At 38.2% G+C, this 57,671-nt stretch carries 37 protein-coding genes, 1 tRNA gene and 1 pseudogene; 17 read left to right on the plus strand and 22 right to left on the minus strand.

Annotated features, from left to right (window positions below; all coding sequences use genetic code 11):
- Positions 1-57 precede the first annotated feature (57 nt).
- The gene (locus AC2SLP_RS06090; protein ID WP_486535535.1) at positions 58-1,272 is read left to right on the plus strand and encodes an IS256 family transposase; all 1,215 of its coding nucleotides are present in this window, start codon (positions 58-60) and stop codon (positions 1,270-1,272) included.
- An 80-nt stretch (positions 1,273-1,352) separates the two neighbouring features.
- On the opposite strand, the gene cysS is transcribed toward AC2SLP_RS06090, so the two are convergent.
- Positions 1,353-2,831 (minus strand): cysteine--tRNA ligase, encoded by a 1,479-nt coding sequence (gene cysS / locus AC2SLP_RS06095; protein ID WP_486535861.1) that lies wholly within the window; start codon positions 2,829-2,831, stop codon positions 1,353-1,355.
- Between the two features lie 418 nt (positions 2,832-3,249).
- Here cysS and AC2SLP_RS06100 point away from each other — a divergent pair, with 418 nt between their 5' ends.
- Positions 3,250-3,870, plus strand: a complete 621-nt coding sequence (locus tag AC2SLP_RS06100; RefSeq protein WP_486535783.1) for a cob(I)yrinic acid a,c-diamide adenosyltransferase — start codon at positions 3,250-3,252, stop codon at positions 3,868-3,870.
- Between the two features lie 126 nt (positions 3,871-3,996).
- On the opposite strand, the gene AC2SLP_RS06105 is transcribed toward AC2SLP_RS06100, so the two are convergent.
- Positions 3,997-4,971, minus strand: coding sequence for a hypothetical protein (locus tag AC2SLP_RS06105; RefSeq protein ID WP_486535784.1), 975 nt, complete (start codon positions 4,969-4,971; stop codon positions 3,997-3,999).
- Positions 4,972-5,373: 402 nt separating this feature from the next.
- On the opposite strand from AC2SLP_RS06105, the gene AC2SLP_RS06110 reads away from it, so the two are divergent.
- The 4 genes from AC2SLP_RS06110 to AC2SLP_RS06125 all read left to right on the plus strand — a co-directional run bounded on the left by AC2SLP_RS06110 (position 5,374) and on the right by AC2SLP_RS06125 (position 12,709).
- A complete protein-coding gene (locus tag AC2SLP_RS06110; RefSeq protein WP_486535785.1) occupies positions 5,374-6,282 on the plus strand; it encodes a glycerophosphodiester phosphodiesterase in 909 nt (302 codons plus the stop codon).
- A 171-nt stretch (positions 6,283-6,453) separates the two neighbouring features.
- Complete coding sequence (locus AC2SLP_RS06115) at positions 6,454-7,914, plus strand: acyl-CoA desaturase (RefSeq protein WP_486535786.1); 1,461 nt, start codon at positions 6,454-6,456, stop codon at positions 7,912-7,914.
- Between the two features lie 285 nt (positions 7,915-8,199).
- A complete protein-coding gene (locus AC2SLP_RS06120; protein WP_486535787.1) occupies positions 8,200-9,918 on the plus strand; it encodes a protein adenylyltransferase SelO in 1,719 nt (572 codons plus the stop codon).
- 469 nt (positions 9,919-10,387) lie between these two features.
- Positions 10,388-12,709 (plus strand): NADP-dependent malic enzyme, encoded by a 2,322-nt coding sequence (locus AC2SLP_RS06125; protein WP_486535788.1) that lies wholly within the window; start codon positions 10,388-10,390, stop codon positions 12,707-12,709.
- Between the two features lie 263 nt (positions 12,710-12,972).
- On the opposite strand, the gene AC2SLP_RS06130 is transcribed toward AC2SLP_RS06125, so the two are convergent.
- Positions 12,973-13,617, minus strand: a complete 645-nt coding sequence (locus AC2SLP_RS06130; RefSeq protein WP_486535789.1) for a BLUF domain-containing protein — start codon at positions 13,615-13,617, stop codon at positions 12,973-12,975.
- Between the two features lie 253 nt (positions 13,618-13,870).
- Here AC2SLP_RS06130 and AC2SLP_RS06135 point away from each other — a divergent pair, with 253 nt between their 5' ends.
- Together AC2SLP_RS06135 and AC2SLP_RS06140 are read left to right on the plus strand one after the other, a co-directional pair.
- Positions 13,871-15,079, plus strand: coding sequence for a tRNA nucleotidyltransferase/poly(A) polymerase-related protein (locus tag AC2SLP_RS06135; RefSeq protein WP_486535790.1), 1,209 nt, complete (start codon positions 13,871-13,873; stop codon positions 15,077-15,079).
- A gap of 93 nt (positions 15,080-15,172) precedes the next feature.
- A tRNA-Ile gene (locus tag AC2SLP_RS06140) sits at positions 15,173-15,249 on the plus strand.
- Between the two features lie 69 nt (positions 15,250-15,318).
- Here AC2SLP_RS06140 and AC2SLP_RS06145 read toward each other — a convergent pair.
- The 6 genes and pseudogenes from AC2SLP_RS06145 to AC2SLP_RS06170 form a co-directional block, all read right to left on the minus strand.
- On the minus strand, positions 15,319-17,520 hold the full coding sequence (locus tag AC2SLP_RS06145) for a beta-propeller domain-containing protein (protein ID WP_486535791.1): 2,202 nt from the start codon (positions 17,518-17,520) through the stop codon (positions 15,319-15,321).
- A gap of 591 nt (positions 17,521-18,111) precedes the next feature.
- Positions 18,112-18,738 carry a hypothetical protein gene (locus AC2SLP_RS06150; protein ID WP_486535792.1) on the minus strand — a complete coding sequence of 209 codons (627 nt, stop codon included), beginning with the start codon at positions 18,736-18,738 and terminating at the stop codon, positions 18,112-18,114.
- A 164-nt stretch (positions 18,739-18,902) separates the two neighbouring features.
- Positions 18,903-19,346 carry an alternative ribosome rescue aminoacyl-tRNA hydrolase ArfB gene (arfB, locus tag AC2SLP_RS06155; RefSeq protein ID WP_486535793.1) on the minus strand — a complete coding sequence of 148 codons (444 nt, stop codon included), beginning with the start codon at positions 19,344-19,346 and terminating at the stop codon, positions 18,903-18,905.
- 442 nt (positions 19,347-19,788) lie between these two features.
- Positions 19,789-19,935: a hypothetical protein gene (locus AC2SLP_RS06160; RefSeq protein WP_486535794.1), complete on the minus strand. Its 147-nt coding sequence runs from the start codon at positions 19,933-19,935 to the stop codon at positions 19,789-19,791.
- Positions 19,936-19,998: 63 nt separating this feature from the next.
- A complete protein-coding gene (locus tag AC2SLP_RS06165; RefSeq protein WP_486535795.1) occupies positions 19,999-20,202 on the minus strand; it encodes a hypothetical protein in 204 nt (67 codons plus the stop codon).
- A gap of 7 nt (positions 20,203-20,209) precedes the next feature.
- A pseudogene (locus AC2SLP_RS06170) lies at positions 20,210-21,508 on the minus strand (type I restriction-modification system subunit M); the annotation flags it as partial.
- 416 nt (positions 21,509-21,924) lie between these two features.
- Between AC2SLP_RS06170 and AC2SLP_RS06175 the strand changes: the two are divergent.
- Both AC2SLP_RS06175 and AC2SLP_RS06180 read left to right on the plus strand, forming a co-directional pair.
- Positions 21,925-23,727: a choline/carnitine O-acyltransferase gene (locus tag AC2SLP_RS06175; protein ID WP_486535796.1), complete on the plus strand. Its 1,803-nt coding sequence runs from the start codon at positions 21,925-21,927 to the stop codon at positions 23,725-23,727.
- A 90-nt stretch (positions 23,728-23,817) separates the two neighbouring features.
- Complete coding sequence (locus AC2SLP_RS06180) at positions 23,818-25,011, plus strand: sugar transporter (RefSeq protein WP_486535797.1); 1,194 nt, start codon at positions 23,818-23,820, stop codon at positions 25,009-25,011.
- Positions 25,012-25,221: 210 nt separating this feature from the next.
- On the opposite strand, the gene AC2SLP_RS06185 is transcribed toward AC2SLP_RS06180, so the two are convergent.
- Complete coding sequence (locus AC2SLP_RS06185; protein ID WP_486535798.1) at positions 25,222-30,096, minus strand: NAD-glutamate dehydrogenase; 4,875 nt, start codon at positions 30,094-30,096, stop codon at positions 25,222-25,224.
- Between the two features lie 858 nt (positions 30,097-30,954).
- On the opposite strand from AC2SLP_RS06185, the gene AC2SLP_RS06190 reads away from it, so the two are divergent.
- The 3 genes from AC2SLP_RS06190 to AC2SLP_RS06200 all read left to right on the plus strand — a co-directional run bounded on the left by AC2SLP_RS06190 (position 30,955) and on the right by AC2SLP_RS06200 (position 33,411).
- Positions 30,955-32,004, plus strand: coding sequence for an NADP-dependent oxidoreductase (locus AC2SLP_RS06190; protein ID WP_486535799.1), 1,050 nt, complete (start codon positions 30,955-30,957; stop codon positions 32,002-32,004).
- Between the two features lie 76 nt (positions 32,005-32,080).
- Positions 32,081-32,770, plus strand: a complete 690-nt coding sequence (locus AC2SLP_RS06195) for a type 1 glutamine amidotransferase domain-containing protein (RefSeq protein ID WP_486535800.1) — start codon at positions 32,081-32,083, stop codon at positions 32,768-32,770.
- Positions 32,771-32,781: 11 nt separating this feature from the next.
- Positions 32,782-33,411 (plus strand): glutathione S-transferase family protein, encoded by a 630-nt coding sequence (locus tag AC2SLP_RS06200; protein WP_486535801.1) that lies wholly within the window; start codon positions 32,782-32,784, stop codon positions 33,409-33,411.
- Positions 33,412-33,634: 223 nt separating this feature from the next.
- On the opposite strand, the gene AC2SLP_RS06205 is transcribed toward AC2SLP_RS06200, so the two are convergent.
- The 4 genes from AC2SLP_RS06205 to AC2SLP_RS06220 form a co-directional block, all read right to left on the minus strand.
- Positions 33,635-34,720: a WG repeat-containing protein gene (locus AC2SLP_RS06205; RefSeq protein ID WP_486535802.1), complete on the minus strand. Its 1,086-nt coding sequence runs from the start codon at positions 34,718-34,720 to the stop codon at positions 33,635-33,637.
- Positions 34,721-34,932: 212 nt separating this feature from the next.
- The gene (locus AC2SLP_RS06210) at positions 34,933-36,276 is read right to left on the minus strand and encodes a D-arabinono-1,4-lactone oxidase (RefSeq protein ID WP_486535803.1); all 1,344 of its coding nucleotides are present in this window, start codon (positions 36,274-36,276) and stop codon (positions 34,933-34,935) included.
- Positions 36,264-37,472: an alanine racemase gene (locus AC2SLP_RS06215; protein ID WP_486535804.1), complete on the minus strand. Its 1,209-nt coding sequence runs from the start codon at positions 37,470-37,472 to the stop codon at positions 36,264-36,266. The genes AC2SLP_RS06210 and AC2SLP_RS06215 overlap by 13 nt, the downstream gene beginning before the upstream one ends.
- Before the next feature lie 395 nt (positions 37,473-37,867).
- Positions 37,868-39,538: a fatty acid--CoA ligase gene (locus AC2SLP_RS06220; RefSeq protein WP_486535805.1), complete on the minus strand. Its 1,671-nt coding sequence runs from the start codon at positions 39,536-39,538 to the stop codon at positions 37,868-37,870.
- Positions 39,539-39,844: 306 nt separating this feature from the next.
- On the opposite strand from AC2SLP_RS06220, the gene xseA reads away from it, so the two are divergent.
- The 4 genes from xseA to AC2SLP_RS06240 all read left to right on the plus strand — a co-directional run bounded on the left by xseA (position 39,845) and on the right by AC2SLP_RS06240 (position 45,419).
- Entirely contained in the window at positions 39,845-41,371 is a 1,527-nt protein-coding gene (gene xseA / locus AC2SLP_RS06225) for an exodeoxyribonuclease VII large subunit (protein WP_486535806.1), read from the plus strand.
- Between the two features lie 83 nt (positions 41,372-41,454).
- Entirely contained in the window at positions 41,455-41,715 is a 261-nt protein-coding gene (gene xseB / locus AC2SLP_RS06230) for an exodeoxyribonuclease VII small subunit (RefSeq protein ID WP_486535807.1), read from the plus strand.
- A gap of 104 nt (positions 41,716-41,819) precedes the next feature.
- Positions 41,820-42,629, plus strand: coding sequence for a prolipoprotein diacylglyceryl transferase (locus tag AC2SLP_RS06235; protein ID WP_486535808.1), 810 nt, complete (start codon positions 41,820-41,822; stop codon positions 42,627-42,629).
- A gap of 1,143 nt (positions 42,630-43,772) precedes the next feature.
- Positions 43,773-45,419 (plus strand): radical SAM protein, encoded by a 1,647-nt coding sequence (locus AC2SLP_RS06240; protein ID WP_486535809.1) that lies wholly within the window; start codon positions 43,773-43,775, stop codon positions 45,417-45,419.
- Positions 45,420-45,737: 318 nt separating this feature from the next.
- Here AC2SLP_RS06240 and AC2SLP_RS06245 read toward each other — a convergent pair whose 3' ends face one another.
- From AC2SLP_RS06245 to AC2SLP_RS06280, 8 genes are all read right to left on the minus strand, one after another.
- Positions 45,738-47,603: a DUF4178 domain-containing protein gene (locus tag AC2SLP_RS06245; RefSeq protein ID WP_486535810.1), complete on the minus strand. Its 1,866-nt coding sequence runs from the start codon at positions 47,601-47,603 to the stop codon at positions 45,738-45,740.
- A gap of 48 nt (positions 47,604-47,651) precedes the next feature.
- A complete protein-coding gene (locus AC2SLP_RS06250; protein WP_486535811.1) occupies positions 47,652-48,710 on the minus strand; it encodes an SPFH domain-containing protein in 1,059 nt (352 codons plus the stop codon).
- Positions 48,711-49,109: 399 nt separating this feature from the next.
- Complete coding sequence (locus tag AC2SLP_RS06255) at positions 49,110-49,517, minus strand: DUF350 domain-containing protein (protein ID WP_486535812.1); 408 nt, start codon at positions 49,515-49,517, stop codon at positions 49,110-49,112.
- 187 nt (positions 49,518-49,704) lie between these two features.
- A complete protein-coding gene (locus AC2SLP_RS06260) occupies positions 49,705-50,208 on the minus strand; it encodes an S-adenosylmethionine decarboxylase family protein (protein ID WP_486535813.1) in 504 nt (167 codons plus the stop codon).
- 71 nt (positions 50,209-50,279) lie between these two features.
- Entirely contained in the window at positions 50,280-51,908 is a 1,629-nt protein-coding gene (locus AC2SLP_RS06265) for a polyamine aminopropyltransferase (RefSeq protein WP_486535814.1), read from the minus strand.
- 128 nt (positions 51,909-52,036) lie between these two features.
- Entirely contained in the window at positions 52,037-53,791 is a 1,755-nt protein-coding gene (gene msrAB, locus AC2SLP_RS06270) for a bifunctional peptide-methionine (S)-S-oxide reductase MsrA/peptide-methionine (R)-S-oxide reductase MsrB (protein ID WP_486535862.1), read from the minus strand.
- A gap of 474 nt (positions 53,792-54,265) precedes the next feature.
- A complete protein-coding gene (locus AC2SLP_RS06275) occupies positions 54,266-55,315 on the minus strand; it encodes an ATP-binding cassette domain-containing protein (protein ID WP_486535815.1) in 1,050 nt (349 codons plus the stop codon).
- Between the two features lie 212 nt (positions 55,316-55,527).
- Positions 55,528-57,462, minus strand: a complete 1,935-nt coding sequence (locus tag AC2SLP_RS06280) for a glycine betaine ABC transporter substrate-binding protein (protein WP_486535816.1) — start codon at positions 57,460-57,462, stop codon at positions 55,528-55,530.
- Positions 57,463-57,671 lie beyond the last annotated feature (209 nt).

The raw sequence follows: 57,671 nt of genomic DNA on the forward strand, positions 1-57,671 counted from the left end.
GAGACTTTCCCAAACTTTGTGTAACTGCTTATAATCCATAGTAAAGGAGAATAAGCAATGACAAAACAAACAGAACTAAAAAAACTAGCCGAACAAATGGCCAAACACGTTGGCAGCTTTGAAGACATCAAAGCATTTCAAAAAGAGCTCATGCAGTCATTTATTGACACTGCATTAGAAGCCGAGATGGAAGAGCATCTAGGCTATCCTAAGCATGAAAAGGCGGATACCCCAAACAAGCGCAACGGTCACACCAAAAAGACAGTGCGCAGTGACACAGGTGAGATTGAAGTATCTACACCCAGAGACCGTGAAGGAAGCTTTGATCCTGTATTGGTTGCAAAGCATCAAACTCGTATCACTGGGCTCGATGATAAAATCATCATGTTTTACGCCAAAGGCCAGACAACCACTGAGATTGTTGAGAGTATCAAAGATATCTATGACGTTGATATCTCAACCAGTCTCGTATCAAGGGTTACTGACAACATCATAGATGACATCACAGCATGGCAGAATCGTCCACTAAGTAGCTTATATCCTATCGTATATTTAGACTGCATTGTCGTTAAAGTACGTCAAGACAAGCAAATCATTAATAAAGCCATCTATCTGGCCTTAGGCGTCAATCTTGAGGGCAAAAAGGAGCTACTGGGTATGTGGCTATCGGAGAATGAAGGCGCTAAGTTCTGGCTAGGTATTCTCACTGAACTACAAAACCGTGGGGTTCAAGATATTCTTATTGCCTGTGTGGATGGTTTAAAAGGCTTTAGCGAGGCAATTAATACGGTATATCCAAACACACAGGTTCAGCTATGTATTGTGCATATGGTACGTTACTCTATGAAGTTTGTACCATGGAAAGATAGAAAAAAAGTAGCGGCTGGTTTAAAGGCGGTTTATGGTGCTGATACGCTTGAGCTGGCAGAGGCTAGCCTTGAGCAGTTTAATGAGATCTGGGGCGATAAATACCCGCATGTGGTTACCTCTTGGCGCAATAATTGGGAGGGCTTAACCGTGTTCTTTGATTACCCGAAAGACATTAGAAAAGCCATTTATACGACCAATGCTATCGAGTCATTAAATAGCGTGATTCGTACCGCTGTGAATAAGCGTAAGATATTCCCATCTGATCAAGCGGCGTTAAAGGTTGTTTATCTAGCGACTCAGCAGGCGTCTAAAAAGTGGTCGATGCCCATCCGTAACTGGACGTCTGCTCTTAATCGATTTATGATTATGTTCGATGAGCGTGTTAGTAAGCATTTAATCTAAATTGCAGTTACACAGAATTCAGGATGGGCTCGAGTCTGTTAAACATTCATATATTACAACTATGGCTTTAAATTAAATATCTAACTTCTACGCCATGTTGTTCCCGCTTTACTGTCTTCTAATACCACCTTACTGTCTTGTAGGATATTTCGAATCTCATCAGCACGTTTAAAGTCTTTGTTAGATTTAGCATCAATACGTTCTTGTATTAGCACATCTATTTGTTCATCAGTAAGCTGATCACTATCCGTCTTCCCTATTTGAGCTTGCAAAAATTCGCTTGGGTCTAGTTGACCGATATTTAAAATTCCTGAAAGCTCTTTTAGTTGTTGAGTAAGCGACTTAAGCTTGTCTATATAATCATTTGAATTAACGTCACGGGCAAGTTTATTCACCTCTTTTGCAAGACTAAATATCACACTTAGCGCCAAAGAGGTATTAAAGTCATCGTTCATTGCAGAAATAAAATCTTGCACATAGTGACTGTTGTAAACACTATAATTTGTACAGTCTTTGATTTTAATGTCTATACTTTTATTATCAAAGCTTATATTGTCTATGTTTGATACAGAATCTGGTTTGGTTGCATCTAGTACTGCATTTGCAGATTTGAGCGCTTGGTATAAGCGTGTTAATCCTGCATGAGCTTCTTTTAACGCTGCATCAGAGAAATTAACCTGACTTCGGTAGTGGCTCGATAAAATGAAAAATCTTATCGTCTCAGGATGGAAGCTTTGCATCACATCCCGAATTGTAAAAAAGTTGCCTAAAGACTTAGACATCTTTTCACCATCTACATTGATAAAGCCCACATGCATCCAGTTATTTGCATAAGTGCAGCCTGTGGCGGCTTCTGATTGAGCTATTTCATTTTCATGGTGCGGGAACTGTAAATCGTGGCCGCCACCGTGTATATCAAAGCTATTTCCCAAGCACTCAGTTGACATCGCTGAACATTCAATGTGCCAACCCGGCCGTCCACTACCCCATTTAGAATGCCATTGCGGCTCACCCGACTTTGCCGCCTTCCACAGTACAAAATCAAAAGGATTCTTCTTATCCGTTTCTACATCCACTCTCGAACCTGCTTGCATATCCTCTAACTTTCTTTTAGATAATTTGCCATAGTCTTCAAAAGACTCTACTGAATAATAAACATCGCCGTTTAAGCCTTCATAGGCATAATTATTATTTTCAAGCGTTTCTATCATCGATAGCATATCGGGAATGTAATCTGTAGCGCGTGGTTCAGCGTCTGGGTTCATGCAGCCTAAAGATTGAGAGTCTTCATGCATGGCCTTTATGAATCTAGCCGTCAACGCTCCTATTTTTTCATTATTCTCATTCGCGCGTGCAATAATCTTGTCGTCAATATCTGTTATATTTCGCACATAATTGACATCATAGCCAAGGTGACGCAACCACCGACTCACAACGTCAAATGCAACAATAACGCGGGCATGCCCAATGTGACAATAATCATAAACTGTCATGCCGCAAACATACATACCGACTTTACCTGCTTCAAGCGGCTCAAAGTTACATTTTTCTGTACGCATTGAGTCGTATAACTTTAAGCCATTTTGGTTTTCAATCAATAGCTGAGATAATGCCTTAGAAGTACGATTAAGTGTTGCTTTTGACATAATTTAAAACCTTCAATGAATACGTAACTTTATTAACAGAAATGGAATACATGATATGGAATGCAAGATATAAAATCTAATGCTAAACGTCTTATTATAGTCAATTAATTAATTTTGGTCTGTTGAATTTGGGGTGTCATCTTACCTAAGCTCACTATAAATTGCTACATAACAAGATACTACTAATCAGTAAATGCTACTAAGCACGAATCAACATTATAAAAACTTCGACAATGCTAGCTTCTTGCTCGACACATATAAGTTAAACACATTTAAGTTAAACTCCTATAAGTTAAACACATATAAGTTAAATAAATAAAAGGATAAAGAAATGGGAAATCGTTTAAGTAAAATTTATACTCGCACTGGAGATGATGGATCAACAGGTATGGCTAATGGGGATAGAATTAGTAAAGCTGATATTTTATTCGATGTTATTGGAGATGTTGATGAATTAAATTCGCATATCGGTATGATTATATCGCATCTTAATGAGTTACATTCAAACCCTAATAAACATTCTGATAGTCACCACATCCCTTCTATAATGGATGTAGTTGAAAATTTAAATATAGTTCAGCATCTATTATTTAACGTAGGCGGTGAATTATCTATGCCTCAGTATAAAGGTATTGATACCTCGCATATTATGTGGTTAGAAGATGAAATCGACATCATCAATAATCAGCTATCAGCATTGAAGGATTTTATCTTGCCTTCTGGGTCTATGCTAGTGAGCCAAATACATATTACTAGAACAGTATGCCGCCGTGCTGAACGTCAAGGGGTTCGTCTTAAAAACAAAGCATACGATGGGATTTCTGATGATATTCTAAAGTTTCTTAACCGTCTATCAGACTGGCTATTTGTTCTTGCTAGATATTGCACCAAACTAGAAGGGTCTAATGAGGTATTATGGAATAAAACTATATTAAGTAAATTTGATCAGTAATGAAAAGGTTAATTGAGTCTTATCTTATAATCTATGAAGTTTATAAGGGTATACATAGATTGAAAAAGGATCAAATGTTCAATTTGATCCTTTTTTTATTTAAAATATAATTTTTTTAGAACTGTCTTAGTAAGTACCTTTTTCTTCAATGATGAGCATCTCTATGCTGTCGTCAGTTGGCACTTCAAATTCTTCACTTGAGGGTATTGGTTTTTCAATCACATCTTCTATATCACGTTCAGGTTTGGCAGGTAAGGTCGGTTCAATAGGATTAACCTGCTCAGTAGGCCGTGTTTGTTCAGGTTCGTAAGTAGACCGAGGTTCAGAGTCATTTCGGTTCGAATTACTACTTATTTGATCATCATTATCATAAGAATTATCTATCGATGGTGGCTGAACAACCACCGTACGAGATGGTGCAGTAGGTGGCCTGCTAGCATCGAGTGCAGACTTATACTGAGATCTGGCAATGATATCTGCTGCTGCTGAAAGCACAGGCGGGAACCCTACGATACGGGCCACAGGCTGACCATTTTGTTCACCAACCACATAATTAAAATCGTTACTAACAAGCATATTATTATTTAAAGTCACATTTTTTGTTCTTAAATAATTATTCAAATTGCCTTCTTCAAGCAGCTCATAAACTTTTTTAGCGCGTGTTACATCTTTATTAGGTAGCGTTAAGCTTAGGCTTGAATTACAGGTTACCACACCTTGAGCATTGGTCTGTTGTAATACTTTTGGATTAGCCACATCAATTAATATGGTGTTGACTGCATTGTTTGCATCACTATAGTTTAAAGTTGTACCCGCCCGCTCTCCAAAACTTTTAAATAAGTTCTGAGTTTGAGAGCTGACAGATGACTTGACAGATTGAGTCAATTGATTCAAAACAGCAGGATCATCACATTCTATAGTAATTGTATTAACCGCCGCATCGTTGTTCATACCATCAACCGTCACTTGCTCATCTTGAGGATTAGTGGCATCCGTATCGGTTTTATCTTTCTTCGTACAACCAACAGCCGTTAGGCCGCAAACTACTGCGACTCCTAATAATTTCTTATGACGAGCGATACTGTCTAAACTTAATGTCATCTTGACCTCTTAGCTTATTATTTCTCTTATTTTGGTATAAGGAGATAAGTGTTATAAAAGTTATAATACTAAAAATACATTAATGTATTTTTAAACTTGAATGTTATTAATAAACTTTAAATAAAAGTGTAGTATTAAAATTTTAGAGTCGATTTATTAATCTACTGTCAATAAATAAATGAAACAACAAAAGGTTAATAGACACTAAATAACGTTTTTAACTTATCTTAATTCATAAAGTACATAGAATGTTAAATATGCATATATAGGCTATTATACGCCAAATCTTATTTATTTGTTATTCAATATACTCTAATCAATAAGCGTTTATTGAATGATGTTATTAATTACCTACAAACCATTTAATTTTAATAGCTTACATGAATATCAGTAGAGCCCATTATGACTTCAAAGCATAGTTCGCCCTCAAGCCTACCACAGCTTAGTATTGTAAAAATGTTAAGGTCGAGTAATACCCGTTTGCTAGGTCATCGCGGCGTACGTGGTGAACAATTTGAAAATAGTTTAATAGGATTCAAACATTTAGCAGCATTAACAAAGCGTTCGTCAGGTTTGCTAGCGGGCGTAGAGTTTGATGTTCAATTAACACAAGATGGTGAATTGGCGGTTTTTCACGATGATATTTTGCTTAGGCTATTTAAGTTACAATCAAGAATAGATAACATCTCATTTAAAAAGTTGCAACACTTGACAGAGGGTAACTATCAAGTTGCCTCATTAGAACAGTTAGCGCCACTTTTAGAAAGCTATCAACACATTGAATTAGAAATTAAAACTCACAATAGAACCAATTACGCTAACCTCATAAAAGCTCTTAATGACTCCCTTTGTCAGAAATTACTCGTCTCTCTTCCTATTACACTCACCAGCTTTGATTTAAAATTGCATGAATTGATCAATGCACATCCTATCCTAAAAACTTTTAGAAGAGGGTTACTTGTTGAGTTGCATGACAGTGTCATAAAAGATATTGCTTCACATACCAACAATCGGCCTATATCTGATATAACTGATTATCGTTCATTTAATCTTAATACACTGACATCTACCGAACAACCTTTATCACAAGCACCTCATATTGCCATGCGTTTAGGCTGCAAAAGTGTGGGACTATACTTCGCCCTCTACGGTCCATCAATAATGAGACTATGCAAGCACCACGGACTATCGACTACGGCTTGGACGGTTAATGAAACAGATGAAGCCAAACGCTTAATCAAGCTTGGGGTTCGTTATATTATTACGGACTTCCCTACTAATTTACTGGAAGACGGGGCTGCACATACTTAATAGCACTAATAAATGTTACCAATTATTGTTACCAATAACTGTTTTAAGTGTTTATTGAAAGTAAATTTTGACCAATTAACTAATAACTGAGTGAATAAATGTTCACTTTAATACAAGTTTGGGGTATGCTATTAGTTCAGTAATTAATAGATTGCAAGGACAGCTTTTAGTATGCTTTATGAAACCAAAAACCCTCTCAATAAGTTATCTCACGCATTGAGTAGCACGTTACGTCAAGGTAAACGTGTTTTAAACGACTTTCCCGAAGTGATACAGACACTGCGCCGTCGTGTTACACCAAGTGTTAAGAAGCCATCAACTGATCTTTTAGACTTTAATGACCGTTTTGATAACCCTAAGCTCACCATACCTACAGTCAAAGCTTCAGATTCTAGTTTATTACAATTCAATCAATCTGCTACTCAGCCTATAGATAACGAGCTTGCCGAAGAGCTTGCCTTCAAGCGAGCACCAATTAACTGGGTTCCAGCTGTGGTGCTGGTTGCGACACCTCTTGCTGCTGCAGTTATCACGCCTTGGTATCTAATGAAACACGATGTGAGTGCGCCGGTTTGGGGCGTGTTTGCTGCAGTTGGTGTTTGGACCAGTTTAAGTATCACCGCAGGCTATCACCGGCTAATGTCTCATCGTAGTTATAAGGCACATCCTGCGGTGCGCAATTTTTTCTTAGTCGGTGCTACACTAGCCGTTCAGGGTTCAGCATTTGATTGGTGCTCTGGACACCGTACCCACCACAAGTATGTCGATGACCGTATGAAAGATCCCTACTCTGCAAAGCGTGGTTTTTGGTTTAGTCATATTGGTTGGATGTTAAAAAAATACCCAAGTGGCAATTTTGATTATAAAAACATTCGTGATTTGACCAATGATAAAGTGCTGCAGATTCACCATAAATACTATGGTCTTTGGGTATTGGGCGCTAATGTAGGGCTAATTGGCGCTATTGGCTGGGTCGTTGGTGATGTATGGGGCACCTTATTATTAGCGGGTCTGGTTCGCTTAGTGCTTAACCATCACTTAACCTTCTTTATCAACTCCTTATGCCATATGCATGGTAAGCGTACCTATACTGATACCAACACTGCGCGTGATAATTTTATATTAGCTATCCCCACATGGGGTGAGGGTTATCATAACTACCATCATTTCTTTCAGTATGACTATCGCAATGGGGTTAAGTGGTGGCAGTATGACCCGACAAAGTGGCTGATTTCGGTGTTAGCTAAAGTTGGTTTGGCATCTGATTTGCGTGTGGTAGATGATACGACCATCAAACATGCTGAGGTTAATATGCAGTTTAAGCGCGCCCAGCAGAAAATTGAGCATATAAAAACCAACAAACTTGAAGATGACTCGCTACTCCCCTACTCAATACAGACTTTTAGTGACCGTATTCAGTTTGAATATGACCTATTCACCGAGACGGTAAAAGAGTGGCAAGCGCTTAAAACTAAGTCAATGCAATTGAAAAAAGAAGCCATTGCCGATAAACTTCATGAAGTTGATGATATGCTGAGTGATCAATACGCGCTTATTGAGGGGCGGATATTTGCCCACAATAGAAATGTGAAACGAGCCTTTCGTACCGTCGGCTTTAAATCAGTCTTATAAACACTAAAAACTATAATAATAAACTTTGTTTCCTCCTCCCCTTCTTATAAGGGGGTTTTTTTTGACTTATAAGCTGTCACCTCTACAGTACTGTGTATTATAGTCATCAAAACTTAAATTGGTTATGAGGCAACCGAGTACAAGTTATACTTACATAGACCTACTTGATTAGCTCATAACTTTTTAATAGATTGTTGGCTAAGCAGTTAGTTAACATCAAGTATGCGTTAGCAAACTTATAATATTAGATACTATCCTTTTAATTAAACGATTAAAGCTAAAATCATGAATTATAACAACAGTTACGCAAGACTTGATGAACGTCTATATAACAAACAAAACCCTTCCCCTTTATCTAATCCTAAAGCTGGTCACTTTAACCCCATCGTTGCCAATCAAATTGGTTGGGATAAAAATGATACATTAATGGATAATTGGGTAGAGATCATCGCAGGTATCAAAATACCTAATGGGTTTGAACCTTTAGCAATGGCGTATGCAGGGCACCAATTTGGTCATTGGGCAGGTCAGCTTGGCGATGGACGCGGCTTACTTATGGCGCAGGTTATCGATAACAATAATCAACTTACAGACCTTCACCTTAAAGGCGCAGGACTCACCCCCTTTTCACGTATGGGTGATGGACGTGCGGTGATGCGTAGCACGATTAGAGAATATTTGTGTGGTCATGCTATGTCGTGTTTGGGTATTCGATCTTCGAATGCGTTGGGATTCATCACTTCTGATACGCCAGTACGCCGTGAGCGTATGGAACAAGGTGCTGCGCTTATGCGTGTAGCGGATACTCATATTCGTCTTGGCCATGTTGAATGGATTGCAAACTTTGCTCCAGAGCTTATGCATGACTTCACCAAGTACATGATTGAAACCTACTATCCTGAATATAAATCATCTAGTACACCAATAGCTGATTTTATTTCAGCTGTTGTTCGACGAACCGGGACTCTGATTGCTAATTGGCAATTAATAGGGTTCGCGCATGGTGTTATGAATACCGACAATTTATCGATAACTGGTACGACTATAGACTACGGTCCATTTGGGTTTATGGAACGTTTTAATCCAGCGTGGATAAACAACCATTCTGACTACACTGGACGCTATTCTTATCAAAACCAGCCGGCTATTGGTCATTGGAATCTAAATATTTGGATGAAGCATTTTATGCAACTTTCAAATAGGAATATTTTTGTTGATACAAAAGAAAATATTAATCGAGAAGTATTGGATAAATGTTTGGCCCAATACGAACCAGTTTTCTCTCGCCACTATCAACAAGGTATCTGTCGTAAATTAGGCTTGCCTTGGTCTCTACTCTCTACACATACTAAACTTAAAAAGAATCCAAACCGTACAGATGACTTTAATAGTAAGGCAGATAGTAATATAAGAGATAAATCGAATAATTTTAATGACAACACGGCAATAGAACCAGATGATACAAAAAGAATAAACGATACGCTCAAACTCGCCTTTGAGTTTTTAGAGTTGATCGAATCCAATAAATTAGATTATACCAATAGCTTTAGAGCACTGATTGCAGTGTTTACAGAAGACAGCTCAAGTTATAATCATGAATATAATCATGAATATCCAAATGATTATCTACATGAACAATTACTTATGAAAAAATTAAAAGATGAGCTAGCAGCCGATCAGTTAGAAGCATTTGAGCAGTGGATAAGTAACTATAAATCACATGTGCAACATATTATAACTAGTAATGGCAAGCTTAATCGCGGTCATCCGAGCCGAATTAGTGATTTAATAGAAAATTTGACAAAAGCTAATCCCGCTTATGTACTTCGTAATAATATGGCTCAACAAGCGATTGAAATGGCTCTGCAAGGTAATTTTCGTGAAGTAGATAGATTGTATCAATTATTATCTACCCCTTACGATGTGCAGTCAATTGCTCAAGAAAGTGACTTTACACCTCCTGCACCTGATGAAGAGCCCTTAGTGGTGAGTTGTTCATCTTAAGTTAATAATGATGGTTCAAAATCAGTTTTAAATTATTAATTAGACGTTAATAATAAGGCCATAAGTGTCTTTTTTTGATATGAATAGCTACTTGATTATTCGTTGATTTAGACTTGTAATTAGTTAATTACTCCTTATTAGTTTCTTAATTAGTTAATTACTCTTTATTAGTTTCTTAAATAGTTACTTTAATAATTAGTTTCTTGAATAGTTGCTTCATTCAATAATTTATAACTATACTTGGATTGATTTGATTAAGTTAGATCAATAATTTGTATCATAAATTTGTACAAATAAACCAAATTTGCATTTCGTATTTGAACCGAATTGCGTTACCCTATATTGTAATAATTTATATCACCTTCAATCTTAGATATTAGTGATATAATATTAAGATTGAAAATTGCGACACTTATGAGTCTCCCTTTAGCGGAGTTCCTTTTTATTCAAGTTATAATTGGTCTTAAACATGAGCGATATTACTTCAAATACCCCTGCCGTTCCTAATGATATTAGCAAATTAAATCAAGAGCAGTTCGAACAATCTGCCCTGCATTATCATGAGAATCCTATTCCAGGTAAGATTTCTGTTACCCCTACGAAGCAAATTGCTAACCAGCATGATTTAGCGTTAGCTTATTCACCAGGTGTTGCAGTTCCTTGTTTAGAAATACAAAAAGACCCAAAGCTTGCAGCAAAATACACTGCTCGAAATAATTTAGTAGGCGTTGTGACAAATGGTACGGCCGTTCTTGGACTGGGTAATATCGGCCCATTAGCTTCTAAACCTGTCATGGAAGGTAAAGGCGTATTATTTAAGCGTTTTGCTGGTATTGATGTCTTTGACATAGAAGTTGCTCAAAATGATCCCGACAAGTTCATTGAAGCGGTTGCCTCTTTAGAACCTACATTTGGCGGCATTAATTTAGAAGATATCAAAGCCCCTGAATGTTTCAAAATCGAGCGTGAATTGCGCGAACGTATGAACATTCCAGTATTCCATGATGACCAACATGGTACTTCAATTATTGTTGGTGCCGCACTCATCAACGCTCTACAACTTATTGACAAAAAAATCGAAGACATCAAAGTTGTTTGTTCTGGTGCAGGTGCTGCCGCTATCTCTTGCTTAGATTTAATCTGCGCTCTTGGTGTTAAAAAGTCAAACATCTTTGTATCAGACTCGCGTGGCATTATCTCAACCAAACGCGAAAACTTAGACGAAAGTAAACAGCGCTATATACGTGACACCAATGCGACAACTTTAGAAGAAGTTATGCCAAGTACTGATATGTTCTTAGGACTATCTATGCCAGGCGTTTTGACTAAAGACATGGTTGAAAGCATGGCGCGCGATCCAATTATCTTTGCGTTAGCTAACCCAACTCCTGAAATTATGCCAGAGATTGCTCATGCCATTCGTGATGACATTATTATGGCAACGGGTCGTTCCGACTATCCTAACCAAGTCAATAATGCTTTGTGTTTTCCTTATATCTTCCGCGGAGCTCTAGATGTTGGGGCCACTACTGTCAATGAAGAGATGAAAATTGCCTGTGTACATGCAATTGCTGCTATGGCACATGTTGAAGCCACGCCGCTTCAAGGTCAAAAATACATCGACACCAGCAAAACGTTTGGTCGTAATTATCTGATCCCAGGCCCACTTGAACCTAACTTAATTATTGAGATTGCCTCTGCGGTTGCTAAAGCTGCAATGGATTCAGGTGTAGCTACTCTACCGATCGAAGACTTTTCTGCTTATCGTCAAAAGCTATCTGCTTTTGTTTATAACTCCGCTTTAATAATGAAGCCATTGTTCGCTCGAGCTAAAGAAGATCCAAAACGCATTGCCTTTAGTGAAGGCGAGGATCCAAATGTACTACGCGCCGTTCAGGTAGTTGTTGATGAAGGCTTAGCCAAACCTATATTAATAGGCAGACCGGCTATTATCGAAGCACAAATCGAAGCGCTTGGATTAAGACTTGAAGCGGGTGTTAATGTTGAAATTATTAATCAACATGACGATCCACGCTACAAAGATTATTGGCAATCATACTACGCTAAAAACAAACGTGATGGGGTAAGTATCGAGCTTGCGCGCCGTGATGTCCGTCGTAAAACAACATTGATTGGCTCGCTACTTGTCGAAAAAGGTGATGCTGATGGCCTTATTTGTGGTACTTTCAGTCATTATCATTTACACCTTGACTATGTTCAGCGTGTGATTGATAAAGTAGAAGGCGCTACTAATTTTTATGCAATGAATGCCGTATTAATGCAAAACCGTAATTTATTCATTGCTGATACTTATATTCATGAAAATCCTACAGCTGAACAATTAGCAGAAATGACGGTATTGGCTGTCGATCAAATGCGCAGATTTGGTATCACACCACGAGTTGCTTTATTATCACATTCAAACTTCGGCACCTCAGATCTTGAAAATGCTGTCAAAATGCGAAATGTCTATAATATATTAACTGAAATGGATGTTGATTTTGAGTTTGATGGTGAAATGCATGGAGATGCAGCGCTGGATGACTTTATCCGTATGCAAGATTTTCCACACAGCGTATTAAGTGGCCCTGCTAACTTATTGATCATGCCAACTCTTGATTCGGCGAACATTGCTTTCAACTTGCTTAAAACTGCGACTCACAGTGCGTCTATCGGTCCAATATTACTAGGAGCGAGTAAGCCTGTACACATATTGACGCCTTCAGCCACTGCACGCCGTATCGTTAATATGACTGCGTTAGCGGTAACAGAAGCTCAAGATATTGCATAAAGTTAACTGACTGTTTATATATATGAACTTATATCAATGTTATAAAATTAAAGCCAGCATAATTGCTGGCTTTATTCGTTTGTAGATATATTAGATAATAATCATAAGTATAGTCAGCGAACTACTAAACGGTTACGGCGTTAACCTCGTTTAGCCTACTCCAGTAGCACTTGCACTCGGTTGCCTTGTAACCATTTTAGACTTCTTTGACTATACATGACATGTATAAGTTAATGTATTTCACATTTATTGAATATCAGCTTTTATAAAATAGCATTCATTTTTAATATGATGACAAATATTAGCGCCGTCATCACGATCAGTACTCGGTGCAGTAGTGTTGAATCAAATATACTTGTCATCATGATATTTGAATCTTGAACGATGTTATAGCTATGATTATCTATATCATAATTTTGAGTAGCGTCATCGAATTTACGCATGGTCTCTAGAAAATGCTCTAAGAACCATTCAGACCATTCAAGTGGTTTAAAAGGTATGAACTGTATAAGTTCAGGAGAATTAGATTGGATTGAGTCTTTAAACCATATGCTGTCGTCTAGATTCAAACTTCGCATACGCCAATCATCAAAACTGTATTTTTTTATAGGCTTTAATAGAATTACTTTGATTGTTTTATGTCTATCATCCTTATAAATCCTTTCCATCAAAGGTAATAAGACGTCTTTGTTACCTTCTAAACACTGCATAAACTTCTTTTTATTATTACAAAGCATGCCTCTGATATTATTTTTACGATTATAATCTTCGGCATGATAGAGTATATGTTCAAATATTGAAGCATCCAATTTCTTACTTAAAGTGCTGACATACACCAGCCTTAAAAGCTGCTTATCATCCATTTTGTATGATTCATTATTTAATTTGGCAAAGCTTGAAACCATCATTCAATATTCTCTTGTTAAATCTTTAAACAGCCACACTGTATTTTTTTATCTTAAAGTACTGATTTTATTTATAAATTGATTCTCAACAAGATTATAAAAATAAACTCATATTTTTATATAAAATTATTTAGCCTATAAAAAATATGACTATAATAATCTATAGTCTTAGTTCTATTGCCAAAGCTTATTATATAGAATAAATGGATCCTCTGTATTTAAAATTTCTTACATATGATATAAAAAAAGGAAATGTATGAAAACGTATATGGTCGGTGGCGCAGTACGAGACAAACTACTTAACCGTGACTACACTGACAAAGACTTTGTAGTAGTCGGTGCAACTCCAAAACAAATGCTAGAAGCAGGCTTTATACAAGTCGGTGAGGACTTTCCTGTATTTCTACATCCTCAAACTAAAGAAGAATATGCTCTAGCACGTACCGAACGTAAATCTGGTAAGGGCTATAAAGGGTTTGAAGTATATGCGTCACCAGAAGTAACTATTGAGGATGACTTATTACGCCGTGATTTGACCATTAATGCCATGGCGATAGAAGTTAAAAGCTTATATGACGATACTCCTATTTACGCAGATATCGTTGACCCCTACCATGGTCAGCAAGATCTTAACGATAAAATTCTACGCCATGTCTCGCCCGCATTTAGTGAAGATCCCCTCAGAGTATTGAGAATCGCTCGATTTTATGGTCGTTTTTACAATACCGAATCTAATGATAACTTTAGTATAGCCCCTGAGACAGTTTTATTAATAAATGATATAAATAACAGCGGCGAATTAGATCACCTAACCGCTGAAAGGGTATGGCAAGAGACTAGTCGAGCGTTATTGGAAGGCTCACCGCAAGCTTACATAGATTGCTTAATTCAGATCGGCTCCCTACCCTATATTATGCCTAACCTTGCTAGTGCATTAGAAGACATTCGATTGAAACTTTTAGTATTTAATTCATTACAACTTGCAGGTGAATATCAGTTGAATTTGGCTCAGCGCTGGACGATACTAAATTTTGCCTTCAATGTAGATTACGAAATTCGCTTACATGGTTTGCGCAATACTAAACCTACTAATGACGCTGACAACCAATGGATGGTTCAATCTAATAAATTGGCACAACGGTTAAAAGTGCCTACTAAAATTATTCAATTCACCAAAGCTTATATAAATTGCTACCCTTACTTGTGTAGGTTAGAGGATCTCACGGCAAATGATATTGCAAATTTTATAAAGGCTACAAAAGCTGACAAGAGCAATCTAGAATTAAATCAACTTATTCAAGTACATAAAATTTTAGAGCTTACATCCGTCCTGATAAACTTTGACCATTATATTAAAGCGTTTCAACAAATATCTATCAAAGATGTTGATAAAGGGCTGCAAGGTAAAGCAATTGGTGACGCAATACAACAAGCTCGAGTAAATGCAATCAATACGCTTCTTTGATTTTTGATAAAAAAATAGCGTATGACGCTTGCAAAATAAAATTTTTCAGGTAATATAATGCGTCTAATAAAGTTGTTTAAACAGCTTGCTTTAGGGCCCATAGCTCAGTTGGTTAGAGCGCACGACTCATAATCGTTCGGTCGTAGGTTCAAGTCCTACTGGGCCCACCATATTCTTAAACTAAATATAATTAAGGCTTACCTATATTATTTAGGTGAGCCTTTTTTATTCTTTATAAATTACTGCTTACCCCACAAGTATTTTTCTATGATGCCATCATTGGTGGTGTAATATAATTCATCGCCATCAATCAAAGCTCTAAATTTCAAATCATGTGCATGATTTGAATCAGTCATATGTCCATAGCGGAGGTTTCGATTCATAAACTTAGCCGACATTGGATCAATTTCATACTCTACTGCTTTGGTTTGATAGTTAAAATTATTTGATTCCGACAACTGCTGGAGATATGGAATCGTCACTTTGTACTTTCCTTTATCCATAACTGATGATAAAGCTTTACTGTCCTTATCAAGCATTAGATCAAATTGAGGGGTAAAGTCCTGATCATGGATACTAACTGTGTCCTGAGAGACAATTTTAGGTGCTTCTGACACATCGAATAAAGTGGTTTGAATGCCAATTGGTACTGCTCTTTCATTAACGGTATAGCCTACTCCCATCAAATATGTATCATTCATTTGGTGCAGGTAAGCCGAATAGCCGGGCATTTCTAGTTCACCCTCCATTTTTGGATTAGTAGGATCAGATAAATCTATTTTATACAATGGATCCGAATTTTTAAATGTAACAATATAGCCCTGATTACCCATGAAACGAACCCCTTTTATACGTTCACCAGGTTTGCCGATTACCTTAGGTTTTTGCTTATTGGGTAATGTGGCTAATGTAACCAATTCAAGCTTAGTATCAGACTCTTCTAATGTATGCAGCATATTTTTAATTCCATCTGCACTATCGGAGCTGGTTGCAATACGTAATATACCTTGATATTCATTCATACTAAAGCTAGGTACTTCTTCATTAATGATACCTTCTACTTGACCAGAACCAACATAACTTATTTCTTTAACATCATTGTCAATAGCAAACTTATGGAGGGTTGTTTTCTCTATAGGTGGTATATACTCCACCATACTAGGTTCCACATCACTATTTTCAAGCTCAGATGTGCTGTCAGTTTGATAGTATTCATTATTGGCAAAATACATAGCAGCATCACTCATATAAAAGCCATTCGCACTGCTCGCCACACATATGCTCTTATGTTCCCTACTTTTGAGATTAAATTTATGTATTAATGTTAAATCCCTATAATTTATTGAAGCTGAGTTATTATCTTTATTGGACCTAGGCACATAACACGCTTTAGGGTCAATAGGTTTACCATCATTTCCAAGTGGCATACGTCTTGCTAACTCTTGTTGAGACAACCTATATTTATCTTGACATCGCCCAATAGCTGATTCAGGAGTTGATGCTAATTTATCAACTATATTGATATAGTAAGAATCACTGTCACAATTAAAATTATCTGGTAAGTCGATACTATTTTGGGTAATCACATACAAATCATCATCGATTTTACGAGACTGCTTATAATCTCCAGTTAATCTAATAGATAATATAGATTCTGGGGCATGGATATCTTTTAAATCATAGCCTTCGATGTCTATGAAGCTATTAGAGCGCTCTTGACTATGTGGATCGTATGAAAAACCTGCTAAATTTAGAGCATAAAGATGGTTTTTAGTAAGGTATATACCTTCCAGCTCGTTGTCGGTATATATTGATATTGAGCTAATTTTAGACGGAAGTAAGGTTGATGAAGAAATTTGGCGATTTGTAATTCGTGGATTATTTTGGGATTGATTTTGGGAATTATGTTGATTGTTATTTTGAATAAAGCTTGCTTTTTTAAAGTCTGACTTATTATAGATTCGTATCGCTTTTCTACCCTCTTTATCTCCATATAGAAAAATATAATTAGCGTTTTGCTTTGCAAAATCAGCTTCATCTACTCCTTGTTCAATTAAATTAGTTTTGGAGTAACTTGCATTTGTAGCAGGTTCGTCTGAAGCCGCAACTGCATCTTCTAAAACAGAGTCATAGTCTATATTGTCGTAATCATTATAATAATAATCGTTACTAATCATATCTTCAATATGACTGCTCATAGCATTGTTGATGTGGTCTAATAGCGCCCTTTCTCCTTTGACTAAAGAGTATTTACCGACAGGTTTGTCGCTAGGATACTCACCTATATAATCTTTATCGGATTGAGTAGTCGTTGATTGCGTAGAGGTATTACTTTTTAAGAGTCCTGACTCTGTGTCATTGACAGACTGATCGCAGCCAGTTAATTTAAAACTGGCTATAGGTAGGATTAAAAAGAGAGGTATCAATTGTCTTGTTAACATCAAACTTCCATATTAATTGTTTTTAAATGACGATTTATAAGCGAGATGGATTAATGATTTAATAATAGCTTAAACAAAAAACCTTTTAAATACACGCATTTGGTATTCAAAAGGTTTATCAAATTTGATTCTCATGCTAATTGATCAGTCTACATATTTTGGTAAGCCGCAACTTCTAAGCTTGGCATAATAAGCATTATTCCAACTATAAAAAAAGGTATAGAGATTAAGCTTTTTAGGAAGGGGGATTTACATTTATCCCAGCGCGTTATAATAAAATATAAGTTAGCAAAGGGGACAAATAAGTACATGAGACCCCATGCGGTTGACTCTCTAAAAGCAATGATTATGAGTTTAATACCGTAAAATAAAGAGATAGCGAGTCCAATAAAAAATAAAATAAGCCCTAAAATATACATTTGGTTTCCAGAATAAGTGGTTTACAAATTATTAATAGATAATTATTAAGGTTTAATAATTATCTATTTTCAATTCTAGTAAATATATAGACTTATTAAAATAAAAACAATGTAAATCTTAGATAAATTAATAATAGTTAGTAATTATATATTGAAGTTATCATTGATAGCGCTAGTCAATGTTACCATCTTTGACGTTATACGATTCTTTCATAATTTTATTGAGTTTAGGCTGAAGCACCCAAACACCAATTGGATAAAACCAGATTAAAATCATATTAATAAAGTATTCATTTTTCTTTTCCGCTTTATGCTCAGCTAGCGTTATGGTTTTACCCAAATAATAAAAAATATATAAAATGCCGACTATCATTATGAGTTGTATTAAGAACATATAATGAAAATAATTGAAAATAGCGCTTTCAAGATATGAGTTATTTATTGAACTAACCATTATGAACATAAAGCTTGTAAATATTAAAAACAAAATAAATACGGCAGTTGCAGCAAACTTAAATCTTTGTAAATGTGGTTTTAGATGCATAGGAATTTTTGCATATAACTTAGTGCCTATTGCCCAGTACCACATCAATAAAAAGATTTGACCGATAAACGATAATAAAATATTAATCCCAAATACGGTAGAAAATGTAGACTCAAATGCGCTGATAGATGACGCACTGCTTGAACTTATGGTTTTAAAGAGAATAAACATACAAACCATTTGCAGTATGAATGGTATGGCAAAAATTAGTATGAACACCTGCCAATGTTTTAGTTTTAGAAGTTTAATAAGCATAAATTCATCTTTTAAATATTTTTGAAGAAAATTCTATAAATGTTTATTACAAAATTTAAATATAGCGCTATAAATAGCAAAAGACATTGATCGTAAGGTTATTAATAGTAAAGGATATTAATAGTAAAGGTTATTTAGATTAAATGTTATAGGCGATAAAGTAATTATTTAAAATAATCCACTTTACCCCTTAGAGCCTTTGTCTTACCTCGCAACACCTTATTATCGACTCGTTTACGCTTGGCATTACGGCTAGGTTTGGTAGGTCGTCTGGTTTTGCTCACACGAGTGGCAGAAACAATAAATTGTTTCAAACGCTCGATTGCGTCCTCTTTATTTCGCTCTTGGGTGCGGTGCTGCTGCGCTTTAATTATCAGTACGCCGTCTTTAGTGATGCGATTGTCTTTGGTATCTAGTAAACGCTGTTTTAGCGCATCGCTTAGGCTTGACGCCTTAATGTCAAAACGCAGATGAATGGCGGATGAAACCTTGTTAACGTTTTGCCCGCCAGCGCCTTGGGCGCGAATAGCGGTCAGTTCCACATCGGTGTCATAGAGGGTTATGCTATTATTGGCGCTATCGATATATATCATGGTGATTGTATTCATTTTATTTATTTATATTTTTTATAAACACTATGCCCAAAAAACAAGAATAATATATAAAAAAAACCTCCTCCTAATAAAATATCGGCATAACCATAACTGGTTGATCTCATTGCTGCGCCAACTATAATATACGTTGCTGGTACTGCTGGCAGTACGTATCTTAAGAACTTGTGCTCCCAAAAATAGCCAATAATGAACATAAACCCCACTGAAATAGCAAAACCAATCCACTTTAAAGCGTCTAAAGAAAAAATAATGATATCTCCTTCGTAGAGCCGTTTTTTATAAGGCTTAAAAATTTAATGAAAAAGTGACTGACTTTGAATATGTTAGTAAGACAGGTCGTGAATATAGCAAGTTTAAGAATTTCTTTGATAAAGCATACTATCGTATAAAACACCCAAAATAGTTTGAATATATGTAATCAAGCTTTTAGTATATGCTAAGCACTTAGCTTCATATCAAGCATCAACCGAAGAAAGCGATTAAACTTATCAGGGTTTGAGAGTAAATGGTTAGTCATCCCTCTAAATGAGGCTTCAGCGTCAAAAAGCGCATCTTCGGCGGCAGTTGGATAAGTGCCTAACATAATCTGATCGGTGGTATTATTTTCAAATTGCTTTACGACTATTTCATTTTCGTTAATCTTATCTCAAATAGTTTTATGGAAGTTCACCATATCATCTTCGGTAAACCCCTCCCCTGCAAAAATATAATTAAGCTGACGAATAATCTCTGACAGATAATCTTCTTTTTTGTCCTTAGGTGTCGCTGTCCCCAGTCCGCCGGCAGGATCTAGCTTATAGTCCTCAGAGTGCTCCTGTAGCTTTAAGTCCTGCTGTTTGAGTTTAGACACACGGTATAGTGCCGTCGATAAGCTGTACCTTACCTTTGCGCTCGGCGGTTTTATGATTGGTTAATATCCAAATATAGGTGGCAATACCGGTGTTGTAGAACATATCGGTGGGCAGTGCGACAATGGCTTCTAATAAATCTGACTCCAAAATATAACGTCGTATTTCACTCTCACCGCTACCTGCCCCACCTGTAAATAAGGGCGACCCATTTAAGATAATACCGATACGACTGCCCTGATGACTGTCATCCGAACCTGATGGGGATCGCATCTTACTGATTAGATGCAATAAGAACAGTAGCGATCCATCCGACACCCGTGGCACGCCGGGTCCAAAACGACCGTCATAGCCTTTTTGTGAATGCTCATCTTTAATCTCGCCAGCTATCCTTTTCCAGTCCACCCCAAACGGCGGATTAGACAACATATAATCAAACTGTTGACCCGCCAACTGATCATCTGACAAGGTATTACCCAGCTTAATACGGCTCACTTCTTGACCTTTAATTAGCATATCGCCTTTACAAATGGCGTAGGACTCAGGGTTTAACTCCTGCCCAAAGGCACGCATCACCGCATTCGGGTTCAGCTCTAGCACATACTCCATGCCTGACGATAAAAAGCCGCCTGTACCTGCGGTGGGGTCATAAATCGTACGAATGATACCTTCTTTGCTTAGTGCTGCATCGTCTTCCATAAATACCAACGACGTGGTTAAGCGGACAATATCACGCGGGGTAAAGTGCTCCCCTGCGGTTTCATTCGAGCTTTCTGCAAAGCGGCGGATTAACTCCTCAAATACCAAGCCCATCTCATGGTTAGAAATAGCGTCAGGGCTTAAATCGATGTTCATAAACTTCTGTACCACTTTATACAATAAGTTGGCATCGTTTAATTGCCCGACAAACTCTTCAAATTTAAAATGGGCAAATATCTCACGCGCATCTTTTGAGAATGACTGAATGTAGTGACTTAAATTGGATTCGATATCGCTTTGACCCATGGTCGCAAGCATCATCGGTGAAGTGTTATAAAAAGACAAGCTGCCCGTTTTACGTAGTATAAATCTAGCCGCTGCTTCCTCCGCCAAATCCATAGATTGAATCTTTTTTGCTTCTGCCACCACGGCGTCTTTGGTGTCTTGTAAGACACACTCCAATCGCCGCAACAAGGTAAAAGGCAGAATAATTCGACCATACTGGGACTGTTTAAAGTCGCCTCGCAATAGGTCGGCAACCGACCAGATAAAGGCGGCTAGATTGGTTGACGTGGTAGATTTTGAAATTCCAGCACTAGAAATTGACATAGGACTCTTTAGATAATTGTATAATTTAATAGTTATGTAAATGAATAACTGGATGCGTTGATAAGTAAGTTTAGGTTTATGAGGGTTATTTGTCCATTCTTTTAATAAATGTCAAATTAAACCATTGGGATGACTTAGTTCATGTAACTTAGTTGATGTAAATTAGTTCATGTAAATTAGCTTATGTAATTTGACTCATATATTAAAGTTTACGAAGATAAACGAATGTCAATTATTTAAATCATCAAATCCCTATTTTTAATAGGTGATTGGTTCATACTCTATATGTAAAGCCAAGCTCACAATATGCTAAGTTAAACCTATCATTTAAAGTCTTAATACAGCCCCTAGTTTAATTCTAAAGATTTATTCAAACCCAGATGGTTCAAGTCTTTAATAATTTAAGAGGTAACTTTATGCAAACCATACCTATTCCCCCGTTAGAGCAGACCCTTGAACGCTTTATAGACGGTATCTCCCCATTATTAAACCCCCAACAGATTGAGCAAACTCAACAAGCTGCTGAAGCGTTTAAACAACAAGGTGGGCCAAAGCTACAAGAACGATTAATAGACTATGCCGAACTGCAAACGGTAAAAGGGAAAAGCTGGCTGACCGATCTTAAGCTTAATGAGTATCTGCACGATAGCCGCACCCATTCCATAACCAATAATGCTAGCCTGCAATTAGACTACCCTTACTCTACAAAGGCTCAAAATGTTCAGGATCAAAGTCGAGGTGCCGAACAAAGTATATCGCATGCTGCATCCCTTATTCATCGCTTACTACGCTTGCACATAGACTATATTAATGATGATATCGAGCAGCCTGTAGATGCACGCAATCAGCCTATATCTATGTACAACTGGCGAATGCTGACAGGCTCCATGCGCATCGCCAATAGCCAACAAGCAGACTTACAAGCTGTCAAACAATCTGACACACAAGCTAATAACTATGATTATTACTATTATGCCCCCAAACAGGCTGCTAATCGTTTAATTAGTGTGTTTTGGCAGGGTCATCATTTCAGTGTTCAAGCAACTGATAGCAATGGTCATATCTATTCAACGTCTGCCATTGAAAGTGCGCTTGAATCAATTATGCAAGGTGAATATAAGCAACAAGCCTATGGATTTAGTGAAATTAGCGCTTTAGACAGTATTAAAGCCCAACAATACCTAGATGAGCTTTGTGAACAGCCACACAATCTACAGGTGTACGACGCTTTAAAAGATAGCTTATTTTGCTTTTCTTTATATCATTCAGTCGTTGATGATGAACAGCAAATCAAACAGCAGACCTTTATACCGGGCAATGCTTGGCAATATAAGCCCAACACCTATCAGATGGATTTAGATTCAGATTTTCTCGCTATCCACTTTGAGCACAGCGAAATTGATGGTGCTGCCATATTACAAATGTTCAACTATGCATTACATGTTGAGTTAGACAATACTGAATTGGCTCAAGGTGAGATGAATATAGAACATATGGATTGGGAGTATGATGCCGACTTTGCAAAGCGCGTTAAGCAAGACATCGCAGATATTTATACACAAGCAGATAAATATAACGTACGTATTTGTACCGCAGACTATACAGACATAACCCGAAAAGTTAGTCATGATGCGCTAATGCAATTTGCTATGCTATATGCGCAGTTAAAGGTATCCGGTAAAGTCCGTAACACCTATGAGGCAGTTGATACCAGTCACTTTATGGCAGGACGTACCGAAGCCTTACGTCCAAATAGTGCTGAAGCCATTGAACTTGCTACTTCGCTATTAAATAATGAAGCGACTACAGATGATCTTGATAAAGCATTGGCTGCGCATAAACAGCGCGTGATTGCTTGCAAAAAGGGTCAAGCCTTTGACCGTCATTTATCAGGTCTAAAGTATATGATTGATATATATGATGATTCAAGCAACGATCTTACTAATGACCAAAGCATCAAAGCGTTTTACAACAGTCCCGGTTATAAGACTTTAACCGGAGGTGACTTCTTATCTACCTCATCTATGGGTAGCCAAACACCCGTTAAGCGTATTTTATTCGCCCCCGTTATGGAAGGCGGCTTTGGAGTTAACTATAGCTTAAATGATAAAGACTACGAAATTGTTTATTTTGGTGATAAGAAAAGCAGTCAGTATTTAGATGCTATGTGTCAAGCCAGCGTCGAAGCTATTGAAAAGATAGTTAAATTGGCAGGCTAGCTTAAGATATAATTATTTAAAAAATACTTTTAATACGTTTTCATTAGTTTTAGTACAATACGCACCCGTTAATTCTTTTAATAGTATTTTATGACCTCTTCTACGTCACAGGCTGATCGAACACGGCGCACTCAATACCTGCAGGTTATCTTAATGGGGGTGAGTGCTTTTGTGATGAATACTACTGAATTCATACCTGTTGCCCTACTCAGCGATATTGCACAAGACTTTTCAATGACTACCGCTGAGACGGGGTGGATGCTGACCCTGTACGCATGGATAGTGGCAGTCATGTCACTGCCTTTGATGCTACTTACAAGTAAGTTTGAGCGCAAACGCTTGTTGATTGGCCTATTTGTTGTTTTTATTGCCAGTCATATACTCTCAGTATTTGCGTGGAATTTTGATGTACTGCTCATCAGCCGAGCTGGGATAGCACTTTCGCATGCGATATTTTGGTCAATCACCGCTGCCATAGCGATTCGTATTGCCCCAGAAGGTAAAAAAGCGTTTGCGATCAGCGTAATTGCAACAGGCACTTCATTAGCAATGGTCTTAGGTGTGCCTATAGGACGGATTATAGGTCAATGGTTTGGTTGGCGCACTACGTTTGCCGCTATAGCATCAATTGGTCTTATTGTTTGTTTGCTTCAATCCAAACTACTACCTACCCTACCCAGTATGTTTGAAGGATCTATTAAGAAAGTACCAGAGCTTCTTAAAAACCCTTTATTATTATGTTTGTACCTGTTTATATTTTTAGTATTTACCGCGCACTATACCGCCTACTCCTATATAGAACCATTTATGCGCCAAGTTGGTAATATAAGTGAGAATTTAGCGACATTTGTTCTACTTCTTTTTGGTGGTGCGGGTATTATAGGAAGCATTATATTTAGCCGGTGGGGCGATCGGCACAGTACCTTATTTATGATAGCCTCTGCTATTGTGATGTTCGTAACTCTAATGACCTTGTTGGATGTTGTGTCATCAATTTTGACATTAAGTTTAAATGCTTTGTTGTGGGGAACTGCGTTGATGCTCTTGGTCATCTCACTACAAGCGCATGTACTTCAAATAGATCTAAAGGCTCAAGACATGCTTATGTCGATGTATTCAGGAATTATAAACTTAGGCATAGGCGCAGGCGCTATGTTAGGTGGTTATACAGTTACGACCTTAAGCTTATCGTCTATAGGTTATGTGGGTGCGATAGTTAGTTTAATATCGATTATTCTGGTTGCCTATATGGCCATGCGATATCTACCCAGACGTTTTGATTGAGTATGATTTTAGGTGGTTTGGTTATTGATGTTCAATTCAAGTTAATCATGACCCCAAGAATAAATTAATTCTTAAAACATTTCTATAAATTTTACTTGGTTTAAACTCTACTTACCTCTTTAAATAAAACCACTCCTTTTGAAAAATAGGGGTGGTTATTAGTGTGGTTATTTGATTGGATTTTAAGAGTCATATTATAGCTCAATGAACTTAGCCACTTATTAGTTTATTAATCTCACTAATCATTACAGACAGCACTGAAAGCCCTACCGTAGCGCCTTCGAGTTTATCCATCTCCTTATTCATACGATAAATAGCCTCTTCGTGCTGCAGTTGCCATGCATGTAATGATCCTGCTGGATCACTCTGAGATAGCAGATCATTCATCATCTGTCTTAAGCTACGGGTCAGCTCATTTAATAAGGCATAGCGAGCACGGCGGTCCCATTTATCTTGCTGCGGTAGCTTCTCAACTTTAAGCATTAACCAATCGATATTCAGATTTTGATAAACCTCAAAATATAGTTTTGAAATCTCTTCCACGTGTCGCTTATACTTTTCTGACGACAATGCAATGTCTAAAGCATCGATAGCATAAGGCAATATTGCAAAAATTTGCGAGTTATCGCTATTTAGACCCGCATCAGTTAGCTCATAAATATCGTGTTGTAGATGATCTGAAAATTGGTCCGCAATGATACCCTGCGGCTTTATTAGTTCTGCCACACTACTTTCAAAGCGATCTATACTATCAGAAACCTTTATATCACTTCCAAAGGCGTTCACCATCCAAACGATGCCTTGCTCGATTGCCGCGCGAATCCTGTTTTCTAGTTCTAATAGCGTAATAGCATCCACTTTATTATCAAGAGACTCTAACGTTTTCCAGCTATCGCTGACCTGAAATATGTCTCTTATGACTGCATAAGCTCGGCTTAAAGTCGCTACAGTTTGACCCGTTTCTTCATATAGCCTGAAAATTGCTTCGATACCCAAACGGTTAACGATACTATTGGTGAGATAAGTACTAATAATCTCACGATGTAGACGGTGTTCGGTCATCTCTTCAAAAAATTGGTTCGCTAATGTATCAGGAAAATACTTACTAAGCTCTTTAGTGAAGTACGGCGCATCCGGTAAGTTTGAGTCTAACAACTGCTCATAAACCCACATTTTTCCATAGGCTAAAATCACTGCAAGCTCGGGGCGAGTCATGCCTATACCTTGTTTTTGACGCTTCTCAATAACCTTATTAGAAGGTAAAAACTCAAGCTCTCTATCTAGCCTTCCTACAGACTCTAGATAATCAATAATACGTTTATGATCCGTTAAGTTATCCGCTCTATTAAGATGGCTAAGCTCAAGCGCTTGAGGTTGTAGATAATTTTGACGGAGTACCAATTGTGACACTTCGTCGGTCATCTGTTTTAAAAGCTCATTACGCTGTTTAACAGTCATGTCTCCTTGCTCTACGATTTTGCCTAACAAAATCTTGATATTAACTTCATGGTCTGAGCAATTTACGCCGCCTGAATTATCGATAGCATCCGTATACAACTGACCCCCTTCGTTATCAGGACCCCCTCGTAACGCATATTCAATACGGCCTTGTTGGGTACAGCCTAAGTTACCCCCCTCCCCGATCACTTTGGCGCGAATATCTTCACCGTTAACACGGACGGCATCATTGGCCCGATCACCAACATCAGCATGACTCTCATCACTACTTTTAACATACGTACCGATACCGCCATTCCATAACAAATCAACAGGTGCGGCTAACAATCGACTTATCAGCTCATTCGGGGTTAAGCTGTCAGCTTTAATGTCAAATGCCTCTTTCATTTCATCGGTAATACTAATTGACTTATCTTGGCGAGAGAACACACCGCCGCCTTGGCTAATCAAGGATTTGTCAAAATCATCCCAAGTTGAACGCGGTAAGTTAAATAACCGCTTCCGTTCTTCATAAGTCGCATGGGTATCTGGATTAGGGTCGATAAAGATATGTAGATGGTTGAAGGCTGCTTGTAGCTTGATATGTTTAGATAGCAGCATACCATTACCGAAGACATCGCCACTCATGTCGCCAATACCTACCACTGTAAAGTCATCTTTGTTTTGAATATCTAAGTCGAGCATTCTAAAGTGGCGTTTGACAGACTCCCAGGCACCTCGCGCCGTAATACCCATGGCTTTGTGGTCATATCCAACCGAGCCACCTGAGGCAAAGGCATCATCAAGCCAAAACCCATATTCTTTAGCAACGCCATTGGCGACATCAGAGAAGCTGGCCGTTCCCTTGTCCGCTGCTACGACCAAATATGGATCATCATCATCATGACGTACCGTATTATCTGGATAGACGACTTCGCCATCAACTAGGGTATCTGTCAAATCGAGCATTCCCCGTAAGAAAGTTTGATAGCACTCAACCCCTTCTTTTTGGAATGCCTCACGACCATCCGCTGGAGATTTTTGCTTAACAATAAACCCGCCTTTAGATCCAACAGGTACAATTACGGCATTCTTCACCATTTGCGCTTTGACCAGCCCCAGTACTTCGGTACGAAAATCTTCCATACGATCCGACCAACGCAAGCCACCCCGCGCGACTTTGCCGCCGCGCAGATGTATTGCCTCTACGCGCGGTGAATAAACAAATATCTCAAACATGGGTTTGGGTTTGGGCAGATTTGGAATTTGGCTTGCCGCAAATTTAAATGATAAGCGATCTTTTCTATCGCCTGCTTCATCTCGTTGATAGTAGTTTGTTCTTAGAAGCGCATTGATAAGATCTAGATACCAACGTAGAATTCTGTCCTCATCGAGACTTTCAACTTTGGATAAAGCGGATTTAATTTGATCCTGGTATGATTTAGTTTTGGAATCTCGTTGATCTTTAGAATGCTTAGGATTCATACGCGCATCAAATAAGTCAGCTATCATCACAGCGATATCTTTGTTCTTATTCAAGGTTTGCTGGATATATTGGCTTGAAAAAGGTGCTTTCGCTTGTAAAATATAACGCATGAAGGCACGTAGAACGACCACTTCAAAAGTATCTAAACGTGTGGATAATATGAGCTCATTTAATGAATCACTCTCAACACGTCCTGCCCATATATGCGCTAAGCTTTCCTCAAACTGTTCACGCACTACTGCAAGATCAATTTGCTTTGTATTATGTAGGGTCAGCTCATATTCTTGTAACCACATCGGCTGATCGGTGACATCAAACTCATAGGTTTGTGCTGAAACAACCCATACCCCAAAGTTTTCAAGAATGGGCAAGATATTAGATAAAATAGTCGGTTTGTTTAAACCATATAGTTTTAAATGCAGCTGATTACTTTCATCACCCGATGACTGATATAACTTCCAAATCATTGGACTGTCTGTATTTAAACTTGCTAAGCGTTTGGTATCGGTCACAGCGGTACGCACATCAAAATGCTCTTGATACGCGGCAGGTATGGTCTGTAAAAACCGTTTGAATAATTTATTCGCCTTTTGTTCACCGAGCGCTTCAAGCATTACCTGCTGATATTGATCTTGCCAGCTTTCCATCAGCGTGTTCAGTTCATCTTCTAATTTGTCTAGATTGACACTATTAATTTGACCGGGTTCTGTACGCACATGCACATGGACTCTAGCGTGATACGACTCATCGAATTCAGTAGTAAACCCACATGAAATCCCATTGAACGCCGTCATTAGCGCTTGTTGGATTTTCAATCGTACATTACTATCGAATTTATCGCGTGGAATGTATACCAAGCAAGAAACGAATCGCTGATAATGATCGATACGGCTAAATAGGCGCAATCGCTTTTTGTCCTTGAGCTGAGCTATGCCAGATACGATGGGATACAGCTCATCTATACTCGCTTGGAACAGGTCATCTCGCGGTAAGGTATTAATGATATGCATATATTTATGATAGTTATACCCATTAATTGGAAAATCTGCATTATCCATAATTTTATCGGCTTTTTCGCGTAACAATGGGATTTGTTGCACGCTTAATTGGTAGGCTTGTGATGTTAATAACCCTATAAAACGATATTCTCCAATAAGACGTCCGGATTCATCGTATTTATGAATACCCAAAAAATCCATGTAAACAGGACGATGAATGGGCGATAATTGACTTGATTTTGAAAGCAGTACCACTCGCGGTAGTGTCAACAGTGCTTTTAGGCTGTTCGGTAACTGTGCAAAACTATCCGATGGCGTGTCCTTTTTGACCCCATTTAATAACCCTAACCCACTATTAGCCACGGTGATCAAATTGATATTAGCAGCGGCTTCATTTGACACGACCCCTGACATCTCACTAGATGTTTCGCGCTCACTTTCGGCGCCCTCAATACGATACTCTCTAAAACCCAAAAAGATAAAGTTATCATCTTCCACCCACTTTAAGAAATCTTTGATAACGTCAACACTATGATAAACCTCAGGAACGTTAACTGTGTCAAGCTCCTTCCTGATTTGATTTAGTTTATCGCGCATTGGTTGCCAATCGCTAACAACCGTATCCAAGGTAGTAATTCTATCCTTTAGAAGCTCTTTTAAGCGCGCCATAGTGGCACTGTCTGTACGTTCTATTTCACAATGTATTAATGATAAATATCGTGTGTCGCTGTCCTGAACTTCATTAACTTTTATAATGTCTTCACTTTCACTGCGTTCAACATCAATGATAGTGTTGTGAATACGATGCACATCAAGCCCTTCTGACTCAATGCACATGCTTAGCGTATCTACCAAAAAAGGACGGTTATAGGCTACCAGTTGTAATAATGTATGCCCACTATGAAAATGCTGCTCTTCAACATTTGGATTAAACAAATGCAGTTCAGGCTGATTCTCTTGATAAGACTTAAGCAGTACAAAATGATGCAAAGCCATTCCAGCTAGGTCAGTATCGGATTCAGATTCGGCGAGCCGTGGCGCCAGATTCTTATAATAAATCATTATAAACTGCTGTAATAAATCTCTGTCTGTAGTGACATAGCTACTGGCTATTTGAGTTATGTTGTTTAGCCTTTCGTTACTTATTGAGGTTAAGTTGCTCATGAGATGTCCTTTCTTATCGTTTTAATTATTTAATGAATGATCAAATATTTATTTATCTATATTTTTTAAATTGAACATTTTAATTTTTGTTTAATTTATCTATATTTAACGCCTATTTTTTGAAGCTCAAATAAGGTTTTTTATCACAATGTTAAGAAACTTATAAACCGAACACCACTATATGAGAAGCTTCTTAATTTTAAGATTCTATAATGCAAACGTCTAAAGGGTTACTTTTTAAATAAAGTATTCTTACTCTTGATTCTACGTGATGAAAATTTAATTGTGGTGTTCGTTTGAAACTATAATGTTTTATTAGGTTTCAAAGTCATTGTGCCCTTTTCTTTTTTTGACCTATTCTCTTTTTTTACTATTCTCTTAATAACTTAATAACTTCAGATATTAACGGCATTAATCATAAACATATGAGGTTGCAGTTTTAATATGGCGGTTACTAATAAAATGGTTAACCTTAAATACTGACATAATGTTATGAAAGATTTCAAATATTTGAAATTAAACTTATCATCCTTATTGAGTATCTATAGGCTTTATTGAATGGTCTAATTGAATAGGTTCAATAGAAGTGAAAACGACTTAATTTTATATATATGCTTTTAACTATATAAATTTTTTTGGTTATAAATAGAGTTTTGTTCACTACTTAATAGATGACGCGATATCACGGGATGTTTTTTAAATTATTTAGATCTTTAAGTTTTTAGTTTCTATTCTAAACTTTTCTATCTGTATACACGCTAGACTATATATCCCTAGTATATTGTCATAATCTACTAACTTATTAGATGAACAACATTTACTTACTTATCTGATGTACAACAATAATAAGGATTAAAAATGAGCTTTGATAAACAGCAATCTGAAACAATAAATCGACAAATTAAATTATCCAGTCGACCTCATGGTAAGCCAACTTCTGAAAACTTTGAGCTGACTACGACTAAAGTTCCCACTGTATCACAAAATGAGATGTTATTACGTACGCTATACCTATCGTTAGACCCTTATATGCGAGGACGTATGAGTGATGCTAAAAGTTATGCAGATCCTTTAGAAGTAGGTGATGTGATGTTGGGTGCCACCGTCTCTCAAGTCGTTAACTCTAATGTTGAGGGTTTTGAAAAAGGTGATTTGGTCGTCGCCTACTCAGGCTGGCAGGACTATAGTGTCAGCAATGGTGAAGGCGTCTATAAGCTTACCCCAGATATGAGTCGGCCGTCTTATGGTCTGGGTGTCCTAGGTATGCCAGGTTTTACTGGCTATATGGGATTGACAGATATTGGCAAACCCAAAGTTGGTGAAACTTTAGTCGTTGCAGCTGCAACAGGCCCAGTTGGAGCCACAGTCGGTCAGGTAGGCAAACTCCATGATCTAAATGTTATCGGTGTCGCAGGCGGTGAGGACAAATGCAAGTTTGCGGTAGAGGAATTAGGCTTTGATAAATGTATCGATCATCGTGCAGATGATTTTGATCAACAATTAGCCGATGCCTGTCCAAATGGTATCGATATTTATTATGAAAACGTAGGGGGCAAAGTATTTGATGCTGTATTACCCTTATTAAATGCCCATGCTCGTATTCCAGTCTGTGGTCTCGCTGCTCACTACAATCAAACTGAACTTCCTGAGGGTAAAGACCGTCTAAGCCAGCTATTAAGTGTCATTTTAAGACAGCGTCTAACCATGAAAGGCTTTATTATCTTTGAGGAATACGGTGACCATTTCCCAGAATTCTTGCACAAAATGGGTAAATGGGTCTCTGAAGGTAAGATTAAGACTAAAGAGCACATCGTAGATGGTTTAACTAATGCGCCGCAAGGTTTTGTAGATATGCTATACGGTAACAATTTTGGTAAGACCGTAGTTAAAGTAGCAGATCCGAAATAATTCAGCCTACCAAAAACATTTATTTTAAATCAATAACTCTATAAAAAACTGTAGAACAAATACTAATAGGATACTTATGAAAATTTTAATGGTTCTAACGTCTCACGAAAGACTTGCAGATACTGGTAAAAAAACGGGGTTTTGGTTAGAGGAGTTTGCAGCTCCTTATTACATTTTTAAAGATGCTGGAGCAGAGATTACTCTGGCATCACCTGCTGGTGGTCAGCCGCCACTGGACCCTAGCAGTGATACCCCTGATGCGCAAACTGAATATACAAAACGCTTTAAACAAGATACTACTGCTAAAGAACATTTAGCTAGTACTCATAAACTGGCTGATATATTGGCTAATAATGGTGTCGATAATTATGATTCCGTGTTCTACCCAGGTGGTCATGGCCCGTTATGGGATTTGGCGGTAGATAAAAACTCCATTGAACTTATTGAAGATTTTGTGAAAGCTAACAAACCTGTTGCCTTCGTATGTCACGCCCCTGCTGCCTTAAAAAATGTAAAAATCGATGGGGTCTTTCTAGTCAAAGATAAAGACGTAACCGGCTTTAGTAACTCTGAAGAGGAAGCCATTGGTCTTAGTGATGTGGTGCCTTTTTTGCTTGAAGATGCTCTTAAAGAAAATGGCGGACACTATAAAAAAAGTGAGGACTGGCAATCATATGTGGTAGAAGATGGACTGTTAATAACGGGACAAAATCCTGCCTCTTCTGAAGAAGCGGCTAATAAACTTATCAAACGACTACAGTCATAAGGTTTAGAAATATGATCAAATTACATCATTTAAATCAATCGCGCTCTTTACGTACGTTATGGCTACTTGAAGAGCTTGGTCAGCCTTATCAAGTGATTAGTTATCAACGCGATACAGATACGCATCTTGCCCCAGATAGCTTAAAGCAAGTACATCCATTAGGTAAGTCGCCAGTAATAGAAATTGATGGGAAAGTAGTAGCAGAGTCAGGCGCAATAACTCAGTTGTTGATTGAGCGCTTTGCTGCCGATCGTTTACGTCCTGCTATTGATTCTTTAGAGTACGCTGATTATCTACAATGGATAGACTTTTCAGAGAGCTCACTCATGGTGCCATTACTGCTTGAGTTATTTACTCAAGCCGCCGGTTTTAACGATAACGAGTTTTTAACAGGCTATATAGATAAAGAAAAGCGCAATTTACTAAGTTATCTAAATAACAATCTTAAGGGCAAAACTTATCTTGTCGGTGACAAACTCACTGGTGCTGACTTTATGTTGTCTTTTGATTTGATTATGTTGGCACAGCGAGGTCTTCTTGAAGATTATCCGCATATCAAAGCCTACGCCAATGGCTTATCTAGTATAGACAGCTACCAACGTGCTTTAAAGCTAGAAGCTGAGTATGATAAGAGCAAATAATCAGTATTTAGTAATTATTAATTAGCAAGGGTTTTTATAGTCAAAGAAGTCTAAAATGGTTACAAGGCAACCGAGTGCAAGTACTACTGGAGTAGGCTTAACGAGGTTAACACTGTAACCGTTTAGTAGTTCGCTGACTATAGAGATGTTGTAAGGCGTCTCATATAAAAACAGCCCTTAATGGGGCTGTTTTTTTCGAACGAAATATATCTGTACTAAAAACTTATGAACAGTTCACATATTTACCCGAGGTATCAATACACATTTTAGCACCATTAGCTAAATTGCCAACCCACGCTTTTCCATCTATAAACACAAATGGTTTGACGCCTTTATATGTCTCATTATCTCCACGGTCAAGTTCAGACTCGTTAAATTCAAAAGGTATCTTTAACTCGCCTGCTAAGTCTACAAACCCCCACTTACCTTCTAGCTGTACGCCAGCTAAATTTTCAGAATAGGGTGTGACATCATCAAACATAATTTTAATCATTGGGATATTTTGGTTATCAACGAATCCCCATTTATCATCACGTTGAACAGGCTGCCAAATATCAGTATTTGACATGACAGCTGAGGTATTAACACTGGTGATGTGACTTTCTTCTATGGTCAAAGACGGGTTTGCGGCACTATTAGATTTAGCATAATTAGAAGGAGTAGAAGGTGCTTGTTCAGTATCTATTGGGTTGAAGTCATTCGTGGTCGCTTGTATAGGCTCTACATTAGGGTTTGCAGTTTGCCTGGCATTCAAATCGACCCAAATTGTACCTGATGCTTTATCGATTTGGGTCACACCCGATTTATAATCTTTGATGGATCGATACGCTCCTGAAGGACTCAAAATAGTCCTATTTGAAGTATCAATAATGCCAAACTTGCCATTTTTCTTGATAATAATTCGGCCCTCTTTAGCGGGTCTTGCCCAGCCTTTGGTATATTTATCACCACTGATCGGATCGTATACTGGCGGTACCACCTCTCGGCCTGACATGTTAACGTAACCAACTTTACCAAGCTTTCTTACAGGCATGACGCCTTCTCTGATCTTATTGGCATCGGCCGCTTCATAGGGAAATAGGTTTACAACCCTTCTCCCTTGCTTATTTATTAAAGCTACAGGATGACCAGAATCTTTGAGGGCGATAAAATAGTTTGGGTTTGAGGTACAAAAGACATTCGAATAATAGCTTTTTGGCACGTTGCATGCCATAGCTTGAACACTGATAAGCCCTGTTATACCTAAAAGACTGAACGCTTTAGCGATATCTAGGGAATTAGAAACAGAATATCTTGAAATTTTAAACATAGATTGCCATTAATACACATAAGTAATTATAAAACTATTAAAGCAAATATATGAAACAAATTAAACCTTAAACACTCATTATTAGGGCTTAAATTATGCTTATTTATGTTTTAAAACGTTTTTAAAATAATATTTAAAACAAGCAGTTAAGAGCAGTCTGGTAAGACCATGCTTTTAAAACCATTTCATTATTAATAGTCAATCAGGAACATCTAATTATGCGACTGACCTAAGAACTTCTCATCAAGCCAATCATTCATAAAGACATTGTCTGGATCATACTCTTCTCTAATTTCTAAAAAACGCTGCATTTGAGGATATAAATTGTGAAGCTCATCTGAGTTTAATTTATTAACTTTTCCCCAATGTGGACGCCCCTTCCACTTTTTCATATAGTCATATAGCCATTCAAACAAAGGTTCGCAGTCCATCCCTTTATAAACGTGAAACGATAGAACGGCACTGTCTTGTCCCTGAGTTGGGCTTAACATACCCGTCTCACCCTTGTGCGTACGTACTTCAATTGGGAAATGAGACAGTTTATTATCCTCTAAAAGAATACTGTTAACCTCTGTAATACACGCTTCAAAATCTGATAAATTAATAAAATATTCTGACTCATTGAATTTTACACCACGCGGCGTTGGGAACACCTCATAGCTATAGCCTTCGCGGTGAGTATTAGGTATAGAATTGGCTGATATTTGGCTGACTTTTTTGGTCAGCTTAGGATTCATACGAGCCATTTCAGACAGCATATAAAATGCCCCATTTAAAATCACAGTACTGTCAAATTGATCTTTAAACTTTTGACCGCTTTTCATAGGCTTAGGCGGTATGACTGATAATGATTTCTGCTGTAGCTTATTTGTTCCAGGGAATAAGAACCACTCAAGATGACGATGGGTTTTTATATTGTCTGCAAAACATTTGATACCATCCTCGAACTCTAAACGCTCGTTCGATTCACGCAGCCCATACAGACTCACAACTTTAAGGGTTAATTTAGTGAATATTCCAAGCATACCCAAGCTTGCATGTAAGGCATTACCTAAATCATCAGTTTCAGGATCGCCACGATAATGCGTATTGAGCTCCCCTTTACCATCTACCCATTCCCAGCCAACCACCTGATTTGCTACAGAGCCCAAAGTTATACCCGTTCCATGGGTAGCAGTACTCGCTGCACCTGCGATCGTTTGAGCTTGGACATCACCCATGTTTTCTAATGCGAACCCATGCTCACGTAAAGCATCCCCAATCTCATGTAAGTAAGTTCCCGCATGTAATGTCACTTCTTTGGCGTCTTTATCTACCGATATCAGTCCACGCATGTGGTGCAAACTTATCGCGATTTCTTCAGGCTTTGCACATCCGCTAAATGAATGGGCGGCGCCAGTAACCCTTATACGCTTATTATTAGTACGTGCATCCTTAACTATTTGTTGCAACTCATTAATGGTTGAGGGTGTTAACTTTTGCTCTGGTGCGGTTTTTACATACCCTACCCAATTTTCCCAGTCTCTTTTCGCTTCCCAACGCTTTAGTGAAAACATTTTCCCTCTCCTCGATACGTAGTCATGGTATGTGCAGCTCCTTCTGCTATTGGTTGGTTGTTTTGGCGATAGCAATACATTACTTTAAAGTGCTCGCAAAGCTCGCCAGCTTTTGCGTGTCGACACCATACGGCATCCCCTATTTCAGGTATATTATGTTTATCTATAATCTTAGTATCTATTGCGAGTGGCGTTTGAACCTCACCGAACCCTTCATCCGCTAATATACTAAGGCCCTTAGGATAATGAACAATAGGTGATTTATCTATACCTGATGCGCCGGATGCGATAAACCCGCCGCCATGACAAGTTATGACCCCTTTTTCAGGGCGCCGCGTTACAGGTAATACAAATCCTGCTGCAGGTTTAAATGCTTGCATTGATTCCATATAATCAAAATACGCAGGTTTGTAGTACGCTGAGCCCACTGTAATTTCAGTAATCTCAGGCTGGCATGACGTAAAGTCCATGCTGCCACTGCCGCCACCATTGACGATTTGAAGATCTATACCTTGTCTATTAAGCCACTTTACTATTGACCCACGACGTTGACTGACTTGCTTTTTGGATCTGTTTTTTAAAAGCTTTATTGCAGGTGCTAGTAGCGCTTTACCCGGTAAATGTTCTGGTAATCCTGCGATTTGGGCTTCATAGCCCATTAAGGAGGTAAGTTTGATATATTTGCAATTTTTTATATGTTTTAGAAGGCGTTTTACCTCCTTTTTTGAGAGCAGTGAAGATCGTTTGGTTCCAAAATATAATTTGGGCAATGGCATGGACATATTTATATCTAAACATACCTCAACCACTTCGCCATATTTTTGACCAGTTTTATTTAGAGCATCAACTTGTTCAGGTCGATCAACCATCCATGACATGATACTGCCCTGCCTGGTATATTCAAAAGTTTTAGCAACGCTATCCATATCTAATGTAGGATAGGCACACAATATATTTTCAAAACCATTTTTGAGCAGATATACAGACTCATCGGCAGCATAAGACATTAAACCGATATAATTTGGAGATTTATCTTTAATATACTTAATGACATCAATAGAGCGGATGGACTTAGTAGCCAAACGTAGATTAACGGCTTTTGTTTTACTATTTACTAACTGAATGTTGTGATCAAGTGCATCAAGATCTAGCCATGCAGAAGGCATGTGGGGCGGGCTAAGTTGGGCAAAATCCATTTTGCTTTCCTTAATTAAGTTGCTTTTATTAGATGTTTTTAATTAGATGTTTTTAATCAGTTATTATAATCATTTAATTTTTGATTAGCATTTTTAAGTAAGCTACTGTTTAATAGCTGCTATTAAAAAAACATGCTATAAACTATTATCATAAGTTAATATTTATAGCTTTATAGATTCCGATAATTTATTAAAAATATGCCATATGAGTTTGAACTTACTAAATCGTCGAGTCAAGTACCTTAGAAAATATTTTATAAATCAACACTATTCATAAATTAAAATTTTATTACTAGGAACTGTATAGATTGCAAAAACGCAGCTTAAATCTGCGTTTTTCTTTAATATTAAATACCGTACATTAGATGATCATTTGTATTAAGATTTTATTTCACTTATATCTGGGTTTGACCAACATACAATTCGCGCATAACCTTTTTATCGTGTTTACCAACAGAGGTTTTTGGTAAGTCATCGACAAACTTATAATGATCAGGAACACCATATTTAGTGATCATGCCTTTTTCTGCTGCTTGTTCAGCTAAGGCTTTAATGTCTTCAGGCGTTGTATCTTGACAGTCAGGTTTTAATACAATTGCTGCTAATGGACGTTCCCCCCACTTTTTATCATGCACACCGATAACAGCAACATCAGCCACGGCTGGGTGCAAAGATAAAATGGTTTCAATCTCAAGCGATGATATCCACTCCCCGCCCGATTTAATGACATCTTTTAAACGATCAGTAATTTTCATCGTTCCATCTTCAGTCATAAAGGCGATATCCGCGGTATGCATATACCCGCCTTCCCAAAGCTCAGCTCCTGCATCATCATTTTTGAAGTAGCTTTGAGTCAACCATGGTGCGCGCAGTACAAGCTCACCTGTAGTTTTACCATCGTTTGGTAGACGCTCATTTTTATCATCCCAAATTTGGGCATCTACCATTAGTACAGGTTTACCAGTCATACTACGGCGCTTGGCTTCTTCATCTAAAGTCATTTCTGGATCATCAGATCTAAACTCTGTCAATCCAATAAGCGGTGCAGTTTCTGACATGCCATAGCCTGTATAGACCTCAATGCCTGCTGATAACGCAGTTTTGGCAAGACCTTCGGTAAGACGCGAACCACCAATGATCATTTTAAGCCCATCAAACTGTTTACCTTCTGCTTCTGCTTGTTTTAACAACATTTGTAGAATAGTTGGAACGCAATGAGTGATTGAAACTTTTTCATTTTTTATTAAGTTCAACATCACATCAGGTGCATAACGTCCTGGATATACCTGCTTCATCCCAAGCATCGTCGCCGTATACGGAAAACCCCATGCCATCACATGGAACATTGGCGTCATTGGCATATAAACATCACCAAGTACCAAGCCTTGTTTCTGCGGAAGAACCCCAAGCATCGCAGCTTCTGCTAATGCATGCAGAACCAACTGACGATGACTAAAGAATACACCCTTAGGATTACCCGTGGTTCCTGATGTATAAAAAGTTGAGGCTATGGTATTTTCATCGAAATCTTTAAATTCGAATTCACTACTAGCAGCTTCTAATAGTGATTCATATTCACCAACCAAACGTGATTGGTTTATACCGAATACCCCTTCACTACTAACATCGTCATCATCTAACCAAATAATATGCTCAATCGATGAATTTTCAAACTGATAGTCTTTCACCATGGGTGCAAATTCAGAATTTAATAATAAAACCTTTGGCTTAGCATGATTGATGGTGTATAAGATTTTTTCAGGAGAAAGTCTTATATTAACGGTTTGAAGTACATACTGTGACATCGGCACCGCAAAATAAGTTTCTAAAAATCGGTGCGAATCCCAATCCATCACCGCCACAACATCGCCATGATCGAGGTTCAAACCATCAAGAACATTCGCTAATTTTGCAATACGTTCAAAAAACTCACTATAGGTCATGCGTTTTTTATCAGCATATACTATTTCTTCGTTTTGAGAGGTTAATTTTGAACGATTTAAAAGCTGTTTAATTGTTAATGAGAAGTTAAAAGCTTCGGGAGCGGCGTTATAGTGATTTGTCATTATATATTCCATTATTGTTTGATTCGTTATAACCCAATATAAACGCTTTAAGAGAGCAATTGTACACTGAGTAAAATTATCATAATCAACTCGGTGTTATAAGTAAAGAACAGTTATAAATGAAGTATTATTCAACTTATTAAGCTGATATCCATTGAATCATTTTATAATACTAAATTCTTGTATTTTAAATTTATATACAATAGTCGCGGCAACTTATACCATGTTATGATTAATTCGTAACTGTATTTACTGACTACAATTATGTTTAGTTAAACTCACCTTTAGCCTATCGACACCCTCATTATGAATAAACCAGATTTATCCAAACTTGATCATATCAATACAGATTTAAACTCAGAAGCGGGTGAGGCTGAAAGTTCTTATGCTTATGATGGCGACACTCTTGATGATGAATTAGAAAACACAGTTCTTCGATTAAGCGACTATTTATCAGCAGTTGAGTTGGTTATTAAAGAAACGTTTCGCCATAGCGTTTGGGTTAAAGCTGAAATTCGAAACTTATCAAGCAAAAATGGACATTACTACTTTGAGCTTGCTGAAAAAGATGATGATGGCAAAGTTATCGCTAGTTGCCGTGGTAACTTATGGCGGTTTAAAGCATCCAGAGTGCTTGCGAAGTTTGAGCGCGCTACTGGCATGAAACTTGAACGCGATGTGACAGTATTACTCAATGTCTCAGCAAACTATCATCCTTTATATGGTTTTTCACTAACAATTAACGATATTGATCCAAGTTATACCTTAGGCGACCTGGCTCGGCAGTATGCTGCCATGCTTGAACGTCTAAGTGCTGAGGGCCTATTGAATCAAAACAAACAAGTCGCCAATCCTTTTGATATTGAACATGTGCTCGTTATAGCACCAGAAAAAGCGGCGGGGCTTGGTGATTTTAAAGCAGATGCAGACAAGCTTGAACGTACTAAAGCCTGTTATTTTCATTATCACTATGCCACTTTTCAAGCCAACCATGCTCCGACTGAAATACGCCATGCCATAACCAAAGGCATGCTCACTTTTAAAAAAGAATACGATCGCTACCCCGATATTATGGTCATTATAAGAGGCGGCGGCGCAGTTGGTGATTTAGCGTATCTGAACGATTATGAATTGGCAGCATTAGTTGCTGAACAACCCATCCCTGTGTGGGTAGGTATTGGGCACGAACGTGATACGGTTATACTTGATGAGGTAGCTCATACCAGTTTTGATACCCCTTCTAAAGTAATCGCAGGTATCATCAATCATTTATCATCTTTAATGCAGCGTACCCAAGGGTATGCAGACTTTGTTAAACGTATCAGTCTACAATATTTAGAGCAAGCGTCTAACAATTCAGAACGCCAATTCTCCTCAATTCAAAGTCTTAGCAAACATAACTTACAGCATTGGCAGCATTTAAATGATCAATACATGAATAGCGTCAAACAGCACGCAAAATTTGAACTACGTGAAGTCAGTCTTACTACCCTAAGTAATATAAAACGCATACGCCAATTGAGCTATCAACGATTGCAGCAAACCACTCATCAGATAGACGCTTTATATCAAAGTACTCAGCGCACTAGCCATAATTTATTAAAGGATGTTGCCAATCAAATTCGTTACTATCAACAAGTGATATTGGTGCAAAACCCTGCACGATTACTGAAACAAGGCTATGCATTTGTTAAGGATTCAAATAATACGTATCTAAATTCTATAAATAGTATTGAAAAAGGTGATTTTGTAAACGTTACCATGAGTGATGGGGATATTAATGCTGTGGTGTATAATGTCACTAAACACAATACGCCTACTGATATAGAATAATTTTTTAATCACTATTATACATTATCAATTAATAAAACTTATTCAACTATAAACTAAACTCTATTTGCATAAGGAATTTCTATATGTCGACACGTAAAAAAGCAGCACCAAAGACCTTTAAAGCTGCTTATCAAATATTGAAAACAAATGCCGAAGAGCTGCAAAACTCTAATGAGCCAGATATTGATAATTTAATGAACACCGTTGAGCAATCAATAGCTGCTTATAAGGTATGCCAATCTCGAATAGAAGCGGTGCAACAAGCATTAGATGCTGCATTTGATGAAGGGGAGGAAGCTGAAGAAAGTGAGGAATCAGTAGCCAATGTAGACGATAATGTTTAGTCAGGGTCTCTTTTGCGATCTATTATGTATTGAGTAAGTCATCACTGAGTTGCTCATAATAAATTTATACCACTTGAATAAATAAGAACCTACTCACTCAACCTATGACTCTTGCCTACCATACACTGTCTCCTACAACTGCACATATTATTCATTTTGTATTTGAATGGGTTGCTTTGATTGTGGGTGTGCAATCTTATCGGCTTATAAAAAAGCGCCAAGCTAACCAATATCCAAACAATCCTAAATATTCTAACCTTTTGTCAAACAACAGTTTTGCAGTTGCCATCGGTTGTATATTGGGTGCAGCCATTGGTAATAAATTGCTTTTCGTCATTGAAGTACCGCAAGCTTGGGAACAATACGGCTGGATGTCGTTGGGCATGGGTCAAACCATTGTAGGCGGTATGATCGGTGGGCTTGTTGGTATTGAGGTGGCTAAGAAAATCGCAGGTATTCGCTATTCGACGGGGGATTTGTTTATAGTCCCCTTTTGTGTGGGTTTGATAGTTGGGCGTATGGGCTGTTTTTTAGCAGGACTAAATGATGGCACGTATGGCGTGGCGACTAGCTTACCTTGGGGTATTGATTTTGGCGATGGGGTGAGCCGTCATCCGACCCAAATCTATGATATGTTGTGGGCAGTGGCGATGCTTGTCTTTTTTTATTACACCTATCCTAAGTTAAAAGCCGTTAGTGGATTGTCGTTTAAACTATTATTTTTGAGTTATATGCTGTGGCGATTGTTGGTGGATGGGATTAAACCGGTGCCCTTTGTGTATTGGCTGGGTTTATCGGGGATTCAGTGGGCGTGTTTGCTGGCGATTGCAATTTATTTGCCGTTAGTAATTCGGGATTTTAAAAGGTTAAGAATAAAAAATCGTAGTTTTATTTCTATACAAGATATAAAATAATTGTAATAACTAATTTAATAACTATTTTAATAACTATTTTAATAACTATTTTAAAATTACTAAATAAATTTACTCGGCGGGTTAATAAATGTATGACACACCTACCTTTTTCATGTTTCTGTCAATTATTGGCATATCGCATCTATTATTATTTATAGCGGTGGTATTAGCTTTAGTCGGTTATTTTGGAAAAAATAAAACTAATAAAAACAGAAACTTTGTAAGAGCAGGTAAACTGTTGATAGCTTGTGCATTATTTGTGCTAATTGGCTCAGGCGGCTGCATAATGCTTACTAATTTAACCTAACTCTATTGTATAGAAGTACCTCACATGTTTGATATTCTAATAGTATTATTCTCCAGTATGTATATCCTCGCTTATGTAGTACTTCTATTAGCAATAATATTTGCTGTTATAGGTGGCTTCCAAAAAAATGAGTCTGATAAAATCGTCTCTTATACACTTGCTTCAAAGACCTTATTAATAGCCGCTTTATTATTTATTATTGGTCTATTTAGTTCAGTATTGTATTAGGTCTATCTAACAATTAAGCTTTAAATTAAGACAAAATTAACAATTTTAACTATTTAAAGCAGTTAGCCCGTAGTTCAAGTAAAATTTCAAGTTTAACTGGTAGAACTGATAGTTATTTAAAGTCTTATACCACAATGCCTAATACTCACCCCTTCGATTCTATAATTAATATAGAAGTTTGTTTATAACGCTAATGTTCCTTCTTAGGAGCTGTTTAGCCTCTACGAAGCGTTAAAGAATTACACTGCAATTTTAGGTTCGCAAGAGACATTCATGCTTAGATTTCATCTTGCGCTTCGGGAAAGCGTGCCCCACACGCTTTATAAACCTCGCTCACCTATAAAGGGGATTTCTTGATACGATATCCTTGTTTGAATAGAGTGTTGCGGTGACTTAGCCAATCAGAAAATTAAAGATTTTCTCTTGCGTCGGGATGAGTGTGCCCCACACACTCATTTAATCCCTCCTCATATCGCTGAGTCAGGAATGGCTCTGGATGTATTCACTGCCACTTTAGGCAAGCAATATAGGAACACAAAGCGGGATTAGCTACTTGTTGAGGTACTGATTGTTACGCTGACCTTTTATAATATTGGATTGAGAATTTTATGTCACATAAAAACCGCCCTTATGAGTTTTACGATACGACAAGCTCGGTGTGTAGCACATGCTTGTACCCCGTTGAGGCAAAGATTATTTTTAAGAACGATAATGTTTTTATGGATAAGTGGTGTCCAGTGCATGGGGTTGAGCGGGTGCTGATGATGGATGATGTGGCGTATTATCGCAGTTGCCGTGAGGTGTATGTGAAACGCCCTGAGATGCCCTCTCAGTTTGCTACGCCGATGCAGTACGGTTGCCCTTACGATTGCGGACTCTGCCCGGACCATATGCAACATTCTTGCTTAACGATTGTTGAGATTACCGATGTGTGTAATTTGGATTGTCCGGTGTGTTTTGCAGATTCAGGGATGAGTCGTGAGGTGAATTTACCACATTTGTCGTATAAGCATAAATCTTTGGAGACGGTGAAAGCGATGCTTGATACGGTTGTGGCTTGTGAAGGTGAGCCTGATGTGGTGCAATTGTCAGGCGGTGAGCCAACCATGCATCCTCAGTTGTTTGAGATTTTGGATTATATGCAAACATTGCCTATTCGTCATATTATGATTAACACCAATGGGGTGCGGTTGGCGAAAGAGCCTGAGTTTGTAGCGAAGTTGGCCGATTATGCGCATCGTTTTAAGAATAGTAATAGTGAAAAGGTGCAGGGATTAGAGATTTATTTGCAGTTTGATTCGTTACATGATGCGCACATGCAGGTTTTGCGTGGCGCAAAGTTGGCTAAACTTCATGAGCAGGCGTTGGCGCATTTGGAGGCGCATGGTTTGTCCACAACCTTGGTAGCGACGATTAAGAAGGGGCTCAATGATGGCAAGATGGGCGATATTATCCGTCATGCGATGGGGTTTCGCTGTGTGCGTGGGGTGAGTTTTCAGCCGTTATCGGAGGCAGGTCGGGTTGGGATTGATGAGACGTTACTCGATGATAGGAAACAGCGATTAACGATATCGAGGATGCGTCGTCAGATTGCTGAACAGTCAGATGTGTTTACCTTGGATGATATAGTGCCGGTGCCTTGTAATCCAGATACGTTGGCGATGGGTTATGCGCTTAAGACGTATGCTGATAGTAGTGATGATGAGGAGGTTGGATATGCTAAGAAGAGCAAGCCAATTGTTGCACCGTTGACTCGTTATTTGACCCCTGATGTGATTATGAATGGCGGTGGGAATACGATTTTGTTTGAGCAAAACCCTGAGGTACAGAGTCAAGCAAAGGCGCAGTTATTTAAGGTGCTAAGCACCAATCATTCGCCGGAGTCGCAGGCAAATTGTTTGTCAGAGTTGTTGTGTTGTTTGCCTAAGATTGATGCACCGAATTTGAGTTATGAGAATGTGTTTCGGGTTATGATTGTGCAGTTTATGGATGCGCATAATTTGGATATTCGGGCATTAAAGAAGTCGTGTATTCATTTTGCCCAGCCTGATGGGACGATGATTCCGTTTGAGAGTTTTAATTTGTTTTATCGTGATGATAGGGCGCAGAAGTTGGCGGAGATTCGGGGCAGTTTGGCGAAGGGGTTTGAGGCTCGTAATGTAGCTAATGCGCCAAAATATAATGTTCAAAAAGATAATGCTCAAAAAGATGATTCTATTAGGGATAAAAGCTTGATAAATTCGGTGTCAGTTTAGAAGCTAATTTGAAGATAGTTAGAGAATAGTTAGAAGCTAGACTGTCTCTAAAGGTCTATCATATAACCGCTTTATTAACTAAACTTACGCAAATAGATATTCTAAATCTTTAAAAGCGACTGGTGATATTTCTGGATCAACTGGCCCTACCCTCATAAAATTCAAAAATTAATACGAACCGTTTTACCATCTTGTGATGCGTAAGCTCATTTGAAAGAATCTTTAAATAAGGTAGACTTCACAAATCAGAAGCCATAGATTAAAATAAATTAAATTTTTCCTAATAAAAAAAATAGACCATAAACATGGTCTATTTTACTATTTATGCGACCCACCAGAGCTATATCCAGTGCGACCATTATTGCCATTAGTGCCCCCACCCCCGCCAGGCAAAATGATAAAACCACCACCACTTCTACCAGCTTCTTCTTTACTATTTGGTCCTGTTACAGCAGGTCTTGAGTTCATCCCTATAACAAAACTTATGATTAAGGCAAATATAATAATAATAACTGAAATAGTTTTAGATCCTGATGAGCTATAATTAAAGGGTCCAGTTTCGACTTCATCACTTAAATGCTGGCGTTCTGATTCACTCGCTTTGAAGTAAACCATATAGATCAAAATAGCGCCTATAACCCCGACTATTATAGATCCACTTGCTAAGAGCCAGACCGCAACTTGAAGCAAGGTATGCCAAATAAGGAGAGATTTTAAGCTGCCCTGATGGCTAAAACTACCTGATCCTGTGGATATTCTATCTTGGTTTAAATAGTCGCCAAACCAATTTTCAAGCTTTAATGAATTGACAGGCTTTGAATGCGTAAATGTAATTTCTCGATCAGTTTGCTCTGAGGTAATGACCTCATCACCATGCTTATAATCGATAAGTAAATCACTATCGTCAATGTTCACCTGCCAGTTAAAGGCACCCATCGCAAACACGACTTGATTGCGATATCCAGTGCCGACTTGACGCCACTGCATGTCTTTATAAATTAACAGACCTGGTTCTTGTACTGGCATTTCACTAAGAATGCGAGCGACATACCAACCCGTTGACTCCTCGGACAGCCATAAGAAACCATCGGTTAAACTATATAATAAATACTCAGTCCATGCGCCAAATTCACCTACTTCATTTAGCCGCATTATACCTATAACGACATAATCATGATAAATACTACTTTCAACAATTTTATCAGCGGCGTCATCTGATAAAGCAAACGCACTTACTTCCACTATATCTGCCGCTGCTACACGTGCTTTGGCACCTAAGGGTAGACTGCTATCGAAGCTTTGCATTGTGGAATGCATTTTAATGACGCTGGCAGTATTACCAGTGAGTTTAACTTCGCTATGACAAGCAGGACATACTAGAAAATCTGTCGCACCATCAACGTAAGGTATAGGACTACCACAGTTAGGGCATTCTATTTTGCTAATAATAATGGCGTTGTTAGTATCAGGAACAGTATTGCCCGATTGGCTGACATCTTCATTAATCTGACGGTCATCTTTGAGCAGCTGCATATCTAGGTCTGAAAACTCAACCGCATGCCCTTGATAAACTACTGGAGGATGTTCAGGACCAGCATCTGTGTAGTCAAGCGTGATGAACTCTCGCTTGTACTGCGCATCTATGACCCACGTCTCCCAACCTTTACCAACAACATAAGGCAACTCGCCTTCACCAGCGATAGCTTGAGCGTCACGTCTATCATTGACTTGATAGGTATGATCGCCAAAGCGCACACTATCGTTAATAGCCAGGGAATGATAAGCAGGTAGTGTTGAAGTCGTGCCTTCACCTATAGTGATTGAATAATGACCCAACGCCTCAGAAAGCCAACCACTAAGTCCGTTAGAAAATTGGACATACCATTCGTTCCATATACCTTGAGAGTATTGAAGTTGAACGCGGCCTATAACCGCGAATACTTCACTATCATACCGTCCGACACTACCAATCTGTAAGGGAGAATAGTCTTCAATAGTAAGAGACTGCTTACCCTGTTCAACCAATGTATCACCTTCACGTAGCACAGAGGTTTGACAATATTCACACACTGCCATAACAGACCCTGGTGAAGCAAACTCCACAAGAGCGCCACACGATGGACAGGGTGCAGTAAAGGTCAGAACATTAAAATTAATGGGTAGTTTTTGCTTCGACTGTGGCAAAGTATTACTCTCTATAGTTTTATTAAGACTATCTTCAAAACGACCTATTTATTTAGATAACAGATCTAAAATTTTAGCCTTAGTTTCATCATAATCTTCTTGACTAATTAGCTCTTGATCCAATAAACCTTTGAGTTTATTTAATCTGTCCATATAATCAGGCTCAGTAGCATCAGTGGCATGGCTGGATTGTTCGGTAGGTTGACCTTGATTTTGTGGCTGTTGTGTTGATGAATTTTGAGAGCTATTTTGTGAATTAAAAGCATCACTCATAACTTGACCCATATTCATACCAACACCAAGACCTGCGCCTATACCTGCCATGCCTCCTTCATTTTTGGCAGCATGCTGAATAGCTTCTGCTGACTGATAGCGAGTATACTCGTTGATATCGCCTATCATGCCCATAGAAATACGCTTATCCAGCGTTTCTTGTAAGTTCTCAGGTAATGACACATTCTCTACAACAAATGATTCTACTGCCAAGCCATACTTAGCAAAGTCAGGCTGCAATTCTTTTTTAATCTCGTCAGCCATTATTCCTTGATTGGCTGCCAAATCAATAAAGGGTACAGAGCTATTTCCAAGTCCTGAAGCAAGATCTGATACGATTAAGTTTCTAAGCTGAGGTTCAATTTGCTCTGCACGATACACATCGTTCATACCCGTTATGTTTTGATAAAACTGGGTAACATCATTAATCTTGTATGAATACATACCAAATGCGCGTAAACGCACCATGCCAAACTCTGCATCACGTACAGTGACTGGCTGCGTAGTTCCCCATTTACGGCCTTGTTGCAGGCGCGTACTAAAGAATAAAACGTCAGATTTAAACGGTGAGTCAAAACCCATGCGCCAATTTTTTAAATTAGTCATAAGAGGCAGTGTTTCTGTGTTTAGGGTATAACGACCAGAGGTGAAAATATCTGCTATTTGACCTTCGTTTACGAACACCGCAACTTGACCATCACGAACGGTTAATGTTGCACCATTTTGTATTTCATTATCTGCCATTGGGAACTTCCACATCAGAACATCATCGTCCTGCCAGTCCCATTCGATAGCATCAATAAACTGCTTTTTGATAAAACTTCTAATACCCATTGTGATTCCTTTATTTAATCGAGTTAATATATACGTTTGTTTATACTAAATGTTTGCGCAGTATAAATTGTTGTACTTCTTATTGATTGAGGGTTTTGTAAAAGCTAGGGGTTAGGGTCTGTTGAACATTCAAATATTAGGACTGCTGATAGCTAAAATTGTTCCAAACTAGGCATAAACCGACGATAATGCCCGAAGCGTATTGAACCTTAGCTAGGTTTATAACAACGTTTGGGGCAATTTTAGCATCAGCCCTACGGGGCGGGTCTATTTTTTGTCAATATATTGTGAAATTTTCTAACTTAGAATAACTAAGTGTCTAAAATTTCCCTGCATATTGCCTAAAAAATAACCGCCGCCAGTTCCATATTTGAATGTTCAACAGACCCTAGTAATGACTTACGACAATACACCTGCGTTAATAATACCTAATACCAAACCTGTGATACCTATTAATCCACCTACCGCCATGTTATTAACTTTAATATGCTGAGGCACATTGCCGATAATCTTTACTATAACAAAATAACCTATAATTTGAACGACCATGGCAACGGCACTCCAAATTAAAAAAGAGATGAAGCCTGCATTATAGATAGCACTAGCCGCTAAGGTTAAAGAGAATCCTAAAATAGTTCCCCCAAAACTGAGCACTGCCGCACCAGAGCCGCGACGTATAAGTGCAATTTCATCATAAGGCGTAATTGCCATATATATGACTGAAAACACAGCGAGCATCACTACGCCGCCGCCGAAATATATAGCGTAATAAAGCAGTTCCGTCTGCAAGTTTCCTAAATTTTGCATCTAATTAACCTTTGTTTTGTTAGTAATTGGATAATGATTTAATGAATTGAAGAATATATAAAATTTAAATAGATGGTGGTTTATTTAAGTCAATATCTGTAAACCCTTTATATTTAAATTATAAATATTACAAATTAAAAGCTTAGCTCTGACTTTAGTTTAAAACAAAATCGAATAGCTACTGTTGTTATTTGTTTTGGATACCATGATGGCGAGATACATTATTCACGTTATGGTTTTTTGGTTTGAATATATTTAAACAAGCGGCAAATAGATCATCTGCTTTACTAGTATTTTCATTCGTGACATTACACACGTATATATCCAAAGTAACCGTTTTATACTCACCCCATGTGTGTAAACAAATATGCGACTCTGCTAATAATATAGAAAGTGTCAGACCACTTTTTTGTTCAATGTCATCAACATCCACATTTACCACATTCTCTACCGGATTGATTACGCCAATATTGGTTCTAATAAGTTTTGATTTGGTGATTTTTTGCGACCCAAACTCATACCCTGCTTTGCCAACCATAGTTAATCCAACCTTATCAACTTCACTTGCAAGCAGTTTAATTAATGGTTCAACTTTGTTTAATAATTCAGAATCGCATTCGCAATCCCAAAGCTCGGCCAATATATGCTTACCACTCATAGAAGGTTTAGGTGCATTCATATCGTTTGTCATTTTCTCACCATTTAAATGGGTTTTAATAGAGTAATAATTAAAAATATTATTAATTGATACTTAGAAGATGATTATTCATCAGACCAGTCCTGTAGATAGTAGTGTACCAGTATCTGCCTATCTAAAGTATTGGGTTCGACATCTATTGGCTGCATATCGGGGGGAAATGTAAACATTTCACGGCTCACCGAAGGCGTTAAGAATTTTAAAGGTAGATCATACTGCGTTGGTGGTTCAAACTTTTTATCATTACTACCTACAATAAACCCCCACTCTCCGAACGAGGGCACATAAGTATGATAAGGGGTGGTTTTAAAACCAGATTTTTCAAGCGTTTTATTTATGGACCAAAAGGATCTCGGCGCATAATAAGGAGACGTTGATTGAACGACAACAAAGCCTTCTGCATTCAAATGATGACTTACTAGATTATACATAGACTCTGAATAAAGCTTCGCTAAGCTATACTGTGAAGGATCAGGCAAATCAATGATAACCGCATCATAAAATTCATTATTGTCCTCAAGCCATTTATAAGCATCGGCATTAATAACACTTACCTTAGGATGAGTTAATGAATTGTTGTTTAATTCAGAAAACCGTGATGAAGCTGCAAAAAACTCAGTCATTTTTGGATCTAAATCAACTAAAGTTATATGATCTACTTTATCATATTTAAGCACTTCACGCGCAGCCATGCCATCTCCGCCTCCTAATATAAGTATCTCAAGACTAGGCTTTGCTGCTCGGCTATTATTACTTAGTTTTTGCAGAATAGGATGCACAAGTGCTTCATGATAACGATATTCATCGCGGGTTGAGAACTGGAGATTGCCATTTAAAAAAAGTTGGTGGTATCCACTGCGCTCCGTAATGACCAAACGCTGATAAGGAGAATTGGTTGCAAACACGACTGGCGCTTTAAATAGCTTCTGTTCTGAGATTCCTACTAACCTATCAGCAAACAATAACCCTGATAAAAGCAAGATGGTAGATATTAACAGTCTGGTTATTAATCGTTGGCGGACTTTATGATGATCAACCGCATGGAATGAGAATGAGGAAGTAGAGCTAATTGTTTTATTAAAGTTACCTTCGTTAGTATTTAAGGCAGCTTTTGGATAAAAGTGGCGAACCGTCCAGCCAGCTACTAATACATTTAATAAACCAAAAACAACCGCCGAGCGAGCCAATCCTAACATTGGTGCCAAAATAAGCGGGAATAGTAATGACACCGCAAGCGCACCTAAATAATCGAAGGTTAGTACCCGACTTACTAACTCGTTAAATGCATGCTTTTCTGAATTGAATATTCGCATGACTAGCGGTATTTCCATACCTACCAGTGTACCTATGCAAATAACCAAGCCATAAAGTATTGACTTAAATGTAGGTAGCCAAGCAAACGCCATAAATAAAGCGATGGCGGATAATCCACCGATAAGACCAACCAAAATCTCGATTTCTATAAATCGCTGTAGCACTTTATGCTCAGGTACATACTTAGATAAATGCGATCCTATTCCCATTGCAAACAGATACGTGCCAATGATGGTTGAAAACTGTAAGACTGAGTCCCCCAATACATAGCTCGCTAATGCGCCCGCAATTAATTCGTAGGCCAAACCGCAAGAGGCCACAATAAAAACTGACAGCACTAAAAGTGAGTCAGTTTGCAAACGTTTAAAAGTCAGGGTCATAAAATCTACTTGATTAGCGTTAAAGGCTATAGGAGCAAAAGCCAAAACCTAATTTACATGTTAACTACTTAGCTTTTGAAATAATTAGTTTTTAACTATACTAATACTTTGCTACCTATATAAATTAGCTACTTAAGCATATCCACAAAAACGCCATAGCCAGATTGCGGCATTTTATCGACAGGAATAAACTGTAAAGCGCCGCCATTAATGCAGTAGCGTAGTCCAGTTTTATCTTTAGGACCATCATTGAACACATGTCCTAAATGAGAGTCAGCTACTCGAGATCTTACCTCGGTACGTACCATATTAAATGCGGTATCACTGTGCTCAGTTATGACCTCAGGGGCAATAGGTTGCCAAAAGCTTGGCCAACCACAGCCTGAATCGTACTTATGCGTCGACAAAAACAAGGGTTCACCGCTCACCACATCCACATAAATGCCAGGCGCAAATAGATGATCATATTCATGACTAAACGCACGCTCTGTACCCGCCTCTTGGGTGATTTTATATTGGGTTTTGGTTAAGGTATCTTTTAAAGCATTTTTATTATAATTAGCGTAGCGGCTAGGATTTAAAGCAGCTTCTATGGTGTTTGCTGCTGATAGCTTGCTTTGAGCATTATTTAATGTACTGGTGCTCGATGACTGGATGTTATCATCAGCCAGACTCAAATCAATATGACAATATCCATTTGGATTTTTGGTTAGGTAGTCTTGATGATATTCTTCAGCGTATGCAAAGTGGTGTAACGGTTCATTTTCTACCACAATATCTTGACTATATTTTGAATCAAGTTGTTGTAAACCAGCATCAATAATAGCCTTATCGCTAGGGTCAGTATAATAAATGCCTGTACGGTATTGAACGCCTCTATCATTACCTTGCTTGTTCAAACTGGTTGGATCAATGACTCGAAAATAATACTTAAGTACGGTTTCTAAATCTATTTTATCGGCGTCATAGACCACTTTTACTGTTTCAGCATGACCAGAACCTGCGATAACCTGTTCATAGGTTGGATCGCTAATATTTGGATTACCATTAGCATATCCAGAAATAGCATCTACCACCCCATCTACACGCTCCATATAAGCTTCTAACCCCCAAAAGCAGCCGCCTGCCAAATAGATGGTTTTAGTATTGATAGGCGAACCATCAGAATTGTAATAGACACCTTCTTTTTGCGTGGTCGCCGTAGATACTGCCGATTGATTGGTCGTTAATGATGTCGGCTTAGCAGTGCTTCTTTTTAAATCTCGGAAGTCATTACTCGCATTTTCAGCCAATGCATAAGCTTGTTCTTCTGTTAAATTACCCTTTATCAAGCGTACCAAATTGCCCCGTTTGTCCAAAATTGCCCAGCTTGGATATACTTGAACGCCCAATTGTTTGATTAAACTTCCAGACCCATCAATAAGTACGGGCAACTGAGGGTAATCTTGCTGTACACCAGCATACCACTGTTTAAAGTCGGCACTATCCTTTTCATTCAACTGACCAGGACTTGCTACCGTCACAACGTTTAAATTAGCAAATGCTGTGTCGTTACGCCACGTTTCAGTTTCTTCTAAGGTTCCTAAACATAACGGACACCAACTTGCCCAAAATTTTACCAACGTTGGTTTGTTATCCTCTAGTACAGATGCCCCAGTCGCTCCTAATCCTTGAGTTAGCTGTGGAAGAGAGCTTAAATTTTGTAATACATCTGATGGCAACATATCTCGGCTATCTGTAATACCTGTATTTGAGCCTTGAGCTATTGATTCTTTAGTATTGTCTGATGTGGAATGACCATTATCGGCACTACTCATTTGGCCGCATGCCATGAGCAGTGTAGCAACAGATCCAATAAAGGCAGCTTTAGTCATTGTCGGCATGAGCGCAGAGTGTTGTTTCGGCAATTGAGGTGTTTGATTGAATGAGCGATTCATAGCGGTGTCTTCATCAAATTTATTCATAAAATATTTATAACCATCACAATGTATCTATTTATATATTAATTATTTAAAGTGCAGGGGGGTATGAACTAATTTTTATTACTAAATCTTATAGTCTCATATAGACTATATTAGGGTTCACTGCTGTTATTACAATAATTAGTTCTAAATCAATTTAGTAAAGATAATATGGTAGCATTGACCTATACTAACTGTTGAGAGATATGTCCATAGGAGTAAACGACATTAATACGACAAAATTTTAAAAATTTTGATTGATAGGATTAGGGTCTGTTGAACATTCAAATATTAGGACTGCTGATAGATATCTAGGTTTTAGCAATTCTATTGCTCATATACTCTATAAGCAAAACTCTATAGTCTGTATTCAACTGTAAAATTTAAATACAGCTTTTATCCATTCATAAATCTTGCCACATAGTCATCAGCGGGGTTGTTCTTCAAATCATTGACTGTACCCGTTTGAACCAATCGACCACCATTTAGGATACTAATGCGACTGCCTAATTTAATCGCTTCATCAATATCATGTGTAATGAAAGCGATTGTTTTACCCAGTTTGTCTTGTAAGGATAAGAGCTGATCTTGTAACTGACCACGTATCAAGGGATCTAGCGCCGAAAAGGCTTCATCCATCAAAATAATGGGCGTATCAACTGCTAAGGCACGTGCTAAGCCAACCCGCTGCTGCATACCGCCTGATAATTCATCAGGATAGCTTTTATCAACCCCTTCAAGCCCAACTTCAGCCAACCAGTAGCGAGCAATATCATGACGTTCAGCTTCAGACATTTTGCGAACTTTAAGTCCATAAGCGACATTTTGAATCACTGTCATATGCGGCACCAATCCAAAATGCTGAAACACCATACTGACATTGTGCTGTCTAAATTGTTGTAACTGCTTATCATTAAGGCTTAGGACGTTGATAATTTGACTATTGGTTGTGTCATTCGCCAAATTAAAGCTGTTGTTGGTAGGAATAGAATTTACTAATTGGGCGTTCTTAGAAGGTACTGACCCTGATGGTACTGACTCTGATAGATCTGACTCTAATGATACTGACTCTGATAGATCTGACTCTGATGGTACTGACTTTGAAATTATTGGTTCAGAATTTAGATTAGCTTTATCCAATCTCTCAACATTATCATCAGAAAACGTCGTCACGCTATCAATCCAAATTTTACCTTCACTAGGGTCTATCAAACGATTAATATGACGCACTAAAGTAGATTTTCCAGATCCGGATAATCCCATAATGCAGTGCAGCTCACCTTTATCGATACTGAGACTAACATCATATAGTCCCACGGAGTAGCCATACTGCTCGCGTACTTCACTACTACTCATGCCTTGATTAAGTAAAGTAAGCACTTTGTTTTTTTCGTCCTGATTCACATCAAAGATTTTGCTGACATTTTCTAGACGTAAATGAGTCATGATAAATTCCGTGAATAATTTTTGGCTAAATTTAAACTCAATATTATGATTTTGCTTAGGCTATTTTTAATCAACTAAGCTATTTGTTAATATAAGATACCATATGGATTTAAATAGCCATTTGTATTTAAGAGACCATATGTACTTAAAGGAATATGTGACACTTGTAATCTAAATGTTAGTAGCTAATCAAATCTGCAGAACTACTCCAGTTAATCAATGAGCTCTTGACGGGCTCGTCTGCCTTGACCAAATGCCTGTGTAATCCTATCAATTATGATTGCCATTATAACAATCGCGGTGCCCGCTTGTAGACCTTGACCAATATTTAGGGTTTGAATAGATTGCAGTACGTCCTCGCCCAATCCTGGTGCGCCAATCATCGAAGCCAAAACCACCATAGCCAGCGACATCATAACCGCTTGATTGATACCTGCCATGATGCTGGGAAGCGCTTGCGGTAGCTTAATCCAGAACAGCAGCTGCGCATGGTTACTACCGAATGAACGACCCGCTTCAACCATCTCTTTGGGGACTTGCTTTATACCGAGCATGGTCAATCGGATGAGTGGCGGCAAAGCATAAATAACGGTGGCAAATAATGCAGGGACTTTACCGATACCAAAGAGCATCAGTACAGGTATTAAATAAACAAAACTTGGCATCGTCTGCATCACATCAAGTACAGGAGTGATAATACGTCGTAACCATGGGCTGCCTGCCATTACTATACCAACTGGAATACCAATCACCATGGTTATGATAACTGAGACGATCAATAGTGCTAAGGTTTGAATTAACGCAATCCATAATCCAAACGCACCGATTAGAAATAATCCGATTGCACAAGCCGCTGCAAACCATACTTTACGAGTTGCAAACCATCCTAATAAGCCGACCAAGGCGATAAGTAGCCAAGGCGGTATCCAACCTAAGAACGCTTCAATCGGTAGTATTAAATAAGTTAGCGTCACATGACTGATACTTCTAAATACCTCACTAAAGTTTTGTACAACGTAGCTTAGCCCATTGTTAAGTGGCGTCTCTAATGACCATTCAGGGAACCATTTAAATTTAGCGCTGGCTGCACTACTATTATTAGTCGTACTTATACCAGAAGTTTGATTGGTGTCAGTAGTAAGAGGAATACCTAACTTGGTCGATAGATTTGAAGCTGCTTCATCGGTTAACCAGTTCCGCCATACTTGCGGATGACGCTCAAAAAACAAACGCGCTTGTTCTTCACCGCTGCGCTTGTTTTCAGACATCTCTAAAATAGCCAAATTTAACGTATTTGGTTCAAATTGTACTTTTTCAAACGCTTCTATCAGTTCAGGATGTCGGTCTTTAAATGGGGTCGATACGGCAACGCCTAGCTCAGAGACGGGAAATCCAGATACACAATTTGTCTCACTTGTCGCATCTAAAAGTTTATCCCAGCACGTACCATCATATTCAGGAAATGGGATGGGCGCAAAATCATATTTTGCCATTAGCCCCGTCGGTTGCCAGTAGTAAAACAATAAAGGCTTACGCTGCTCAAACGCAGAAGATATTTCTGCGTCCAGCGCTGCACCTGTTCCGGGATGTACATTATTATATTTAGCACTAAGCCCAGTATTATTCAAAAGATGGGTATTAAATATCTCACATGTCCAGCCAGTTGGACAGTTCATGAACCTTGCCGTGTCAGGCTGTTCTGGATCAGTAAATAGATGATCGTAATTGATTAAATCTTGATAAGTTCTAAGATCAGGATTGTCGTCTATAACATATTTTGGTACATACCATCCCTGAGTTGCACCGCCCTTAAGCGTGCTGCCTATAACCGCCGCATTACCCTGAGCAATTGCATCTTCCATAATAGGAGAGCGTCCAACCCACTGCTCACCAATCACTTGAATGTCATTCTGGGACAAAGCTGTTTCAAGTGCTGGCCCTGCACCTGGGACTTGTTCGGTAGTACATTCATAACCATCTTCTGCAATGGTTTGAAGCACTGAGGTTATAAATTGTCCACTTTCCCACGTGAGGGAGCCAAACTTGATAGGCGTACTATTCGCATCCCCACAAGCTGCAAACACTTGTGAAGATATAAACAATAAACTGAGTATAAACCATCGGTTGAATCTGGAGAGTATGTTCACAAAATGACCTATTTATTTATATTTTGGTGATAACCAAATGTGATCTGAATTAAGTTTACCCTAATTTGTTAATTCAATACCATGCTCAAGATACAAGATGACATAATTCAAACAGTTTTATAGCGGCCTTACTAGGACTTATTGCAGTCTTGCAATGATTCAAAGCTACCGTGGATTGATCATTTTAACTATAGTCGAACCACGCTTAA

The organism is Psychrobacter sp. CX21 (genome assembly GCF_057396255.1).

Coding starts and splice junctions, on each gene's coding strand:
- AC2SLP_RS06090 (WP_486535535.1), top strand. CDS start 58: ATGACAAAACAAACAGAACTAAAAAAACTAGCCGAACAAATGGCCAAA.
- cysS (WP_486535861.1), bottom strand. CDS start 2,831: ATGCGTACAGAAAAATGTAACTTTGAGCCGCTTGAAGCAGGTAAAGTC.
- AC2SLP_RS06100 (WP_486535783.1), top strand. CDS start 3,250: ATGGGAAATCGTTTAAGTAAAATTTATACTCGCACTGGAGATGATGGA.
- AC2SLP_RS06105 (WP_486535784.1), bottom strand. CDS start 4,971: ATGACATTAAGTTTAGACAGTATCGCTCGTCATAAGAAATTATTAGGA.
- AC2SLP_RS06110 (WP_486535785.1), top strand. CDS start 5,374: ATGACTTCAAAGCATAGTTCGCCCTCAAGCCTACCACAGCTTAGTATT.
- AC2SLP_RS06115 (WP_486535786.1), top strand. CDS start 6,454: ATGCTTTATGAAACCAAAAACCCTCTCAATAAGTTATCTCACGCATTG.
- AC2SLP_RS06120 (WP_486535787.1), top strand. CDS start 8,200: ATGAATTATAACAACAGTTACGCAAGACTTGATGAACGTCTATATAAC.
- AC2SLP_RS06125 (WP_486535788.1), top strand. CDS start 10,388: ATGAGCGATATTACTTCAAATACCCCTGCCGTTCCTAATGATATTAGC.
- AC2SLP_RS06130 (WP_486535789.1), bottom strand. CDS start 13,617: ATGATGGTTTCAAGCTTTGCCAAATTAAATAATGAATCATACAAAATG.
- AC2SLP_RS06135 (WP_486535790.1), top strand. CDS start 13,871: ATGAAAACGTATATGGTCGGTGGCGCAGTACGAGACAAACTACTTAAC.
- AC2SLP_RS06145 (WP_486535791.1), bottom strand. CDS start 17,520: ATGTTAACAAGACAATTGATACCTCTCTTTTTAATCCTACCTATAGCC.
- AC2SLP_RS06150 (WP_486535792.1), bottom strand. CDS start 18,738: ATGCTTATTAAACTTCTAAAACTAAAACATTGGCAGGTGTTCATACTA.
- arfB (WP_486535793.1), bottom strand. CDS start 19,346: ATGAATACAATCACCATGATATATATCGATAGCGCCAATAATAGCATA.
- AC2SLP_RS06160 (WP_486535794.1), bottom strand. CDS start 19,935: ATGTTAGGCACTTATCCAACTGCCGCCGAAGATGCGCTTTTTGACGCT.
- AC2SLP_RS06175 (WP_486535796.1), top strand. CDS start 21,925: ATGCAAACCATACCTATTCCCCCGTTAGAGCAGACCCTTGAACGCTTT.
- AC2SLP_RS06180 (WP_486535797.1), top strand. CDS start 23,818: ATGACCTCTTCTACGTCACAGGCTGATCGAACACGGCGCACTCAATAC.
- AC2SLP_RS06185 (WP_486535798.1), bottom strand. CDS start 30,096: ATGAGCAACTTAACCTCAATAAGTAACGAAAGGCTAAACAACATAACT.
- AC2SLP_RS06190 (WP_486535799.1), top strand. CDS start 30,955: ATGAGCTTTGATAAACAGCAATCTGAAACAATAAATCGACAAATTAAA.
- AC2SLP_RS06195 (WP_486535800.1), top strand. CDS start 32,081: ATGAAAATTTTAATGGTTCTAACGTCTCACGAAAGACTTGCAGATACT.
- AC2SLP_RS06200 (WP_486535801.1), top strand. CDS start 32,782: ATGATCAAATTACATCATTTAAATCAATCGCGCTCTTTACGTACGTTA.
- AC2SLP_RS06205 (WP_486535802.1), bottom strand. CDS start 34,720: ATGTTTAAAATTTCAAGATATTCTGTTTCTAATTCCCTAGATATCGCT.
- AC2SLP_RS06210 (WP_486535803.1), bottom strand. CDS start 36,276: ATGTTTTCACTAAAGCGTTGGGAAGCGAAAAGAGACTGGGAAAATTGG.
- AC2SLP_RS06215 (WP_486535804.1), bottom strand. CDS start 37,472: ATGGATTTTGCCCAACTTAGCCCGCCCCACATGCCTTCTGCATGGCTA.
- AC2SLP_RS06220 (WP_486535805.1), bottom strand. CDS start 39,538: ATGACAAATCACTATAACGCCGCTCCCGAAGCTTTTAACTTCTCATTA.
- xseA (WP_486535806.1), top strand. CDS start 39,845: ATGAATAAACCAGATTTATCCAAACTTGATCATATCAATACAGATTTA.
- xseB (WP_486535807.1), top strand. CDS start 41,455: ATGTCGACACGTAAAAAAGCAGCACCAAAGACCTTTAAAGCTGCTTAT.
- AC2SLP_RS06235 (WP_486535808.1), top strand. CDS start 41,820: ATGACTCTTGCCTACCATACACTGTCTCCTACAACTGCACATATTATT.
- AC2SLP_RS06240 (WP_486535809.1), top strand. CDS start 43,773: ATGTCACATAAAAACCGCCCTTATGAGTTTTACGATACGACAAGCTCG.
- AC2SLP_RS06250 (WP_486535811.1), bottom strand. CDS start 48,710: ATGGGTATTAGAAGTTTTATCAAAAAGCAGTTTATTGATGCTATCGAA.
- AC2SLP_RS06255 (WP_486535812.1), bottom strand. CDS start 49,517: ATGCAAAATTTAGGAAACTTGCAGACGGAACTGCTTTATTACGCTATA.
- AC2SLP_RS06260 (WP_486535813.1), bottom strand. CDS start 50,208: ATGACAAACGATATGAATGCACCTAAACCTTCTATGAGTGGTAAGCAT.
- AC2SLP_RS06265 (WP_486535814.1), bottom strand. CDS start 51,908: ATGACCCTGACTTTTAAACGTTTGCAAACTGACTCACTTTTAGTGCTG.
- msrAB (WP_486535862.1), bottom strand. CDS start 53,791: ATGCCGACAATGACTAAAGCTGCCTTTATTGGATCTGTTGCTACACTG.
- AC2SLP_RS06275 (WP_486535815.1), bottom strand. CDS start 55,315: ATGACTCATTTACGTCTAGAAAATGTCAGCAAAATCTTTGATGTGAAT.